The sequence below is a fragment of the Pirellulales bacterium genome (assembly GCA_019694435.1).
Lineage (GTDB): Bacteria > Planctomycetota > Planctomycetia > Pirellulales > JAEUIK01 > JAIBBZ01.
This window is the reverse complement of sequence record JAIBBZ010000019.1, coordinates 1-57,671: the sequence shown is the minus strand read 5'-3', so window position 1 is coordinate 57,671 and position 57,671 is coordinate 1. Positions and strand designations below refer to the sequence as shown.

Below are 57,671 nucleotides of genomic sequence, written 5' to 3'. Positions count from 1 at the left end.
CCAGGTCCGCGATCCCGAGCGACCCGATCGCGTCATCGGCTTCGAGGTCGAGCTGGTCGAAGCCCTGGCCGAACGGCTCTCGCAGCGCATCGGCCGCGCCGTGCACGCCCAATTCGTGCAATACGAATGGGTCAGCCTCATCCCCGGGCTACAGAAGGGCGATTTCGACCTGATCGCCAGCGGCCTGGAGATCACGCCCGAAGCCCGTGCCGCGGTGCGCTTTTCGCGCCCCTATTACGTGTATCAGGAAGAGCTGATCGTGCGTGCCGACGAGCGGCGCATTCGCACGCTCGACGATTGTCGCCAGTCGCCGGTCGGCACGATGGCAGGCACCGCGGCCGAGCGATTGCTGACGCGCGCGGGCGTGCGCCAGATCACCTCGTTCGACGGACAGGTCGAACCGTTTCTCGACCTGGAGCTGGGGCGCGTCGACGCCGTCGTGCTCGACACGCCGATCACGGCCTACTATGCGTATACCAATCCCAAGCTTCGTTCGGCCGGCACCGTGGGCGAGCCGGGCCATTACGGGTTGGCCTTCCGCCAGGACGACAGCGGGCTGACCGACGCGATCGACGACGAACTCTCGGCGTTGATGACCTCCGGCCGGCTGGCCGAGATCTATCGCCGCTGGCATCTCCTCAACGCGGCCCAAGCCGGCCTCGCCGCGCCGCCGCAGCGCGCAGCGGAACTGGCCGGATTGGGCTTCGATCCGCAGACGCTCGCTCTGGGTCCGGCGCCGGACACCGCGCCACCGCCGGTCGACATCAACATCATCGCCGCTTCGGCGCAGAGTTGGACCTTTCGCGATTATGCGCCGACGCTGATCAGCGCGGCCGGCATGACCGTGTTGTTGAGCGCGGCGAGTATGGCGTTTGCCATGTTGCTGGGGTTGCTCGTGTGTTCCGCGGGGCTCTATGGCCCCAAGATCGTGCGCGGACTGGCGCTGGCCTATGTCGAGATCTTCCGCGGCATCCCGCTGCTGATGCTGCTGTTCTTTCTCTACTTCGGACTGGCAAGCTACGGTTTGCAACTGCCGGCCGTGGCGACCGCCATTCTGGGGCTCGGCATGAACTATGCAGCCTACGAGGCCCAGATCTATCGCACCTCGCTGCTGAACGTCCCGCGCGGCCAATGGGAGGCGGGCCGTTCGCTGGGAATGGCCGACACGACCGTGTTCTTTCGCGTGATCTTGCCGCAGGCCATGCGCATGGCCGCAGGCCCGATGACCAACGATTTCGTCGCGCTGTTCAAGGAAACGAGCCTGGTCAGCGTGATTGCCGTGCACGAACTGACCAAGGAGTACCTGATCCTGGCGCGGAGCAGCTTGAAGTTCGTCGAGCTGGGGTTGCTGACGGCCGCGCTCTATCTGGCCATGTCGATTCCGTTGGGGTACCTGTCGCGCTACTTGGAGCAGCGCTGGCACGGAGGCAACGCATGACGCCCACACCTGCGCAGCCCGATGACCGGCAGCCGCTGCTGCGCTTGTGCGAGGTGGCCAAGCGTTATGGTTCGCGCTCGATTCTCGACGGCGTCTCGCTCGACGTGGCGCGCGGCGAGACGGTCACCATCATAGGGCCCAGCGGCGGCGGCAAGTCGACTCTCCTGCGCTGCATCACGGCGCTGCACCGTTTCGACGCCGGCAGCATCGAAGTCGGCCCGCACGTGTTTACCGCGGGCAAGGAGCCCCCGTCCGACGCAGTCCGGGCGGCGCGGCTGCTGGTGGGCATGATCTTTCAGGACTTCCAGTTGTTTCCCCATCTGACGGCGCTGGACAACGTGACCGCCGCCCCGCGCTATGTGCTCGGCCTCGACGCGCGCGCGGCCCGCGAGCGCGGGCTGGCGCTCTTGGAGCGCGTGGGTCTGGCCGATCGGGCCACGGCCTATCCGGCGCAGCTTTCGGGCGGGCAGAAACAGCGTGTCGCCATCGCCCGGGCCTTGGCCATGCAGCCCCAAGGACTGCTGTGCGACGAGATCACCAGCAGCCTCGATCCGGAGCTTAAAGGCGAAGTGCTCGACGTACTGCTGGCGTTGCGCGAGCAGGGAATCTCGCTGCTGATGGTGACTCATGAGATCGGGTTTGCCCGCCGCGCGGCCGACCGGGTCGTGGTGCTGGCGGGCGGTCAGATCATCGAAGCCGGCCCGCCCGGCGAAGTGCTCGATCACCCGCAAACCGAGCGCACGCGTCAGTTCCTCGAGCGGGTCTTCTAAACGCTCACAGGCCGCGGCGACTGCGCCAGTGAAAAGGACGATCCGCGACGTCAATCCGGCAGCGGTCGGCCGTGGGTTTCGGGTGCCAGCCAGACGACAAACATGCCCACGACGTAAATCAGGCTGATGGCCGAACAGGCATCGGAATAGGACCACTGTTTGCCCATCAGCGAACCGGTCTGCAGCGCCCCGACCGCGGCGATGATGCGGCCAAAGTTGAAGCAAAAACCTTGCCCCGTGGCGCGCACGCGCGTGCGGAACAACTCGGGCAGGTACAGCGGCAACCAGCCGTAGAACGACGCCGTGCACATCCCGGCCAGGAACATCATGCCCAAGAAGCGCGACGTGTACGCGTCGTTGAATTGGTAGAACGTCAGGCTCGCCACCAGCGACAGGGCGCACAGCAGCGAGTAGGTGCGCCGCCGGCCCAGCCAGTCGCCCGCCAGGGCCCCCAAGATCGTGCCCACCACGGCGCCGCAACTCGACCAGATCTGCGTCCAGGCCCGCGCTGCCCCTTGCGCCTGCGTATCTTGATCGGCCGTCAACTGCGCGGCCCACGATGGGGCGAATTGAATGGCGCCCCAAGTGCCCAGCAGCGCGATGCTCGCCAACAGCGCCCCGATCAGCATCCGCGTGATCGTCTCTCGGGCGATGGCCGTGCCGTTGCCGACCGCATCGCCGCGCTGGACGAATCGCAAGACAGGGTACATATAGCCCGCCAGCGCCACGGCCAGTCCCACCACGATGCCCACGACCTGTACGACCAGGCTTCGTTCGGTCGCCCAGAGATAGACGATCAAGCCGGGACCTAACGCTCCCAAACCCACGGCCAGTAAATCGCGCGACGACCAATGGGAAACCAGTCCCTGCCCCTGGTCGCGCAGCCACTGCTCCGATTCGGGCACAAACACGCGGATGAACGCGGTCAGCAGCGCCGGTGTAGCGCCGATGAGCATCAGCAATCGCCAACCGGAATGCGCCGTCAGCGTCTCGGCCCAGGCCGTCGAGACACCCAGATCGAGCAGACCGTCGTGCAGACTGCCCAGCACGGGCGTCAGTTGCAGGCCGACGAAGGCGATCAACAAGTAGCCCACGTTCGCCGCGGCGCCGATCAACCCGGCCAAGAGCCCGCGCGATTGCACCTGCCAGACTTCCATCACCAGCGCCACGCCCAGGGCCCACTCGCCGCCCATCCCCAGGGCAGCTCCAAAGCGAATGGCCGCGAGTTGTTCGGGCGACTGCGCGAAGGCACAGGCCCCGGTAAACAAGGCGTAGACCAACACGCTGGCCATCATGGCCCGCACACGCCCCCAGCGATCACCCAGCCAGCCGAACAGGACTCCGCCCGTCGCCGCGCCGATCAAGAAGGCCGCGGTCACGCCGCTGAGCCAAAAACCGACGCGTTCGGGACTGTCGTCGCCGAGCAGTTCACCGAGCGCCGGCTTGGCGACCAGCGGAAACAGCCCCATTTCGAGACCGTCGAACATCCAGCCCAACAGCGCCGCCAGCAGGGCCATCCATTTGCCAAACGCGTTCGCCGCCGGGCCCTCAGCCGAAGTGGTGCGCATTACAAGTCGCTCGCAGCAGGAGACGGAGGCGCATCGAGCCGATCGAAGAACCGCGCCACGTGTGCCGGCGCAGGGGGCCGGGTCAGCATGCTCACGACGACGCCCGCGGCCAGCGAGAACAGCAATCCCCAGACAACCGGATCGAAGCCGCACCAAAAGTACGGCCGAAACTTGGTCACGGCGCCGATCAAGGGGTCCGGGCGAAACCAGCCCATGGCGGTCAGCGCGATTACGCTGCCGGCACCGGCCAGCATGGCCGCCAACACGCCGGCGGCCGTCGCGCGGCGCCAATAGGCGGCCATCAGCGCCGCCACGAGGAACGACGCGCCCATGCCGCCGCCGCTGAACACGACGATCGCTTGCAGGTATTCGACCGGGCGGATATTGGCCACGATGGCAATCGTGCCGACGACGATCATCGTCGCATAGGTCAGCCGGCGAATCGTCTCTTCGTTGGCCTCGTGATGCACGAATCGCTGATAGATGTCGCGTACCAGTCCCGAGCTGATCACGACGAGGTACGAGCTGACCGTGGCCATCACGGCGCCAAACGGCGCAGCCAGGATCAGGCCCGCCACGAACGACCCGGCCGGCAAGTCGCGTGTCGCCCACAGCGCCATGCGCGGAATCACTTCGTCGCTCTTGGCCAAGTCGGGCATGACGGACCGCGCGCAAATGCAAATCGCAATCAGCGGCAGGTAGATCAGCAGGTTGTACAGCGACAACAGGAACACGCTGCGCCGCAAGGTTTGCGTGTCGCGGGTCGCCATGACACGGACGATGCCGGCCGGCGCGCCCACCCCGCTGAACACCCACAGACAGAACATCGAGATGGCCAACCCCGGCGTGAGAAACTGCCGCGAGACGCCGGCCTGCGGGTGTGGATCGTAGCCAGGCCCGCAGGCGTATTCCGGGCCGGTATGTTCGACCGCCACGCGCGTCGCGTGTTCGAGCCCGCCGGCCGCCGGCACGACGAGCACCAACAAGATCACCACGCCGATCCCCATCAGCACGCTCTGGAACAGGTCGGTCCAGACCGAAGCCAGGAAGCCGCCGAACATCGTGTAGCCGATCACGGTCAGCGAGAACACGGCCAGCCCGATGTAATAGGGCAAGTCGATCTGGCCCTCGGCCTCGTTCAGAGCCATGGCGCCCGTACCCGGCCAGGAGAGCTTCATCACCAGCGCCCCCGCCTTGAACTGGGCGATCATGACGAACGAGAGAAACAGCATGATCAACAGCGACGCGGCCAGGCCCACGATGGGGCTGGCGAAGCGTTCGCGCAGCAGGTCGGGGACGGTCAGCGCACCGCTGCGGCGCGAGAGCTGGGCCATGCGTTTGCCAATCACCGCAAAGCCCGTAATCGGCACCATCATGTAGCCGGCAATCCACAGGGCGACGATCCAGCCGTGGGCATAGACAAACGAGGGGAACCCCATGAAGGTGCCCCCGCTTTGCACGGTGGCCGTCAGCGCCATCGCCCAGGCCCCCAACCCCCGGTTGCCGAGAAAATAGCCGCTGAGAAACGAGCCGCGTTCGACGGCCCGTTGCGCCATGGCACCCAGCCAGATCGAGGCCAGGATCACGACACCCAGCGCTGCCAGGGTACCGACGCCGCCGGTCATCTGGGGATCGTTCATTGCCGGGGCGCCTCGCCGGACTTCTCGTCGCCGATCACTTCGCCGTCCTCGAACGGCGCATCGCCGATGAAAAAGAACGCCATCCAGATGCCCACGGCCACGCAGACGAGCCAAGGCACGACGATGCCCCAGAACACCCAATCGGGAAAGCCCAGCACAAACGTCAAATCATCGATCGAACGCCGGTACCCATGGCGCACACAGTAGGTGATCGAGTAGCCCATCGCCGCAAAGGTCATCACCAGCGAGAACAGCATCTCGCGACGTCCTTGCGTAACAACGGGATCTTCGCGCGGCTCGCTCATGACAACTGCTCAGGGCTCGTGGCGGCAGCAGGATAGCCCCTCGTGGCGCCGCTCGCAAAGGATGTCCGGACAACTCGCGGTTGAGTCAGCCGGCCAACCCGGCCACAATCGAGCACCGTGAGCGTCTTTGTCCGCCCGATGTCGAGCCGCGCATGACTGAAGTCACGACCTCATCACCACGTCGCGGCATGCCGCTGCACACGAAAATCCTCTTGGGCCTCGTCGTCGGCGCCTTGCTGGGCGTCGCGGCGAATGCCTGGGACGCCCAGTCCGCGGCGGCGACGGACGAACCGACGCGACTCGAATGGTTTGCGGCCAACGTCGCCGAACCGTTGGGGAAGGTGTTCTTGCGACTGGTGTTGTCGGTCGTCGTCCCCCTGGTGTTCTCGGCGCTGGTGCTCGGCGTACTCGGCCTGGGCGACGTCCGCCGACTGGGGCGCGTCGGGATTCGCTCGCTTTTGTTCACGCTGTTGCTCTCCGGGCTGTCGGTCGTCATCGGACTGACGGCCGTGAATCTGATTCGCCCCGGCGATCGGCTCGCGCCCGAGCGCCGCGAGCAATTGCAGACGCTCTATTCAGCCTCGGCGACCGGCGCGGTCGAAAGCGCCAAAAAGGCCAAGCCGCTCTCGCAGATCTTGCTCGACCTGATTCCCGAGAATCCCTTGCAGGAAATGGTCGGCGCCCTCGACGGCAGCTCGAAGGGCAACGGCATGCTGGCCGTGATGTGCTTCGCGCTGTTGTGCGGGGTGGCGCTGTCGACCTTGTCCGACGAGCGCCGGATGCCCTTGGTGGCCGTGCTCGAAGGGATCTTCGACGTCACCATGACGATCATCGGCTGGGCCATGTGGCTGGCGCCCTATGGCGTGGCCTGCCTGATGTTCGCGCTCGTCCTGCGAATCGGCGGCGAAGTGCTCGTCACCTTGATCTGGTTCGTGGCCACGGTGCTCATCGGGCTGTCGATCCAGTTGTTCGTCGTCTACTCGCTGACGCTGTGGATCTTCGCGCGTCGCAGCCCGCGCCAGTTCTTCCGCGAAGCCTCGGACGCGATGCTCACGGCCTTTGCCACGTCGTCGTCGAACGCCACGCTGCCGACGGCCTTGCGCGTGGCGCAGGAGAACCTGCGCATCCCGCCGGAGATCGCCCGGTTCGTGCTCACCGTCGGCTCGACCGCCAATCAAAACGGCACGGCTTTGTACGAAGGGGTCGTGGTGCTGTTCCTGGCCCAGGTGTTCGGCGTCGAGCTAACGCTGCCGCAGCAGTTGACCGTCGTGCTGATGTCGGTCCTGGCCGGCGTAGGGACGGCCGGCGTACCGGGCGGATCGCTCCCCTTGATCGTCGTCGTCCTGCGCTCGATCGGCGTGCCAGGCGAAGGCATCGCGATCATCCTGGGGGTCGATCGCGTGTTGGACATGTGCCGCACGGTACTCAACGTGACCGGCGACCTGACGCTCGCGGCGTGCGTCGCCGCCGAAGAGCCGGAACCGGAACCTGCGCCGGCCGCCTAGCAGCCCGTTGAAGTCATCAGCGGGCTGCTGGATCGCAAGGATGCGATCGCCAATTGGCGACGTAAGTCGCTGTTTTGCGAGCCGCGCGGAGCTCAGCTCCGCGCCTGGCGAGGTTGAAGAATGCCCTGACGGCATTCTTCAACGAGCTGTTAGCCTCATTCCGGCAGCGGCCGGTCCTTGGTCTCGGGCAACAGCGGCAGCACGAGCAGCCCGAGCAGGAACACCGAGCACATCGTCACGCCGGCCCAGCGCGCCGGCTCGGCCTTGTCGGCAAACACGCTACTGGTCAGCGTGCCGAACACAAAGGGACCCACGGCCGCCACGAAGCGGCCCACGTTGTAGCAGAACGACGTGCCCGTGCTGCGCAGCCGCGTGGGAAACAGCTCGGGAAAGTAAATCGCGTAGCCGCCGAAGAGCGCCAACTGGCAGAAGCCCATCAACGGGATCATCCAGAACACGTCCCAATAGAAATCATTGATCGAGCTGAACACCAGCGCCGTGGCGCCCGTGGCGGCGACAAACGACAACGCAAACGCGGGGCGCCGCCCCATCACTCCGGTCAGGTAGGTAAACGCATAGATCCCCAGGAACCCGCCGAGGTTCTGCATGATGGATGTCACGCCGACCATGATCGACACCTGCCCCTTGGCCTGCACGGGATCAATGCCCTGAGCCTCGAGCTGCTTGGTAAACACGCTGCGCAGCAGGTCAAAACTAAAGAACCCGATACCCCACAACCCGATCACGCCCGCCGACGCCAAGAACACGCCCCCCACGGCGCGTCGCTGCCATTGGGGGCCAAACAGTTCTCCCAGGTTGCCACGATCTTGGTGTTTACCCACGGACGTTTGCCAGGCCTCGGGCTCTTTGAGTCGCCGGCGGATGACGAGCGCCAGGAGGGCCGGCACCGTGCCAATTACGAACATCACGCGCCAGGCCGAAAATTCACCTAATTGCCCGCTCTTGTCGAGGTAGCCCAGCCCAATATTGATGAGCGCCGCGGAGATATTGCCGACAGCCGACAGGGCCTGGAGCAAGCCCAAGGCGTAAGGCCGCGCGCGGGCAGGCATCACCTCGGCCACGAGCGACACACCGACAGCGAATTCGCCGCCGACACCGAGCCCGGTCAGAAACCGCCACGCCAAGAAGTCGTAATAGCCGCTCGATAGCGCGCTGAATCCTGTACAGACCGAGTAGACAAGGATGGTCAACAACATCGTCCGGGCGCGGCCGATGCGGTCCCCGAGAATGCCGAACGCGATACCGCCGGTGGCCCACCCGATCAGAAACACTGCCGTGGCATTGGCCGCTGCGGCATCCACCACGGATTTGGCCGCCGGCACGCGCCCACCCGGCGAAGCGGTCGAAAGGAGCTCTTGCATCGCCGGCGTGCGGGCCAGGGCGAACAACTGCTGGTCCATCGTGTCGAACAGCCAGCCGAGCGCGGCAACGACCAGTACGAACCAGTGATAGCGGTTCAGCTCGTGCCACCAAGGTCGCTTCGATGCCGCTTCGCTCATTGCTTGTCCACCCTTGCACACCGCGTCGGAGAGTCCCAAGAACCCGGCCCAGGATAGAAGTGCCGCCGGACGCCAGCAAGCCGCGCCAGGCCAGCGATCGCGGCAAAGTGGGCAGCGCGCGTAACAGCGCGCCGCCAATTACGCTGGAACAAGCAGACGGCAAGCCTGCCTTGGGCGGACTGCTGCTCAATCGCGGAGAAAGCACACGGCCGACGCGTGCGGCGCGCAACATGGCAAGCTGGATCGACCCTGCGGCCACGGAGCGATACGCACGACCTTTCCGGTTGCACAAGGAACGACGGTTCAAACGAGTGCACTGGAGTTAACGCCGGCCGGTCTCCGAACTGAGTAGACGAGGGAGACGCCACCCGATAGGCTTGAACGCGTGCTCCTTGCACTGCAAGCACTTAGGCAGATGCAAGTCGCACGCAACACATCCCACCCTTTAACGGCCTCCGGCACGATCGCACGCGACCTCGTCGTGCGCGCAAACGCGCGTCCTCGCGACGCTCGGGCGCGCGTCCGGAACTGGCGGCATACCCCATGAAGCGCACGTTCTACAGCCGGTTCGCCCTGCCGATTCTGGTGCTCGTCGCTTTTCTCTCGCCGCTCATCTTGGGCGGCGCGCGGCGCGCCCTGATGACCAATCACAACGACGTCAAGGAATGGTTGCCGGCAGGCTACCAGGAAACCGTCGATTTTAATTGGTTCCTCAAGCACTTCGCCGGCCAGCAGTTCGTGATGATCTCCTGGGAAGGCTGCACGATCGACGACACCCGGCTCGACACGTTCGTCAAGAAGCTGACGCACGTCGAGCCCGGCGAGGTCAAAATCTGCCAGGAAGTGATCACCGGCAAAGCGCTGCTCGATCGCCTGCAATCCGACCCGACGCGGCTCGAAGCCGCCGAGGCGTTCAAGCGGCTCGAAGGCCTGCTGATCGGCCCCGACCACAAGCAGACTTGCGCGGTGATCACGCTGACCGAAGCGGCCCGCAAGTTGCTCAACGAGCCTGCGTCCCCGCTCAAACCGCTGACCGAAATCAAGCGGATCGCGATCGAAGAGTGCGCCGTGCCGGCGGCGACGATCCACATGGGCGGTCCGCCGGTTGATAATGTCGCGCTCGACGAAGCCGGGCAGCAGAGCCTGTTCCGCCTGGCAGGCCTGGCCGGCGTGATCGGCCTGGCCGTCTCCTGGTGGTGCCTGCGCAGCCCGCGTCTGGTGATCATGGTGTTCATGGCCGGCCTGATGTCGGCCGCGGCCAGCCTGGCGATCGTCTGGTACACGGGCCATTCGGTCAACGCGATCACGCTCACCATGCCGTCGCTGGTCTATGTGGCCGCGATCTCGGCCGCAATTCACCTGGCCAACTTCTACCGCGAGACGGTTTACGAAGAGGGCGTCGAGGGCGCACCGACCAGGGCCCTGTCGCATGCCGCGCTGCCGCTGTCCTTGGCGACCGGCACCACGGCCGCGGGCCTGGTGACCTTGGCCTACAGCGAACTGGTGCCGATTCAACAGTTCGGCGTCTTTTCGGCGGCCGGCGTGGTCGCTGCGACGTTGATTCTGGTGTTGTATCTCCCCTCGACCCTCGAGCTGTTCCCACTACGTCCGAAGCGCGGCGGCGACGACAAGCCCGTCGATGACGTCAAGAACCCGCTCGATTATGGGTTTTGGAAAAAGGCCGCCGAATGGGTCATCGGCCATCCGTATCAGGCCGGCCTCGGCTCGCTCGTGGTGATGGGGGCCTGCGCCTGGGGCACGACCGCGATTCAAACCTCGGTGCAGCTGATGCGGCTGTTCCCACCGGGGGCCAAGATCATTCACGACTATGCCTGGCTCGAAAAGAACCTCGGCCCGCTGGTGCCCATGGAAGTGGTGCTGCGGTTCCCGAAAGACTGTGAACTCGACGCGGTGGGCCGGCTGCAGTTGATCGACCTGGTGCAGCGGCGCGTCGAAGGAATCGACGTGGTTGGCAACGCCATGTCGGCCGTCACGTTTGCCCCCAACCTGGGCAAGCAGCAAGAAACGGCCAAGGGCATCGTGGCGGCCTCGAAGGAAAAGTTCGGGCTCGGCGGCCGCAGCCAGACCGTCTTGCGGCGCAAGACGCTCAACAAGCGCCTCGAGTCGAACCGCCAGCAGTTTATCGACAACGATTACCTCTCGGTCGAGGAAGAGGACGAAACAGACCTGTGGCGCATCAGCGCCCGCGTCGCCGCGCTCGAAGACGTCGATTACGGCCTGTTCGTAGGCCAGTTGCGCGACCGGGTTGACCCGATCCTGGCCGAATACAACGGCACCGTGGGCAACGACCCGAAGAAACAGGTCACGGCCGTCTACACGGGCCTGGTACCACTAGTCTACAAGGCGCAGCGCTCGCTACTCGAAGGCCTGATCTTCGGCTTCGTGACCGACGTGGCCCTCGTGGTGGTCGTGCTGATGATCGCCGTCCGTGACTGGTCGGCCGGCCTGATCATGCTCTTCCCGGCCATCTTCCCTTGCGCGGTCGTGTTTGGCCTGATGGGCTGGACCGGCACGATTGTCGATATCGGTACCGTCATGACGCCGGCCGTCGCCCTTGGCGTGACGATTGACGACGTCGTCCACTTCATGCTGCGCCACCGTTCGGCCCTGGCCGAAGGGGCCACGCGGAAGGAGGCCATCATGTCGGCCTACCGCGGCTGTGCACAGGCCATGTATCAAAGCTGGGGGGTCATCGGCCTGGGGCTGTCGGTCTTCGCCCTGAGCCCGTTCACGCCCACTCAGCGATTCGGGATGATGATGATCACGCTCCTGTCCGCGGCCCTGGTCGGCAACCTGGTGCTGCTGCCGGCCATCCTGGCCAGTCCGGTCGGGGCCTTGTTCGGCCGGGGCCTGGTCAAGAGGCTCCAACGTGAGCGACAGGCCCTGGTCAAAGCCGAGGGGACAGCACACGACGGCGCCGATTCGCCGGCCAAGAAAGTGACCACTCGGCCGGTTTCTTCGGTCCATACGGCGCACGAATCCATCGAGCGCCACGTGCGGTTTTAGCCCACCGCCAAGCGGGAAGAACCCCGTGCCGCAGCACCTCTGGCGGCCCAGTGGGCAAAATCCTTGACACGGGTGGTGTGCGGATTAGGATAAGACGCGTCGTTTGGGGGCTCATTTTTTTCGGAGTATTTCGCGACTCCCCGCGGAAGTTGCCCGTGAAGACATGCATCTCGTTGGGCCAACTCTAGGCCCAGCGGCGCCTGACAGGCACCCGTGCCTGTCCTGGCCCCACGCAGCCCCATTGCGGCTGCTGCGTCTTCCTTCTGTGATTTGGCAACGATCCGGCTTCTGGTGTTTGCAGGGAGTCCCATGTTTACGCATTTGCGAGATCCGCACGCTTGCGCAGCTCGACGCTGCTGCGGTTGGTTGTTCTTCAGTCTGTTGTTGTTGACCGGTCTGACCGACGATTCCCGCGGCGATGACCGCCTGTGGAAGAACGCTGTCTCAGGCAGCTTCGGCGATGTGAATCGCTGGACGCTGGGCCTGGTCGCCGGAAACACGGACCGGGCCGTCTTCGCGGTGGACGGTACGTACAACGTCAATTTCCTGATCGGCCGCGTGAACAACCAACTACTCGTCGGCAAGAACGACGTAACGTTCAATCTGGCGACGAACACGTACAGCCTCACGGGCGCCACCGAAGGAGTCGTCGTTGGCGGCACCTCCAACGGTGCGCTACTCAACATCAGCAATGGCACCTTGCGGGCGTTCGACCTGATCGTCGGCCGCGACGCGAACCTGGGTGGCACGGTCAACGTGCTCAATACGGCCGTCTTGGAAATGCTCGATGACGCTACGGTGGGCGACCAATCGGTCGGGCAGGTCGCGGTGGCCAGCGGCGAGTTTTCCGTCGTCGACAACCTGGTCATCGGCAACCAATCTGGCGCTGCAGGCAGCTCGGTGACCGTCGAGGGCAGCGACAGCACGCTCAACGTGGGCGGCACGACGACGGTCGGCAAGGCCGGCGCTGCTTCGCTCAGTGTGAGCAATTTTGCCGAGGCCATCACCCACGGCGTCGTGTTTGGCCAGAACGACGGTGTCAGCGGTCAAGGCACGGCCGACGCGGTGCCCACCTGGACGAATACCGGCAACTTCGTCGTCGGCGAAAGCGGCGATGGTACGGTCGAAATCAAGAACGCGACCGCACTCAGCACCGATAAACTGTTCATCGCCGCGCTCGCCGGCTCGACGGGCGAAATGACGGTGACCGGAACCGACACCAGCGTGACGGTCGCCAACGACCTGGTCGTCGGCGGCTCGGGCGTTGGTCCCGGAGGCATGGGTCACCTGATCATCAACAGCGGCGCCGAGGTGTCGCGCACGTCGGTCGGCGCGGCCGGCACCTTTGCCGACGGCAAGATCACGCTCAACGGCGGCAGCTTTGCCAGCGGCGGAACCGTGGTCAATTTCGGGACCATCGAAGGCATCGGTACGATCCAGAGCGAGAATGGGTTTGCCAACGACGGCCTGCTTTCGCCCGGCTTGTCGCCCGGCACGCTGCACGTCGTGGGCAACTATGCTCAAACGACGGACGGCACCCTCAAGATTGAGATCGGCGGCTACAACCCTGGCGTGAACTTCGACCTGCTTTCGATCTTGCGCGGCAGCGTCGAACTGGGCGGAGCCCTCCAAGTATCACTGTTCGGCGGGTTTGTACCCGTCCTGGGCGACGAGTTCGCCTTCCTGCTCTCGAGCGAACCGAACAGCGTCAGCGGCGAATTCGACACGAAGAGCTTCCCAGCCTTGCCCGATGGCCTGGCCTGGGACGTGATCTACAACCCCGAAGACGTGCGGTTGAAGATCGTGCCGATTCCCGAGCCATCGAGCCTGGTTCTCGGCGCGCTGGGAGCCATCGGTTTGGCAGTCTTGTTCCGGCGGCGGTATAAGTAGCGTCCGGTCGCGACGCGCCCCGGGGTGGCGTCTTGCACCGCCCCGGGAGAAACGTCATGACCCTGTTGCGCACACCTGACGAGCGTTTTGCCAGCTTGCCGGGATTTCCATACGCTCCGCACTACGTCGAGCTCGGCGGCCGGCGGATGCACTACGTCGACGAGGGCCCCCGCGCTGGCGAGGTGGTGCTCTGCCTGCACGGCGAGCCGACCTGGTCGTATCTCTATCGCAAGATGATCCCGATTCTGGCCGAGCGCCATCGGGTCGTCGCGCCGGATTTCTTCGGCTTCGGCCGTTCGGACAAATATGCCGCGCGCGAAGACTACACGTTTCAGATGCACTTCGACAGCCTGGTCGAGTTCCTCGAACGACTCGACCTGCGCGGCGTCACGCTGGTGTGCCAGGATTGGGGTGGCTTGATCGGCCTGCCCGTGGCCATGCACCACCCCAACCGTTTCGCGCGGTTGGTGATCATGAACACTGGCGTGCCCACCGGCGAAGAGCCCGCGACTCCAGCCTTCTTGCAGTGGCAGGAATTTGCCCGGCGGACTCCCGATCTGCCGATCGCCTTCCTGATGCAGCGGACGTTTCAGACCGGCGACGACACCGACCCGGCCGTCCTAGCGGCATACGAGGCCCCGTACCCCGATGCCAGCTACAAGGCCGGCGCGGCGCAGTTCCCGCTGTTGGTGCCCACTTCGACCGACAACCCCGCCACGCCCACGATGAAAGAAACCCGCCGCCGGCTGGCCGAGTGGCGCAAACCCTGTTTGGTGATGTTCGGCGACAGCGATCCGATCACGGGCCCCGGCTACAAGTGGTTTCGCAAGCTGGTTCCAACCGCGGCCGACGAACCCGAGGCCCTGATCGAAAAGGCCGGTCATTTTCTGCAAGAGGATCAAGGCGAAGAGCTGGCCCGGCAGATCGACTTGTTTATTGCTCGCCGCCCGGTACCGGCATAGCCGACTTTCGCGACAGGACGAGACAACATTCCATGTGGCGCCCACAGCTCATCGCGCTGGTCACGGTTCTCGGGCTGGCCTCGTACACCCGGGCCGAGCCGATCAAGGCCGTGTTGATCGACGGCCAGAACAACCACGACTGGCGCGCCACCTCGCCGTTGCTCAAACGCTGGCTCGAAGAGACGGGCCTGTTCACCGTCGATGTGGCCACTTCGCCCGCGCCTGGCGAAGACATGAGCCGGTTCGACGTCGATTTCGGCCGCTACGCGGTCGTCGTGTCGAACTACAACGGTGAAGCCTGGCCCGAGCGGATGCGACAGGGCCTGATCAACTACGTGCGCGGCGGAGGCGGCCTGGTCATCGTGCATGCCGCAAACAATGCCTTCGGCGATTGGCCCGAGTGGAACGAGTTGATCGGGCTCGGCGGCTGGGGGGGACGCGACGAGAAGTCGGGACCCTACGTTTATTTCCAGGACGACCAGGTCGTGCGCGATCCGCAACCGGGCGGCGGCGGCAGCCACGGGGCCCAGCACCCGTTCGAAGTCGTCGTACGGGACCCACAGCATCCGATCACGGCCGGCATGCCGCGCGCCTGGCTGCACGCGCAGGACGAGCTCTACGATCGGCTCCGCGGACCGGCAGGCAACATGACGATTCTGGCGACCGCCTACTCCAATCCGGCTCAGGGCGGATCAGGGCGCCACGAGCCGATGATCTGGACGGTCACCCAGGGGCGCGGCCGCGTGTTTCACACGCCGATGGGGCATGCCGACTACTCGTTGCGCTGCGTGGGCTTCATCACGACCTATCAGCGCGGCACCCAGTGGGCAGCGACCGGACAGGTGACGATCCCGATCCCGCCCGATTTTCCCACGGCCGAGCGCGCCAGCTCGCGGGAGTGACGCGGCCGCTGACTGCGGGGCGAAGCACGCAACTGTGTCACTCTTGCGCCGGTTTGAGCCACTGGCCGCCGTCGACCAAGAGCGTGGTGCCGGTGATGTAATCAGCGGCGTCCGACGCCAGGAACACGGCCGCACGACCGATGTCACTCGGCCGGCCGAGACGCCCCCAGGGCATCTGTTGTGCGGCCACGGCGAGCGCCGCGGCGCCAAACGCCTCGTGTTCGCCGGGGGTCTCGATCCAACCGGGCTCGATCACGTTGACGTTGATCCGGTGCCCGGTCAATTCGTTGGCGATCGTGAAGGCCATGCCCATCAGCCCCGCCTTGCCCGCGTTGTAGGCCACGCTGCGAGCGTAGGGGATCCGCGCATGGACGCTCGAGATGAACACGATCTTGCCCCCGCCGCCGCGCTCGACCATGTGCCGCGCGACGAGTTGGCTCATGTGAAAGCCGCCCACCAGCACGGCATCGAGCACCCGCTCGAACGTCTCGGGAGCGATCTCCAAGAACGGCAGTCGAGCGTTGAGCGCGGGATTGCTGACCAGGATGTCGATCCGCGACATGGCGGCGATCGCGTCGGCCACGATCTGCTCGCAAGACGCGCGGGCAAACGCATCGCCGGTTACAAGGTGCGCCTCGCGCCCCATGCCGCGAATCTCCGCGGCCACTTCGGCCAATGCGTCGCTCTGCCGGAGATCGTTGAGCGCCACGTCCGCGCCGGCGCGCGCCATTTCGAGCGCGCAGCCGGCGCCGATCCCGCGTGCCGCTCCGGTCACGAGCGCTTTCTTGCCAGCCAACTGCATGCCGCTACTCCTTGGGGAAAAACCTGGTCGATTCAATGCGCCGTCACCGCAGCCGGCGCCGGAGTTGACGCGGCCCGCGGCGGCACAGGCAGGCAATTGCCCTGTTCGGCAGCGCGTCGCGCACCTCGCTTGCGTTCCCGCGCGAGTTGCCGCACGTAGGTGTCGAAGTCGACTTGCATCGTATGCCGCGGCGATCTGACGTACCGGGTAAACATGCGTTGGCGCTCGCCCTGCATCTGTTCTTGCATCGCTCCGACCGAGGGCAGGGCATATCGGCCCAGCAAGTAGTCGCTCGCCAGGCCCGCTTGCAGCGCGGCCAGCGGAAAGATCGCCCCCAACGGTTGCAACAGCCCGATGAAGAACAGGTTCGGCAGGCCCGGCTTGAACACGCGTAAAAACAGCGGCAGATCGTTGCCGGGTGCGGCCAGAAACTGAGCGTCGAAGAACGGGAAACTGACCTTGTAGCCGGTGCAATAGATGACGGCGTCGACCTCGGCCGTGGTCCCGTCGACGAACCGCACCTGGTGGTCGTCAAAACGATCGATGTTCGGCTTCGGCACGATGTCACCGTGCGCGATCCGGTCGAGAATCGTCGACGAGACGCTGGGGTGGGCCTCGAACAGGTCGTGGTCGGGCGGCTGCAGCCCGTAGTCTTGCATTTTGCCGACCTGCACGCCGAGCATGAAGCGCAGGATCACCCGTTGCACTCGCCAGGGAAGCCAAGGGTTATTCCACTGGTCGATCGGCCGGCCCCAGAGGTACTTGGGAATGATGTAGGCCCCCCGCCGCGCGGCCAGGTACACCTTTGCCGCGACGTAGCTGCACTCGACCGCGATATCCATCGCGCTGTTGCCCATCCCCAGCACAAGCACTCGCTGGCCGCGGAATTGCTCGGCGTCGCGGTAATTGTGCGAATGCAGTACGCGCCCGGCAAACTGGCCAGGGAAGGGGGGCTCGGGCCAGCGCGGGTCCCAATGATGCCCGTTGCAGACGAACAATGCGTCGTATTGACGCTGCTCGCCGGTGCTCAAGTCGATTTGCCAGGTGCCGTCGTCGGCGCGTTGTGCCCGCTGGACCGCCGTGCGAAAGGTGATCGTCTCGCGCAGGCCGAAATGGTCGGCATAGTCACGGAAATACTGGAACACCTGCGAGTGATGGCAGAAATTCGGCCACTCGGCCGGCATCGGAAAATCGGGATACTGCATTCGCACCTTCGAGGTGTCGATGTGCAACATCCGGTAGGCTGACGAAACGCCGTTGGGGTTGTTGTAGTACCAGTTCCCACCGACGTCGTCGCTTTTTTCGAAGCAGTCGTAGGGAATCCCGCGCTCCTTGAGCGCCTTGGCCGTGGCCACTCCGGACGATCCGGCACCGATGATGCAAACTCGTGGCAATGCCGACATGCGGGTCTCTCCTCGGCACAACTTCCCCGGGGAACCGGGGCTTGCCAGCCCGGCGGACTCCGATCTTACCAAGACCCGCTCTGCGGAGCGCTTGTCGCACGCCGGCTTCCGCGTTGTGAGGACGAAAACAGCAAGTTAGACTCGGGCCCTGTGGAAGAATCTCGCGAATTGTCGACCGTTGATTCCAACGCGCGCCCCGCACTGCGCAGCGACGCCTGGGCGTTTTTTCTGCCGCTGGTGCTCCTGCTCGGGACGGCGTTGGCGTTGATCTGGGCCACCTGGGGCGCACAGCCGCGGCTGCCGGTCGATTTCTGACCACGTGGAACCCTACCGGCAGACGATTCCATTCCGCCGCTCGGCCCGGGGCCGTCGGACCGATTCATGAATCAACGCGACGCAGAAGCCGCCCGCGAATCGTCGACCGCGGCCCGGCGCGGGTTTCTGGCCTTCGTCGCCTTGCCGTCGATCGTGGTTCTCGACCAGGGGTTATCGCTCGCCAGCGGCCTTCCACTACGGTCGCTGGGTGCCTTTGCACTGATTCCTGTCGGTTGTCTCGCCTGGGCCGCGATGGGCCTGGTCATGTTCGCCACGCGGCGCGGTCGCCGATGGTTGGGTTGCCGCCGCCGTGGCCTGGCGCTGGGCACCTGCGGAGCCATCGCGGGGCTCGCCGGCGCCGAGAGCCTGATTCAGTGGGCCCGACCCGCGGCTCCCTTTCATTTGCGCTCGCCGGAGACCGCCTATCGATTCGCCCCCGATCCCAAGATCATCTTCGGCGTGGCGCCGCGTACTCGGTCGAGTTACAACGCGCAGGGGCTGCGGGGCCCCGACTGGTCTGCGCGGCGCGAGCGTTTGCGGGTGCTCTGCATCGGGGGCAGCACGACCGAATGCTATTACGTGGACGACCAGGACGCCTGGACCAATGTCCTGGCACAGGAACTGACGGCCCGATTGAATGAGCCGTGCTGGGTTGGCGCAGCGGCGGTCAGCGAAATGGCGTCGGGGCATCATGCCCGCTTCATCGCCACGTCGCCGCTCGTCGACGAGGTCGATTGTCTCGTCGTGATGCCCGGCGCCAATGATCTGGTGCGCATACTGCTGGGTCTCGATCAGGGGGATGCGCGCGTACCTACCTGGTATGGACTCCAATTTGTCCAAGTGTCCAAGAACTATTGGAACGTCGATCGTCAAAATGGTTTCTGGGCCGACGAGACAGGACAACGGCTGCAAGGCGTGCTGCGACTGGGTCGCGCGATCCCTGCGCGGCCGATTGATTGGCAAGCTGAAACGACCCACTATGCGCAGCGCCTAGTCAACCTGTGTGTCGCAGCAAAACACCGAAAGCCCCGACTCTTCCTGGTTACTCAACCTTATCTCTGGGACCAACAGCTCACGCCGCAAGGCGTGAAACGACTGCTCTGGGCGCGGGCTGTGCCCACCCCGCGGCCCTGGGAGTTCTTAAACTCGCGAGACTTGCGGCGAGTGGCCGATGCCTTCAACGCCGAGGTGGTTCGCGCGGCGCGCGAACAGGGCTGTGAGCTGGTCGACGGGGCCGCTGCGATCAACGGTCACGAGCGTTGCTTCTACGACGACTTCCATCTGAACGACGCCGGTTGTGTAGCGCTGGTGCAAACTCTGGCGGAAAGCATCGTTCGACGCATGGCAGCCGAGCCTGCGCGCCGTTGAAGCGCGCGAAACGGCACGTCTTGCCTAGCAATCACTCAGGGTAGCGCATATGATTCAAAAGATAGGAGCCGGTGTTGGGGCCAGCTCCTCAGCGGGGCAAGGTAGTTGAGATTTGCGGACGAGAGGCCTTGGACGATTTGACCGCTGCCGAACTTGAAGTGATGCAAATCCTTTGGGAGTTCGGTGAACTCAAGCCGCAAGAAGTCTTGCAGCATCATCCACGCGAGATCAGCAATTCCACGTTGCGCACTTTCTTGACGGACCTGGTCGGGAAAGGTCATGTGACGCGGACGAAGCGCGGCAAAGTCTTCTACTACCAGGCACAGACGGCGCGGACTTCGGCCTTTCGTCTGCGCGTGCAGCACCTCGTCACGTCCTTCGCCGGCGGGTCTTATTTGAACCTGGCTCGCGAATTGATCGGCCTGGAGGAGTTTCCCGCCGATCAGCTCGAGGAATTGAGGCGCGGGATCGACCTGCAACTCGGCACCCCGAGCCTGAATGCCGGCGGCGCGTGACTTTCGCGCGGCGCGCAGGCAACATAGTGGCGTTCTTCACCCCCGGGCCCTTGGCCCGCACCCTGGGAATCGCCACGATGAAGGCCAGACTCTTTGCCCCGGTGGCGGCATTCGCCGTCGTCAGCCTTGCCCTTACGCAACTCTCCACGGTCCGCGCAGCAGGTCCAGAAATGCTGGTGTACGTCGGCACCTACACGACCCGCGGGAGCGAGGGCATCTATCACTTCCGGTTCGACATGCGCAGCGGTCAGCTCGAGCCAGCTGGCGTGACCAAGGGAGTGAAGAACCCGTCGTTCTTGGCCATCGCGCCCGACGGCCAACATCTGTACAGCGTGGCCGAAGTGGAAACGCTCGACGGCCAGCGCGCCGGTGGCGTGTGTGCGTTTGCGATCGAACGCCCCGGCGGTGCGTTGCGCAAGCTCAATCAACAGACGTCCGGAGGGGCCGGGCCATGCCACGTCTCGCTCGATCGCACGGGGCGCGTGGCGCTGGTTGCGAATTACGGCGGCGGCAGCGTGGCCAGCCTGCCCATCGACGACGACGGGCTACTTCAGCCCATCGCTTCATTCATTCAGCACACGGGCCAGGGCCCCAACGCGCAGCGCCAAGAAGGCCCCCACGCCCACTCGTTCAACGTCGATCTGAACAATCGCTTTGCCATGGCGGCGGACCTGGGCATCGACCGCATCATGGTCTACCGGCTCGACGTGCCATCGGGCCGGCTGACCGCCAACGATCCGCCTGCAGCCGAGGTTCCACCGGGCAGTGGACCCCGGCACTTCGCCTTTCATCCTTCGGGGCGATTTGCCTTCACCAACAACGAGCTGAACTCTACCGTCACCGGATTCCGCTACGACGGCAAACTGGGCGTGTTGTCGCTGATCGAGACGCTGTCCACGTTGCCGCCGCAGGCCGCCGCCGCCGACAACACGCCCGCCGAGATCCAGGTGCACCCCTCTGGTAAGTTTCTGTACGTGTCGAACCGTGGCCACAATTCGCTGGCGGCGTTCAAGATCGACGCCGACACAGGAAAATTGACGCCCAGCGGACATACGCTTTCGGGCGGCGAAATTCCGCGTAATTTCGGCATCGACCCGACCGGTGCCTTCCTCCTGGCCGCCAATCAAGACTCGGGGAATGTCGTGGTCTTTCGCGTGGACGCAGCGACAGGTGCACTCACGCCGACCGGATCGGTCGTCCAGGTGCCGATGGCGGTATGCGTGAAGTTCCTCCCGTTGGAAACGCCGCGCTAAGCACGCCGGACGCCATGCAGGCCGCTCGCGTGCATGTTCACCCCGGGCGGGCAAACAGCGGTTCGAGCAGTGCCCGCAGGGCGAGCCGCGCACGGTGCAAGCGCGTCTTGACCGCGCCGGGGGAAATGCCCAACAGGTCAGCGGCTTGCGCCGTGTCGAGTTCCTCGATGTCGCGCAGGAGCAGGATTTCGCGGTAGCCTTCCGGCAGCTGGTCGATGCATGTACGCACCTGCGCCTGCAGCTCGGCCTGGGCCAACTGCTCGACGGGCCCGGCGGCCCACGGCCGTACGCCCCGGGCATGATGTCCGGTCTCGTCGAACGTGGGGAGCAATTCGTCGAGCGAGGCTGGCCTGCGGTTTTTCGCCCCGCGCAGCTTCATCAGGCAGGCGTTGACGACGATTCGGTGCAGCCAGGTGCCGACCTGCGATTGGCCGGCAAACGCGCCGATCGACCGGAACGCCGAAATGAACGCGTCTTGCACGGCGTCGGCCGCATCATTCTCGTCGGGCAGCAGCCGCCGGGCGACGGCCAGCATCCGCCCACCGTAGGTCCGCACCAACCACTCATAGGCCGCATCGTCGCCCGCGCGCAGGCGGCCTAGCCATGCGGCGACAGCGTCTGCCGTGTCATCGGGCAATTCGGAGTGCGAGCGATCCATCGGCCTTATCCGCAGTCGGGGACCACGCCAGGCGAGCACCGATTGATTGTAACGGGTGCGCGGCTCGTTGCGCGCTCGGCCTGCGTCGCAGGCGCGCGGAGATTGCCTGGCGAGGTCGCGCAGATTACAACGAAGCGACCACCAAGACCGACCCTGGTCACGGCTTTTCAAAAGGGCAACCACGTGGATATCAAGCAGGCCATCAAGTTCAATCTGAACAGCTCGAACTACCTCGTGAACGGCTATCTGGCCGATCTCTCCGATGGCGATCTGCTGATTCGCCCCGTGCCGGGCACGAACCACATCGCCTGGCAATTGGGCCACCTGATCGCTGCCGAGCGGATGCTCGTCGAGAAGGCGGTTCCGGGCTCGATGCGGCCGTTGCCCGAGGGCTTCGCCGAGCGGCACAAGAAAAGCACCGCCGGAAGTGACAACCCGGCCGATTTTCTGACGAAGGCCGAGTACTTGCGCCTGGCCGAGAGCGTGCGTGCCAACACCCTCGAGGTTGTCGAAAAGCTGGCCGAGGGCGACGCGGACAAGTCGGCGGGCCAAGGAGGCCCACCGTTCTTGCAGACCGTGGGCGACACGCTCTTGTTCATCTCGGGGCACTGGCTCATGCACGCCGGCCAATGGGCCATCGTCCGCCGCAAGCTGGGCCGCGCACCGCTGTTCTGATCCTGTGCGCCCAGGCTTGCGTTGCGTCCCTGCCCTCAGGCGGATCTCAGTAACCCACGTCGAAACTACATGCGCATTCCTGCCGGAATCGCAACCGACATAAACAGCGAGTAGCCGAACGCCAGCACGGCGAGCCCGATGAGAATGGCGATCTGGATGCGCGCCAGAAGCGTCACCAGCGAAAGCACCATCAGCGTCGCTACGCCCATCGCTACCTGGCACACAGGGTGCATCAAGTCGACATGCCAGATGGCCGTGATCGGCGCTGCCGCAAGAAAGCCTGGCAGGCAAGGCGCGTCCCAGAGGTAATCCCGCGCCACTTGATCCCAGGCCCAGTGCGGGTCCCAGTGACTTTGCTGGCTGGCCATGATGCATAGCGGGGCCGGCAGGTAGAACGCGGCCGCAAGACACAGCACAGACCGCACGTTTCTGCGGCGCTCGGCCGGCGGACCCAAGAATAGCCCCAGCCACAGCAGCACCGGCAGCACCGGCAACCACAAGAACCCAATCGCCAGCCAGGTCGTCGCGACCAGCGCTTGCAGCAGGGTGAACTGAAACTTCTGCGGTTGCTTCGCGTCGTTGTCCGGCATACGGGTACCTCGCTGTTGGTCAGGTCCGCATGGTCGGATTCGTCTTGCGCTGCGGGTCGTCTCGCCAGACGAAATACGAGTAGACCGGCAGCCCGATCACCATCAGGGCCACGAGCCCCAGCACGATCGCCAGCGTCCAGGCGTTGTGCAGCACTGCCAAGAGGAACATCGCGAAACCAGTCACCATGAACAGCCAGCCGGCCAGTCGGTGGGTCTTGTTCCAACTCGTCTCGCTCGACAACGTCCACGGGGTGCGCACTCCGACAAACCAGTTCGGCCTGAACGTGCCCATGAAGTGGCCCAGCAGGCAGAACAGAATGCCGATACCCAACGGGACCACGAGCGAGACGTTGACCGGGTAACCAAAAGCAACGAGCAGGAGCATCGCGTGGAGCGCCGCGAAAAACGCGACCAGCGCCACGCGGATTACCTGATAGGCATGGGCAAAGGCATCGTAGGCGATGCGGTTCGGGTCGATCCGCGGGAGCAGCAGCAGCAACCCGTAACTCAACAGCGCCATGAATGGCATAAGCAGCAATCCCTCGACCTTTCCGGCGTAGCGATCCGGCTCGCCCGCCAGGTTCCAATGCACCGGCATGCGCACGGGGGCACGAGTCCACAGCACCGCCGAAGCGGCGAACATGCACAAGATGATGATTAATTGGAAGACCTCCGTGCGCCTATTCGTTCGCATGACTTGCTCCCTTTCGGTCTGCGCACGGTTCGCAACAATTCAAGCACGGCCGCGATGCGCTCCTCGACGAACGTGCAGTTCCGGCTCGCGCAGATGCTGGTCCGTGGCGTTTCTCTTACCGTCACGCATGCATGCTGAATTAAACTGTAGTTTCACTCAAAGCAGCGAAGAGTGAAAGGAAAACTGACGAGCAGCAGGACTGCTCATCGACATGGCCGGCGACAGGCGGACGGAAAAGGCCGCCGTCTATCGCACGAATCTCGCCTGGGACGACTACTGCCGGAAGACCTGTGATGCGACTAGCTGCTGACGCTGCCAGTGTCCCGGACGACGTTCACCTACAACGGCGATGGGCTGATGACCCAGTATCAGCAGGGCGCGACCACCCGCAAGCAGATCTGGGACGGCCAGCATCTGCCGCTGCAGTCCGCGGGATTGCGTTACCGAACGGCCTTGGCTACCTTGACTTCGCAGTTGAAGGCGCCGATCAATCGACACACCCGCCAGGACCGGGCGCGCCGATTCCCGCACATCACATGTGCGCCATTCAGGGCGCGACGCGTTCGTTCTGGGGCACTTCCATCATCGAGTCCATGAGCACGAACAAGGCTTCCTGCACGAACTCGCGCATTTCGGGCAGGTCGCCGCCGGGGAGTCCGCCGTAGACGGCCGCCGATGCGGGCATCTGGTCGGCGTGCGCGTGGCCGTAGGCCACGGCTTCGGCCAGGTCGCGCTCGAACGCTTCGACGACGCCGGGCTGGGCCTGCGGGCGCGTGACGCACATGTGAATGGCGTTGGGGTACTGCTGGCCGTTGAACCGCCAGCCGCGCTGCTTCATGAAGTCGTTGATGTGGTAGATGTCGAACGGCTCCGAATTAAACGTGAAACAGAACGACGGTTTGCCCAGGATCCGCAATTCGGCGTGCCGCCGCACCACGTCCTGCATCGCAAAGCTCGTCTCGAAAATGGCCTGCGCTTGCTGCAAATAGCCCGGGCGGCCCAGGCTCATCATCGCCCCCCACGTGGCGGCCAGGATGCCGACCGAGCGGCTGCCCTGGATGCCCGGCGAGTGGTACTTGCCGCCCGACCAGGCCTCGCTGGTGAAATACTGGTGCCGGCGCAACGAGCGGTCGCGATACAGCACGACGCTCGAACCCTTGAGGGCAAAGCCAAACTTGTGCGTGTCGGCCGAAATGCTCGTCACGCCCGGCAGGCGAAAGTCGAACGCCGGGATGTCGTAGCCCAACTCTTCGCCGAACGGCAGGATGAACCCGCCCAGGCACGCGTCGACGTGCAGCCCGATGCCATGTTCAACGGCCAGGCTCGACAGCTCGTCGATCGGGTCGATCGTGCCATAGGGATAGTTGCCGGCCGAACCGATCAAGGCGACGGTGCGATCGTTGATCTGATCGCGAACGAAATCGATATCGACCAGCGTTGTCGCCGCATCGATGGGGGCCGGCACCACCTTGAGCCCGAACATCCAGGCCCCCTTTTCGAACGCCGCGTGCGCCGTGGTGGGTAGGATGATTTCCGGGGCAGTGATCCCGCGCTCGCGGCCTCGTTCGCGATAGACCAGCAGCGCCGAAAGGATGCTCTCGGTGCCGCCCGAGGTGACTGCCGCGCAAGGCTCGCTGCCGTCGGCTACGGCGCCGGCGTGCATCAAGTCGAGCGTCATCGCGGCGATCTCGCTTTCGAATCGAGTCGCGCTGGGGCACATGTCGCGCTGAATGGCGTTCATGTGCGAAAACAACGCGAATACCTCGTTCAGAAAGCGAAAATGCTCGGCGTCGCCGCCGTACATCGTGCCCGAGCACTTGCCTTGCTGCCAGCAGGCGTTTTCTTCGCGGCTCATCTGCCGCAACTGATCGAGAATCGCCGCTTGCGCCAGCCCCCGCTCGGGCAAGCGCGTGGCCACGCCAAAGCGGCTGGCATAGGGAAACAAATTGCCAAACGGGCTGCTGCCGTCCTGCGACATGGAAAGACCTTGGCTTGCGCGCTAGTTATCGTTGAACAACACCTGATGCAGTTTGGCCAGTTCCTCGGCCGACAGCTTGGCCTGTTGGCGATCGTAAGTCAGCAGACCGTTGACCTCGCCTTCGACGTCGGTCGTCTGGGTATACACGCCCGCGGCCACGCCCTGTTTGCGCAACCGGTTCAGCCGCTCGATCGACTGGCCGTAGCGTTCGAGCAGCGCGGCTTTCGATTTGGCCAAACTATAGCCCCAGTTGCGCCGATCCGGGTCCCAAAGATGCCCCTCGACCGGCCAGCCATGACCGCCAAACTCGCCGATTACTTCAATGTATTCGGGATAACGGTCGCCGAAATCCTCGCCTGGATGGGGATAGTTGTGCGCGTCGACCACGTCGCCGACCGGCCAGAAATTGCCGCCGCTGGCAATATTCACCAGCCGCGAGGGATCGCGCCGGGCAACCCAATGCCCGACCTCGAGGGTGCGGTGCTGTCCCCAGGCCTCGTTGAAGGGCACCCAGACCACGATGCACGGATGCTCTTCGAGCAGATCGATCATCCGCTCCAGTTCGGTCATGTACTGCGCATGCTCGGCTTCGGGCCAGTTGGCGTCGACCGGATCTGGTTTCAGCCGGGTCCACGGAGGATTCTCGCCGCCGCTCACCTGGTCCTGCCAGACGAGCATCCCCAGGCGGTCACAATGGTAATAGTATCGCCGCGGCTCGACCTTGATGTGCTTGCGGATCATGTTGAAGCCGGCGGCCTTCAAGAATTCGATGTCGGACCGCATCGCCGCGTCGGATGGAGGCGTCAGCAGTCCGTCGGGCCACCAGCCCTGATCGAGCGTGCCCCAGTGGAACAACGGTTTGCCGTTGAGCGTGAACCGCCATTTGCCGGCAGCGTCCCGAACCTTGCCCACATCGCGAATCCCTGCATAGCCCTGCACCTGGTCGAGCACCTGCCCCTGGCCATCGATCAGCGCCACCTCCAGATCGTAGAGGTGGGGTGATTGCGGCGACCAGAGTTGGGCGTCGGCGACGTGGACCGCCAGTTCCTGAGCGCTGCCCTGGGCCTCGGCCACGACCCGGTCGCCGTCCTTGACCTGCAGCCGCAACCTGGTGCCGGTCGCGTCGCCGGCCAGCTCGGGCCGGACAGTGATCGTGCCGGCCGCGGCGTCCGTGTCGACGTTCAACTCGACCAGGTACGTCGGCGCGACCTCTTCCAGCCAAACTGTCTGCCAGATGCCCGAAACTTGCGTATACCAGATTCCCTCGGGCTTACGGACCTGTTTGCCGCGCAACTGCCAGTCTTCGGTCTTGTCCGTCACGCGCACGACGATTTCGTTATCGCCCTGCCGCGCTGCCTGGGTGATGTCGAACGAGAAAGGTGTGAAGCCGCCCTGGTGCGATCCGACTTGTTCGCCGTTGACATAGACGTCGCAACGGTAGTCGACCGCTTCGAAATTCAGCAGCACCCGGCGGCCAGGCTGCGGGGTCAACGACACCGTGCGCCGGTACCAGAGCGCCTCGGTGGCTTCGAGCAGCCGCTGCACGCCGCCCAACCGCGATTCGAGCGCGAACGGCACGAGCAATTGGCCCAGCCAATGCGCGGGCGTCTGGGTCTCGGAATCGGCGGTGACGGCGTAATCCCAAGCGCCATTCAGGCATTTCCACCCTTCGCGCACCAGCGCAGGTCGGGGATACTCAGTCCAGGCGTTGTCCGCCCTGACTTCGGCTCCCCAGGCCGTGAGCATGCGAGTCTTGAAAGGCTCGGCTGCGCGGACCGCGGCTCCAGCGGGCTGAAACAGCCCTGGGCCTGCAACAGCGACGAGCAACAACAGCCATGCGGGTTCACGCCATCTCATGTCGGCAGTTCCTGGGATGCGCAGCTGCGGCAGGCGACGGGGGCTCAACAGTATGACGCGCCGTCCAGCCGTTCGGTGGATGAGCATATTCCTCTAGTGTTCGATCGGAAGCAACTGCTTCCCGCTTCCATGGCAAATCCTCGTAGCGTCACGGTCACTTCTTCGAGCGATCCCGATCGCCGCGCCCAGACCCGCCAGCACATTCTCAACGCCACCGAACGGCTGCTCGCCGGCGGAGAAGCCTTCGCCAAGCTCAGCATCCAGCGGATCGCCGTCGCCGCGGGCGTGTCCCGCGCGACATTCTACCTGCACTTCCACACCAAGCGCGAGCTGATCGCGGCGCTCGCACAGGACATCACCGCCGCCTGGACCGAGATCGCCGCACCGTTCCTGACCGATCCGCTGGCCAGCCGCGACGACCTGGAGCAGGGGCTCCACCGGATTCTTGTCCTGTGGCGACAGCACCGCGCGGTCGTGGCGGCGATCATCGAGTTGGCCGAGTATGATCTCGACATGCGCCAGGCGTGGCGCGACACGCTCGCCGGCATCGCCCAGATCATCGGCCAGAGCCTGCAACAGCGGCGATCGCAACTGCCGCCTGAGAAGACCGAGCTACTCAGCTGGTTTATCGTCTGGTCGGGCGAGCGTTTCATGCATCAAGAGGTCGGCGAGGCCTCGCCCGAGCGCGATCACCTGCTCGTCGCCGTGTTGTCCGAGATCGTTTGGAAGCTGATGCACGACTGATTCGGCGCCAGTGGCCTGCCCCTTCGGCTCCGCGTCGGCGTTTTGGGCGACGTGCTGAGGAGCCGAGGTTCCGTTGTGCCGCTGCCGCGCCGCCACCAACTCGGCGGCGGCGTGATAGCGCGACACGACACCGGGCTGGGGCCACAACCCGCCGCCCAGGATTAACAGCGTGAGCATCAAAATGGCGAAGCGTTCCGGCGCCCGGCCGTTCAGGTCGATGGTCGCCGGATGGGTCGCGCCCGTGAACACGCGGAAGTAAGCGTGCAGCATCGCCAGGCCGTTCAACGCGGCGGTCGCCACGACGATCGCGCCGATCCAGGGCGCGGCCATCACCGCACCTTCGACCAGCATCTCGGTGCCCACGAATCCGACCGTGCCCGGAAATCCGATACTCGCCAGCCCCGTCAACAGAAAAAACGTCGCGAGGACGGGTGCCTGGGCATAGAGCCCGTGGAATTCGGCCAGCGAAAGCCGTCCGGTGCGAGCCTCGATCGACCGGAGCGTCAGACCGAAGCCGGTCAGCGACAGTCCCACCGAGAGCCACACGCAGAGCGCGCCGGTCAGACCGATGGGGGTGGCCAGTTCCAGCCCCACCAGCACGAGCGACGAATGGCTGAGGAATACGTAGGTAAAAAACCGCCGCGCCTCGATCTGGACAAGGGCCATACCCGCGGCGTAGATGGCCGTCGCCAACGAGAGGATCGAGATGCTATGCAACACCCAATCGGGCGCGATGGGAAACACCAGCCGCATGGCGCCATAGGCGCCGACCATCGGCGTCACCCGCAGCAGCGCCCCGCCGAAGCTGGCGTGTTCGAACAGATCGGTTATCCAGCAGTGCACGGGCACGACGCCGTTGCGCAGCAACACGGCCAACGTCAACGCGATGATGCCCGCCGTGTTCCAGTAGGAACCCTGGCTCGAGATCGTCACCAGCGTTTGACCGCCTAGCAGCAGCCCGGCAAACGCCACCATGTGGACGACATACACGCGCGTGGGCTTCAGCCGGCGCCGAAGCTCGAAGTATTGCGGAATCGTACCGACGACCAGCATCGCGACGACTGCCCAGGGCTGCCGGCACGAAAAGATCATCAACAAGATGGTTTCGGACAGCAACGTGCTGGCAAACGAGAAGCGGCGAATCTTCGTCCGCATGGTCGCCAGCAACGTGAGAAAATAGATCAAGGCCCCCAGCGACAAGAGCGGCGCGCTCAGCTCGTCGATCACTAGCAGGTCTTCGCCGAAGACCCGCTCGATGACGTCCCAGCGGTCGTGTGCCTCGTAGGTATGCAGCAGAGCAAAGTCCTGCCAGGCGCCGCACGATGTCAGCAGGCACAGGCCGCTGAATACCAGGCTCACGCGGCGCGCATCGTCAGGATCGCGCAGTCGCAATACCGCCAGCGCGCCCACCAGCGGCAACAGGATCGACAACTCGAGCCAGGGCAGATGCAGTTGAATCATCGCAGGTCCTCAACCGGGCGTCCGCTGGCGATGCGATCCGATTCGCGCGAGCGCGTGCCCGACAGCCAGTCGGTCCAGCGCCGCTCCCAGGTGTCGAAAAAGCGGAACATGCCGACCCAGACCGCCACGATCTGGTCGAGCAGCGCGTCGAGCTCACCGCGCTCGATGAACAAGCGATAGAGCCGCAACTGCAGCGGTTCGGGCAACCAGAGCAGCCACCGGCTGGGCCGATGCTGCAGCCGCCCGCCAATGGCGTTTTCCAGAGAGTGGTAGTCGCGGATCAACGTCGGGGCCCGCAACAATTGCAGCATCCGCAGGCAGGCGTGACCGATGATGTGCACCAAGGCCAGGTAGCGGAACCCCAGGCCGATCTCGACGGTGATGATGCCGACCTGCGTGAGCGAGGCAAAGGCCAGGCCCGTCTTGATATCGCTTTGCACGCTCGCCGCGCCCGAAGCGAACAGCGCCGTCGCCAGGCCCAGGATAATGACCATCGCGCGCAGCGTCGGCGAAAGATCGAGCAGCGGGCTGACGCGCAGCAGCAGATACACGCCCAGGTGGACCGATAGAGCGCCGTAGAAAATCGCGCTGGACGGCGTCGGACCTTCCATGGCGCGCGGTAACCAGCCGGAAAAAGGCACCAATGCCGATTTGCCCGCGGCTGCCAGCAACAGCAGCGAGCCGACGAGCAGCGCTGCCCGGGGCGACAGCGTCGCGGCACCCTCGGGCCATGGCCCGGTGCCCATCAGCGCCATGAAGTCGCCCTCTCCGCGCAGGTGGTGCAGCAGCACGGCGGCCCCGAGAAAGGCCGCATCCGCGACGCGGTAGACCGACCAGACACGCTGCCCGTTGACGACCGGCGACCGGCGTTCGTGGAAATAGGCCACTAGCAGCGCCGACGACAGCCCCACCAGTTCCCAGCCGAGGAACAAGGTCTCGATCGTGCCGGCCAGCGCCGCGAGCACCATGCCCAGCAGGAAGAACGAGTAGAGCATGAAGAACCGACCATAGCCGGGCTCGCGGTGCAGATACCGATTGGCAAACGCGCCGGTCGTGGCGACCAGCACGAAAATCAGGATGCAAAAGGGCACCGACAGGCGATCGAAGACGATCTTCAAATGAAAATGAAAATGCTCCTGGGGAATCACCACCCAATTGCCGAATTCGATCGGCACAAAGCGGACTCCTGTCACCAGCATCAACACGAGCACGGCAATCGCCGCGACCAGACCGGTCATCACCGCAATCTGCGTGCTGCGCGACAAGGCGTGTTCGCTGAGCGGTTGATTGACCAGGTAGCTGAGCCCCATCAACGCCATCAACAGCGTCGGTGCGCCAACGACGACGATCCCCAGCCAGTTGAAGATCAGGTCAAGATCCATGCAACGCTCCTTCCGTCACGCCGTTACCGCGATTTTCCGGCTCGGGTTCGATCACGGCAATGCCCAGGTGACCGCGGCGCCCGCGATACCAATCGAGCGATCGCGCCACCTTGGGCAGTTCCCCGTCTTCGACCTCGTATTCCTTGAACACGCCTCGTTCATAAACGTGAATCGTCGGCCCATCGGGCGACAGCGTGGCCAATTGAACCCACTCGTTGCGAATCAACTGGCCAATCACGGGGTTCGCGTCGATCAGCCGCAGCATCACCTCGGGCGTCGTCTCGATGACGAACAAAATCCGCAACGGCTCGTGGATCTCGATCATCTGTTGCGACAAGCCGGGCCGTAGGTCTGTCGCGGCCCCCTCCATGACGCCCAGCAGCGAGACGATGTTGTGCGGCAGTTTCGAACCACAGCCATAGACCGCCGGATCGACGCACGAAAAGTAGTATTCCAGGCTAATGCCTGCGCAAACCGGAATCGCGGGCGCCAAAATCCGGGCCAGGATCGACGCCTGTTCGTCATCCTGCGTCGGATCGTAATCGCTCAAGAAGGCACGGCGATCGAGGAATAGGCCGCGCGTGCGCGACCGGCGGCCGACGATGCACATGGCATTCGTGGCGTGATTGTATTCCGGCCGCGCCTGCGACAGGTCTTCCGACCGTTCGTGCACGTGGTCGAGCGCATGCGCAGAGGTCAAGGAGAGGTCGGCCGAGACGAAACGCCGAATCCGTTCGTGCGCATTGCGGGCCCGAGCTTCGTCGATCGCCGCAGTGGCTGCCTCGAATTCGGCCCGATGCGGCACAGGAATGCTGTCCAGGTCGAAGTACGTCACTTCGTCGGTGCAGGTGTTATGGAAGCCGCCGACGAAGACCGTATCGTCCGGAATCAACAGCCCGTGCTCGGCGAGCCGCTCGCGAACCACCGGATCGTTCGCCATCTTGGTGATCGCCCGCGCGTTCGGGCCGCCCAGACCGCCGCTGCACGCGCCGCAGTTATACGCCGATTCGTGCGGGTTATTCAGGCTCGACGAACCGTGCCCCAGGACAATCACAATCCGCGCGAAATCGTGAGTCAGGCCGATGTCACGCAACACGCGCTCGACGCACGCCACCATCTCGTCGCACGAATAGCCATGATGTTCGGGCTCCTGGTTGGGCGGGTCCTGATAGCGCAGCAGCGTCAGCTCGGTGACCGGCGGCGGCTGCACGAATTCGCCGAACGCGCGCCGCAGCTGGGCCGTAATCCGGGGAAACATGATCCGGGCCACCAACGGCATCGACGCCAACGAGCCGAACAGCGCCGTGAGGAAACCGCCCAAGAAGCTGCGGCTCTGCAGGTGCCAGCGGTGCGACGCGGTGCCCAGCACGCGCCGCGTCTGGGCTCGCTGCCGATTGGCGGCCCTTAACGAGTACGCCGGCTCTTCGCGAACGAAGTGCTTGGGCTTGATCACGACGGGACACAAGGGGCGATAGTGGGCGTCGGCCGCGCCGCGATAGTACATGGCCACGGCGAAAAAGCCGGCCATGGCGTAGGTCACGCAACGCGGATCGACTTCCTCCAAATGCCGGCGGAAAGATTCTTCGCGATCGTCGATGCAGGTCACCAGTTGAAACGAAGTCGGCTGTTCGACGGGTGGCAGCGGGCGCGAACTGTGCATGTACAGCGCGTCGAGCGCCTGAGTTCGATAGCGACGCTCGAACGCCAGGTGCAGAATTCGCCGCCGCTCCAAGCCGGGGAACGACTCGATCTCCTGCACCAGGCACGTCCATTGCGGCTTCGACATGCTGAGCAATTCGCGCAGGCTCCACCCGCGCAACTGGGCCAACTGGAAAACCAGATGCGCGCGTTGCTCGACGTGCACACGCGGCTCGCGCGGCTGTGTCCGGCGCAGATACTTGCGCAAGCGCCGCAATTCGATCGCGCCCCGCCGCGCTTCCGGCACATAATGCCGCAGGGCCAGGCGTTCCAGAACCAGCCGCACCGCGAGATATTCGACCAGGCTGCCAGGCGGAGCAGGACGCACTGTCCATTCCGCGTTAGTTTCCATCTGCCACAGCATGCCGGCCCAGCCCGGCAGCGCGAGCAGCGTCTCTTGGATGTAGTCACCTGCCTCGCCCGGCTCGACTCCCAGCAGCTCGAGCGAGCGTTTGATCGAGGCCAGTGCACCCTCACGCGACGACTCGATCTGGGCCAACTCGGCCGGCAAGTCTCGCAGCCAGCCCGCATCGAACCAGCGCGAATGGCCGTGCACCGCCTTGAACGATTCCAGGAATCCGGCGTCGCGCCGGGGAACCTGCCAAATGGCGAAACCTTGATCGAGAAATGCGGCGCAAAACTGGATCAGCAACGGGTTGACCAGCAGGTCAATATCGCGCCCCCGCGCCTGCCAGAGCACATCGCGGTGACGGACCAGCGGCTGGTGGGTCTCGATCCGCGGCACGCCGTGCACGCCATGCATGCAGATCCGCCACAACAGATGCAGCGTGAGCGATTCCCAGCGATCCTCGCTCCACGACTCGATCGATGCCGTGCCGAAGGTGTGCAGCAGCTCGTCGACCGCGCCGCGAATGTGATGGTCGACCTGCTCGCGGCCCGCGTGCAGATACACCATGACCCAGCCCCGGGCCTCCTCGATCGCCTGCCGGCGCAGCGGCTCGGGCGTCTCCGGCCGGAAACACCGCAGTGCGTCGCCTTCGGCAATCAGCCAGCGGGTCTCGGCATCGGAACCGAACAGGAGCGGATACTCGAGCATCGCGCGGCGCAAGGCATAGCGCGTGCCCATGAAGCCGATCAATTCGTCGGCCGAATCCTGCAGGTCGTCGAGCAACACAGCCGCGATGTCGGTCGTGCGAATGCGCCCTTGGGCAACCATCTGCCGGTACGCGCTTTCCGGCAGATAGGGCTGGCCGCCGTAGACCTTCAACCCTTCCAACACCGCCTGATCGAAGCGCAGTTGCTCCAAGGCGTGCAGCGTGTTGTGGTGGACGAAGACGGAAATGGGGCCCTGGCTTGGCAGAACATGCGTCGCATGTTCGATCAGCTCAGACAGCGAATGCGCCTGCAGGGAATGAGCTTCTGACGATACATGGCCAGAAGCGAGCTTCGAGGCTTCTTGCACGGCTGGGGCTTCAGTCACGCGGAGGAGGAGGTGGGGTCCGCCGTGTTCTCGGCGGATACCGAAATTCTAGCTCGCACACCCCGGCCACCCAACACGGCTAGACTGAAGTTCCCTTAACTTGGTTGCCCGCCGATCACGCAGCAGGCTTCCACAACAGCCGGCAGGTGCGCTTGTGCACGCATCGAAACAGGGTGACAGTGCAGGTATTGCGCGCGAATGCCCCCCCGAGTTCGCGGTGCGCCGCGTCCAGAAGTCGCTCCGTCCAACCGACGCGAAGCGCGCGCCGGGCGTTGCTCCGTGCGACAGTATCGCAGGAGAACCAAGCGCTAACCCATTGGGCCTGACCGCGAGGCTGCCTCTTAAGACCTCGGTCCGCGTCGAATCTGCTATCCGCTCGCTCCGGGACCATCCAGGGGATTCACGCATGGCTCACGAGCGCGGAGCAGGCCATCGAGCTATAGCGACCGTCTGGGATCTGTCGAGCTATCGAAGCGGTGACCGGCCAACCTTGCGCCACCACTTGGTCGATTCCTACTCGGGGGACAATTTGGCAGCGGCCAAACCGATAACGCCAAGGCCGAGCGGCTCGAGGCCGACCATTGTTCGTCCCAAATGCGCCGAGGCGAGATCGGGGTGACTTTCCAGCCGTTCACGATCTCCCAGCTCAGGACGATTCACAGCGCTTCATAAATCGTCGAAATCGGCCTCGCAACGCATTGCGCACAGGGCGTCTCAGCAACGACTTGCATCGGCGGTCCGGCGTGATGGCCGCTCAAGAGAATAGCTCCGCAACGCGTTCGCCCTGCGGCAAGACGACGTGCGGACGGCCTGACGTGTCGGTGTATTGGGCGCGCGTGTCGACGCCCAGATGCTGATAGATCGTGGCCAGCACGTCGTGCGGCAATTTGGGATTGTCCTTGGGGATCGATCCGGTGCGATCAGACGCGCCGATGACGCGGCCCCCTTGCACGCCACCCCCGGCCAGAGCCGCCGAAAACACTTGCGGCCAATGGTCGCGACCTGCGTCCTTGTTGACGCGCGGCGTCCGCCCCATTTCTCCCCAAGCGACCACCAAGGTCGACTCCAGCAACCCGCGCTGCTCAAGATCTTCGATCAAGGCGGAATAGGCCTGATCGAAGCGGGGCAAGAACCCGCGACGCTGCGAGTCGAATCCCTGCTTGTGGAAATCCCACCAGCGCATTTCGACCGTCACGATCCGCACGCCAGCCTCGATCAGCCGCCGCGCCAAGAGCATCCGCTGTGCCCAATTCTTCGAGCCGCACCGCATAGGATCGCCCGGATCGAAGGTCGGCATCATGCCGTAACGTTCGCGAACGTGTTGCGGCTCGCTTTCCAGATCAAACGCCGCGCTCGCCGCGCCGCCGGCGACGATGTCCAACGCCTGGGCGTGAAACTTGTCCGTCTCAGCAGTCGCGCCGATGGGCCGCATGCGATCCAGCGCGCTGCGCAACATGCCGCGCTGCTGCACGCGTGCCGACGTCAGGCCTTCGGCCAGGGCAAAGTCGCGAACACGAAAAGGCGAATCGATCGCCGGATCGGCGACGGTCTCGAATGGATTGCAGGCGGCGCCCAAATAAGCAGCCCCCATGCCGGGCGCAACTTTCGGAATCACCACATAGGCCGGCAAGCTCGGATCCAGCCGTTGTTGCTGTCGCGCGACGATCGAGCCGCAGCTGGGCATGATGTTGATATCGGGATTCGGCCCCGATGCGTAGCCTGTGAAACAAATCTGGTCGCCGTTCGAATGGCCTACGTCACCGTCTTCGGGGCGGTGGTGCAGGCTGCGGATGAGCGACCACTTGTGCATGATCCGGGCGCATTGCGGCAACAACTCGCAAACCTGGACGCCCGGTACCGCAGTGGCAATGGGCGCAAACTCGCCGCGAATCTCGCTGGGGGCCTCGGGCTTGGGGTCCCACATGTCGTGCTGACTTGGACCGCCGCGCAACCACAGGATGATGACGCTCTTACGAGCGCTCGCCGCACCCGATGCCGCGGCGCGTGCGTCGGCGCGCAGGACGTCGGCCAGAGTCAATCCGGCCGAGCCGATGGCTCCGACTTGCAAGAAAGCCCGCCGACTGAGCGAAAGTGCGCTCTGCGCCTCGGAGCAGATCAGATTGCGCATCGGGCCACTCAAGGAAGGTTCTCCCTGCAAGTCCCAACCGAGGCCTAATCTCGTCAGTTGTGGTCAATATACACGATCCTGAGACGATCCGTCGCCCTGCGCCCCGTTTGCACTGTCCGCGCCGCGGCCCGGCGCATGAGCCCTTCGTGTTTCAGCAGACCTAAAGGACCACTCGATCCTCAATCCCATGGCCCCGAATTGCTCGAAGCTGGACCGCCCCTGTTTGGCAATCGATCCGAATCGAAGGTGACAATCGCACAGCTTTCGGCGACGGGAGCGAGACCAGCGTGGCTCGCCGACGCCGCGTCTACGAACCGCCCCGGCCAGGCAAGTCGTCCGTGTTTGAATCCTGTTACCGGTCACGTCAACTCAATGGTTCGAGAGTCGTTGTGAGCAAGACGGATCAGGACACGGATCAATGTTTCGCTCCGGTCAGGGCCCTCGCAATGCCGGTCAGGGCCCTCGCAATGATTGCAGGACCGCACCTCGACGAGCCAGATTCGGTGGCGCATCACCTGCTTCGCAAGATGTTTCATTCGGCGGCACGAACCAAGCCCCAGAAACAAGACAGCCGAAAGAGTTTTTTGTTGACAGCCCAGCCAGCGCTGTCCTACGCTGCACACGCAAACTAGGGTTTGTGATCTGAAACGAGTATGCGTTAGGGGCCGCTCGTGAACTGATTCTAGCGCCATTTCTGCGTGTCGTTGGCGACACGCACTTCTTGCTCGGCGCCTGGTCTGCCTCTTGCCCGTGAGCGTTCGCGGACGCTCGGCGATTCAAACCTTTTGCCTTTGCCTTTTGCCGCGCGTCTTGGCTGCGCGGCATGGCCACTTGCCTCGCACTCAATAAGGGGTTTTGCTCGTGAAACGATTCGATTGCCGGTGCCTCGCTTGGTCGCACGTCGTCATGTGTTTGTCGGCTCTGACTTCAACCGCCGCGGCTTCCGAATACGAGTTTACGCCCATAGCGCTCACGCGTACGGACGGTCCGCTCGGTCCGAACCTCGGACCAGGGACTGAGTTCTTGCCGGAACTGTCGTTTCCGACGATCAACAACAACGGTGAGATTGCCTTTCGCGCTTCAACCAGGACGGCCGAAGACCGCGTCGATAACGCCATCTGGAAGGTTGCTCCCGGCGGCGAAATCAGCCTGGTCGCAAGCGAAAGAGCCGGCGGGACGATTGGACCCGACATCGCCGGCGCGACCTTCACTGGCCTGGGGCGACCGATCTTGAGTGAAAACGGCGCCGTTGGCTTTAGCGGTCACTACAACGGACCTGGCGTCAACGGTACCGGATTGTTTATCGACACCGATATGACCGCTCCGCAAGCTGTTGCGCTACTCGATACCGATGGTCCCCTCGGCCCGAATCTCGGGCCTGGAGTTGAGTTCGATCTTTTCCCGCTCAACGATCACACCGACAACATCACGCAATTCACGGCCGATGGGGTCTTCACGTGGGTCTCGCCGCTGCAGGGCGCCGGCGTAGACTCTGCGAATCGCCTGGGGCTGTTTCAAGCATCCGCCGCCGGTGTAACGCCGATCGCCCGCAGTGGCGTGGTCGGAGCGCTGGGCCCTGGCCTCCCCTCGAGCGCCGTCTTCGCCGGGTTTCCCAGTGGCGAATGGCTGGCCGCCAGCGGGGCAGGGGACGTTGCCTTTCGCGCCCTCGTTACCGGCGGCGACGTCACGTTTTTCACCCAAAATGGCGCGTGGCAGGTAAAGGATTACAACGCCGCTCAAGTCGTTCAGCAGACGGGCATGACGGGCCCGCTCGGACCAGGAATCCCTGGCACGTTCAACAGCATGTCGCCGGTCTTGATCAACGACGACGGCGAACTGAGCTTTATCGGACAGGTGAATAACACCATCCGCGGCGCTTGGAAGATCGAGCCGGGCGGATCGCCACAACCCATGATCCTCTCAGGTACCGATGGTCCGCTGGGGCCCGGGCTGGGGGCGGGCGTGACCATCTCGAGCTTCACTCTGCCGTTCCAGGGCTTGCGATCGAACACGGGCGAGCTGTACGCGATTACCGAATTGGCCGGCGCCGGCGTGACGGGCGCGAACGACCAAGCGGTGTTGCGAGTGACGGACGACGGGATCGACCTCGTCATGCGCGAAGGGAACTATCCGACGATTTCGAGTCTGCCCTCGGGCGTCGTCATCCAGAATGTCCTGGGCTCGATCACCTTGGAACACGGCGTCCTGCTGGGCGTGCGGTTGCAAGGAACTGGAGTGACGTTCGACAACAACATTGCCTCCTTGCTCTGGATGGACGGGTCTCTCTCGGTGCTGATTCGCAAAGGGGACGTGCTCGACGTCGATCCAGGTCCTGGTCTCGACCTGCGACAGGTCAGCCTTTTCGACACTCCCAATGGCCCACAGTCCACCGGAGCCGATGGGTTGCCGCGGTTCTTTAACGAGCATGGCAAGTTGGTCCTGTCCGTGACCTTTACCGACGGCAGCTCAGGATTGTTTACGACGGTGGTCCCCGAACCTGCGGGCGCCTTCCTGGCCAGCCTGGCGCTGGTCGGTCTGCTGGCAATTGCTCGGCGACGATCGCCAGCAGGGTTCGTCAGAAGTGCCCCTGGTAGCGCCTTGCCCGAGTCCCCGCTGCTAAGCAGCAAGGACCGGCAACTACGAACATGAGTCGACCGGTCAGGCGCCAGGAATGGTCACACCCCACGCCGTCCAACCCAGCGCATTCCAGCCTGAAATCGGACACGCAATGAGTACGTGCGAACACCCGGCACGATGAAGCAGGCCGTGCACTTGGACAAAACTGGGACCAGCAAGTGCGCAACAAGAAACCCCGCGTCGCAACTGCCTATCACAGGGCCCGTTGGGACGCAGGGTTTTCAGCAGGCGGAGGGCACGGGACTCGAACCCGCAACCCCTTGCGGGGCACCTGAATTCCAGTCAGGCTGCTCACCAATTCGCATACCCTCCGATGCCGCGGCGCGGTGGCCGCGGTTCATGTGTGGCAACGCGTCGTGCGTCGATCTCGGACGACCTGCGTGCGGCTCACTCTTTGCCGGCTCGCGCGGATGCGCGTTGCCTGCGAGCCTGCCGTGCGGAGACCTCGCGGCCCCCGCGCTGCACTGAGAGTCGTGTTCCATGACCGGTCCGCGAGCGTCTAGTCGCGGGCCTGGACGCCGGAGATCAGCTTAACGAAGTCCCGGTTGGTCGGGAACTTGCTCAACTGCTTGGTCAGCTGCTCCATCGCGTCGACGTGATGCATCGAGCTCAACGTGCGCCGCAACATCGTCACCGCGTGTAGCGTGTCAGGCTCGAGCAACTTTTCTTCCTTCCGGGTACCCGACTGGCTGATATCGATCGCCGGCCAAACGCGGCGGTCGGCCAGCTTGCGGTCGAGCACCACTTCCATGTTGCCGGTACCCTTGAACTCCTGGAAGATCAGCTCGTCCATGCGGCTGCCGGTGTCGACCAGCGCCGTCGCGACGATCGTCAGCGAGCCGCCTTCTTCGAATTGCCGCGCGGTGGCGAACAGTTTCTTGGGAATGTCCATGGCCTTGATGTCGACGCCGCCGGACATCGTCCGGCCGGTATTCCCGACCCACTTGTTGAAGGCGCGGGCCATGCGGGTGATCGAGTCCATGACGAGGAACACGTCCTTGCCCAGTTCGACCAGCCGCTTGCAGCGTTCGACGACCAACTGCGACAGCCGGACGTGACTTTCCACGTCGCGATCGAGGCTGCTGGCCACGACCTCGCCATTGACGACCACGCGGCGCATGTCGGTCACTTCCTCAGGCCGTTCGTCGATGAGCAGCAAGATCAGCTTGATGTCGGGCCAGTTCTGCGAGATGGCCTGAGCGATCTGCTGCAGCATCACCGTCTTGCCGGTGCGCGGCGGGGCGACGATCAGCGCGCGCTGGCCTTTGCCCAGCGGCGTGAGCAGGTCCATGATCCGCGTGCTCAGCGGTTCGGGGCCCGTCTCCAGGCGCAACCACGTCTCAGGGTTGATCGGCGTGAGCACGTCGAACGTCTTGACGTTCGGATAGTCTTCGGCCTTGCAGCCGTCGATATCGATGATTTCGCGCAACCGCGGACCCTGCTGCTTGCGATTCGGCTGAACCATCCCGTTGATGAGCACACCTTCACGCAGACAGAAGCGGTCGATCATCGCGCCCGGGACGAACGGATCGGTCCGCTCGCGGACGTAGTTGTTCTTCGGATCGCGCAAGAAGCCGTAGCCATTGGGGTGCAGTTCGAGCACGCCCGAGGCCGGCTCCAGAGGCAGCGGTTCGCCGTTTTCGCTAGGTTCGGCCTCGGTCGTCTGCGGCCGCGGGCCATCCTGGCGCGGATATGGATGATGATGCCGCGGACGTCCGTGAAAATGCCCGCCACCGTAGCCGCCTGGTCCCCCGCGACCGCGCGGCCGGCCTCCCTTTTTCTTTCCCATTGGTCACCTGAAGAATGAGCGTAGCTCAGTAAAGAACAGTCGGGCCAAGAGTCCCGACCCATTTCGACCCAGCGATTCCCCGCTGTAAGCCAGCAATTCCCCGCTGAAAGACTGCAAAAGGTGCAATTGTCATGCGCTTGTCCGACGGCTCGACCCAGGGCCGAGCTTCCGCCTCAACCAACGGCTGGCGAGTGCTCTCGCCGACCGGCGTTTCACTGTTGCTCCCAGCGCGCGCGAAGTGTTGTTCGCTGCGCGCAACGTTGTCTTGCTTGCCGTGCGATCGCCACGCACGCCGAGCCAAGGGGACACGATTTCCCACCGGCGCTCAGATCAGCAAACACAGGCGCAGCGTCGCGGCATCCACTCATGCCGCCAAGCGACTGCGTCCCCATGTCAGGTCCTGGCAAAAAGTCAGACCCTGGCAAAACCAGTCCCGCGGTTCAGGCGTGCAAAGAGCAACCCCTTTGCCCGACTCAACCGCATTTGGGTCGCCCGCCCCGGCTACCGCCAAGCAGCGCCCCCGCGAGGGCGCATCCGGCCAGTCCTGTAGCCGAGCAAACGAGTTTGGTCTAAGAAATCCGGCCCCTAGAGGGGTTCTGCCAGAGACAGGCGGTTGTCGAACCGAAGCCTGGTTGTCAGAGCCACTTTGCAGCGGGGCGGCCCAAAGACGCTCGCGTGGGCCATAAATCGCCCGTCCCAGCTGAGCCCCTTCGGGGCCGCATGTTTGGACGTGCGAAAGCTTAAACTACCCAAAAGTTTACCTGCAACCACCTTGCTGTCAAGTGCAAAGAATCAGGCGGCAAGGATTGCGAAAGTTACTCCCCCCGGCAACCTGCTGCGATCCCACCGATACTTTTAGCTGCCTGCTACGCCACCAAGATGGCGCCTGTGCCGGCCAAGGCTAGCCAAGGTTTCCCCAGTTCTCCAAACGCCTTGCAGCAAGGCCGCACGATCCCTCGAACCACTGCAATCGGAATAGTTTAACACGATTTCCCGTGCAGCAGTGGCCGATATCAAGCAGGAACCGGCATCAGGCAGATCGCCGATGCTCCCCCCCGGATCTTGCTCACGAGGGCCTGGCATGTTGACGGCGGCGCGCACCTTGCGATTCGTGACGGCATCGCTGTTCGTCACGGCCACTTTGTCCAGCCAAGCCGCGGAAATCGCCTGGCAGCAGAGCTTGCCGGCTGCGCTGGCCACCGCAGCGCAATCCAACCGCCTGGTCCTGGTGCATTGCTGGGCGCCCTGGTGCGGACCCTGCATGCGGATGGAACGCGAAGTCTTCACTCAGCCAGGGCTCGACGAAGCCCTCGGCAGCAACTTCGTGCTCGTAAAATTCAATGCCGACGATCACCAGACCGACTTGCAGCAATTCGGCGTTCGATCGCTGCCATCGGACGTCATCCTCTCGCCCGATGGCCGCATCGTCAAAGTGATGCAGAGCCCGCAGACCGCCGACCAGTATGCCGGCGTAATCACGCAAGTGGCGACCGCGTACCGCGCCAAGCAGTCAGCGGCCATCGCAGCCGCGACGCCGCGGCCGGCGGCCGTGCAGCCGCAATACACGCAGCAACAAATGGTGGCCGAGCCACATCAGGCCCCGGCACCTCCACAAGCGCCAGCGCCTCCGGCCGCCGCGATCAACGCACAACCGCCGGTGGCGCCGCCGACCGCCGAAGTGGCGGCTCCGGCAGCGGCGCGGCTGGCGATCGACGGCTATTGCCCCGTGCAACTGATGGAGAATCGCGTCTGGGCCGCCGGCGACCCGCAGTTCACGGCGACCTACCAAGGGCAATTGTTCTACTTTGCCTCGGCCGAGGCGCAGCAGATGTTTTGGAATAACCCCGACCGTTATTCGCCGGCCGCAGTCGGCAACGATGCCGTCGTCGCACTCGACGAAGGGCAGCAGGTGCCCGGCCAGCGCCGCCACGGTGTCTATTACGGCGACCGCATCTATCTATTCTCGAGCGAACAGTCGCTGGCCAAGTTCTACGGCGATCCGGAACGCTATGCCGCCGCGGCCCGGGGCATGCAGGCTGCAATTCCGCGGAATACCAGCTCGCAGCGGTAAGTTGTTCCCGACTGACAATCAACGCTGCCGCGGCGCATTGGTTGACTGGCGCTGCCGCCGTAGTTATCGTCGGAGCCGCAAAGCTTACGTTTAGTTTGGTCCGGATCTCTTATCCGATCGCTGCGCCAGTGAATCGTCACTCCATGTCGGCTTTCTCGCTGCTCTCGCCGGCGTTCGACGCCGGCGTCTGAGAACCGCAGCAGCCGCCTTGCTCTCGAGCCGGCGCCCAGCAAGTCTTGCGTTCAGTCGCGCGCCTTGCGCTGCGTACCTTGCCTAGGCGTTGGCCCAGTGACGATTTGCAGAGACCAGATTCGAGCGGAGACAACCGAGCCTCAACCGCGACTCTAGGGGCCCCCGATGCAATCCACAACGCTTACCTCGGTGCTCGTCGCTCTGACGATGGCTCTTCCGCTGACGTTTACCTCCGAGTTCGCTGCCGCTCAAGGGCTAGTCGCGCTGGCCACGAATCCCGGCAACGGCCACGAATACGTATTATTGGGCCGGCAGTCGTGGGCCAACTCGGAGATCGCGGCTCGAACTCTCGGAGGCTATCTGACCAGCATCGACGATCCACAGGAACAAGCTTGGGTGTTTGACACTTTCGGTCACTACGGCGGCCAGGCGCGCTTGTTGTGGATCGGGCTGAACGACGCGCAAACACCCGGCCTGATGGAGTGGACCAACGGCAAACCGCTGGGCTGGCTATACAAACTGGACCCCTGGTGAGCCCAACGACGCAGGGGGCACGGAAGACTATGTTGCCATGTACTACCCTGGACATTCTGCACAAGGACAGTGGAACGACTGGGCAACCCGGTTTGACGACCCGAATGGCCTGCCGTTCCAGGGTGTCGTCGAATTCGATCCGGATGTGATCGCGCCTGCATTGGTCGTCGCGACCGACGACACCTGGAAGGCCATCGGCCCGGTGGGCAACCAAGAGGGCCAACCGATTCAGAGCGTCGGCGCAGCATGGGAGGCGGCAAACCCCGGCTGGAACAGCGACCTGGAGTACGACGACATGGCCTGGCAAACGGCGGACCTGATCGCACCGTCGGAGATTTGGGCGCCCGCCGGCGCATCGCCGGCCTACTTCCGCAAGACCTTTTCCCTCGACGTGGTGCGCCCGGGCACCGAGCTGCTGATGTCGGTCGACGACGATGCCATCGTCTACATCAACGGCGTCGAAGTGCTTGCGGACGTCGACAGTTCGTCGAGCGACCTGGGCCCCCTGGATGTGACCCAGTACCTGGTCCCGGGCACGAACTTGTTGGCGGTGAAGGCGCAGGACGCGTTTGGGCTTGCCGAACATCTGCGGCTGGCCGTGTTCGCCCCAGTGCCCGAGCCCTCGACGCTGGCACTGGCGCTTTCGGCCGGGTTGACGTTGGCGCTTGCGCGACAGAATCTGCGCCGACTAGGCCGGCCGGGCCAGGCGCGCCGCTGATTCTTCCTCACGCGGCAGCCGCTGATCCGCCCCGTAGGGCGCGATGTGAATGATCTGCCGCGCACGCAAGCGACGCTGCACCTCTTGCCAGAATTCCACGGTGAACAAGTCGCCGTGATGCTCGAGGAACACGTCGCGCAAGGGGCCGGACAGCCCAATGAAGTACAGGAACTCCTCGGGAAACATGTCGTGCAGGCCGACGCCGTGCGACGGCTCGCCCAGCATGCCATAGTCCTCGGGCAAGCGGCGGATGTTGCACTCGGTAACTTCGCTGATCTCGTCGTAGTCGTAGAACACGACCCGCCCGTGCCGCGTGACGCCGAAGTTCTTGAGCATCAAGTCGCCGGGAAAAATATTGGTCCAGGCCAGGTCCTTGATCGCCTGGCCATAGTCGATCACCGCGGCCCGGGCCGCCGCGTCGTCGGCTTCCTGGAGAAACACGTTCAACGGCACGACCCGCCGTTCGGCGTAGCAGTGGCGAATGACGACGCGGTCGCCGCGCACAAACACCGTTTCGGCCGCGACGGCCAGCAATTCGTCGAGCAATTCCTGCTTGAAGCGGTGCCGGTCGAGCTCGAGGTACTTGTACTCCTGCGCATCGACCAGCCGCCCGGCGCGATCGTGCTTGAACACGAAATGATACTTGTCAATCACCGAATGCCGCGTGCAGGTCTTCGGGTAGTCGAAGCGGTCCTTGATGATCTTGAACACCACGGCGTACGACGGCATGGTAAAGCAGATCATCACCATGCCCCGCAGGCCTTGCGCCAATTCGTACTGATCGTCCGAGGCGGCCAGGTGCCTCAGGGCATTGCGATACAGCTCCGTCTTGCCGTGCTTGTTGTAGCCGATCGAGATGTAGATTTCGGCCGCACGTTTCCGCGGGATGATCGAATTAATGAATGCCACGAGGTCGTAGGGGCGTTCGACCTCGACGTGGAAATACGAGCGGGCAAAGCTGAACAACAGGCTCAGGTCGTTTTCATCGGTCAAGACCGCGTCGATCGTGATCCCGCGCTCGTCGTGCTTCAGGCACAGCGCCAGCGGCAGCATGTGCGAGCCGCTCGACATGCGGCCAATCACATACGCGTACTCGCCCCGATAGAAAATCGACTTGACGATCTCGGTCCGCTCGACGACCCGCAGCGCGCCGATCGCCCGGAGACGATCCTCGATGCACCGGGCCGCCAGCCGGGTTTCATGGTCGAGCTGCGGCCCGCGCAGCGGCAGCTCGTACTCGGTCAAAATGGCCTGAAGCAACTTCTGCACGGACTCGCCCCGGCCGTAGGTGCGATACACCGGCTGGCTCGCCAGGTGCGGCGGGCTGTCAAAATCGGTGTGGACGAATTCGATCTCGTTGTCGACACCGACCGTCGTAAAGATCCGCCGTGTGACCGAGTTGTAGAACGTCTCGGCGATCTCCCAGTCGTCGCGATCGGCGATCAAGCTGGAAAACACGGCCTTGATGCTGCCCCACACCATCCGATCGTGCACGCGGTCTTCCAGCAGCTCGATGACGCGCTGTCCGATGTGCGCGACCTCGGCCTCGTAAACGTCGAGCCGCTCGGCGCTATCGGCCTGCATGCCGTGCCAATCGCGGTCGACGAACCGCTGCCGCGCGCGGCGCGTAATCTCGCCAAACTCGTGCTGATAGAGGTCGAAGGCGCGGCGGATGGCGCGGGCGATGACGTTCGCCAGCCGGCTGGTGGTCACTTGCGTCATGACAATCGATGGGCAGCGCTGGCGGCTGCGGCAGATGGCCCGGCGGCAGGCATTCCGCGCCTGCGCTCAACGGCGAGCCCGGCCGTCGGCCAGCCCTCTCAGCGTACCCGAGAGCGGTCCGCGGTGCGATGTGGTGCGACCGTTAGTGCGGTTGCCAATCCAGCGAGCGCGACACGGCCCGCTGCCATAGCGCGTATTTCGCCTCGCGTTCGCTGGCCGGCATTTGTGGTTCGAATTGGCGCTCCAGGGCCCAATTCCGCGCCACGTCTTGCTGGTCCTGCCAGTAGCCGACGGCCAGGCCCGCCAGATAGGCCGCGCCAAGCGCCGTCGTTTCGGCCACCACCGGTCGCAGCACCCGGGTGCCCAACAAATCGGCCTGGAACTGCATCAGGGCGTTGTTGACGCTGGCCCCGCCGTCGACTTTCAACTCGGCCAAGCGGATGCCCGCGTCTTTCTGCATCGCGTCGAGCAAGTCGCGCGTCTGATAGGCCATCGACTCGACGGCGGCCCGGGCAATATGCCCTAGCCGTGTACCGCGCGTCAGACCGAAGATCGCGCCACGAGCGTAAGGGTCCCAGTGCGGCGCTCCCAAACCGACAAACGCCGGCACGAGATACACGCCCTCGGAATCGGGCACGCTGGCGGCCAGCTTTTCGACGTCGATGGAGCTTTGGATCACGCCCAGCCCGTCGCGGAGCCATTGCACGACGGCACCGGCGATAAACACCGAGCCTTCGAGGCAGTAGGTCACCTCGCCCCCCAACCCCCAGCCGATCGTCGTCAGCAGCCGGTTGTTCGACGGCACGGCCTTGGTGCCCGTGTTGAGCAGCATGAAACATCCGGTGCCATAGGTGTTCTTCGCGGCGCCGGGCTCGAAGCAGGCCTGGCCGAAGGTGGCGGCCTGTTGATCGCCGGCGCACCCTGCCACGGGAATCGCCGCGCCGAACAGCTCGGGGCTGGTCGAGCCGTAGACCTCGCTCGAGGGTCGCACCTCGGGCAGCATCGCGCGTGGGATCTCGAGGATGGCCAGCAGCTCGTCATCCCAGTCGAGCGTATGAATGTTGAAGATCAGCGTACGGCTGGCGTTGCTGTAGTCGGTCACATGGCAGCGCCCGCCAGTCAGCCGCCAGATCAGGTAGCTGTCGACCGTGCCGAACAGGACCTCTCCACGTTCGGCCTTAGCGCGTGCGCCCTCGATCGTGTCGAGCAGGTGCTTGATCTTGGTACCGGAAAAATACGCATCGACCACCAGACCCGTCTTGCTGCGAAAGGTGTCGGCCAGCCCCTGGGCCTGCAGCCGATCACAGATGGGGGCGGTGATGCGGCTCTGCCAGACGATGGCGTTGGCAATCGGTTTTCCGGTCGCCCGTTCCCAGAGGATCGTCGTTTCGCGCTGATTGGTAATGCCCAGCGCGGCAATGTCGGCCGCCGTGAGCCCGGCCTGCGCCAGCGCCTCTTGCGCGACTTGCAATTGGCTCGACCAGATCTCCTCGGGTCGATGCTCGACGTGTCCAGGCGTGGGCAGCAACTGTTCAAACTCGCGCTGGGCCATGGCCACGGCGCGGCCGTCGCGTTGAAACACGATAGCCCGGCTCGAGGTCGTACCTTGATCGAGCGCCAGGATGTATTTGCTCATCGTTCGTCGAGATCCGTTAGCCAGAAGTTAGCGCCGCGGATGCAGCCGCGTGATGAACAGATCGTAAACCGCTCCACCGACGACACCGCCGATCAGCGGCCCGATGATGGGCACCCACCACCAACCGTCGTGGGCCTCGAACACCTTCCCACCCCAGCCGGCGAAATAGGTGAACAGCCGGGGGCCGAAATCTCGGGCCGGATTGATCGCATAGCCGCAGTTCAAGCCGAACGTCATGCCGATCAGCAACACCAGCGCGCCGACGATCACCGGGCCCAGGTTGCTTTCGGGCGACAGGTTGCGCTTGTCCGAGATGCCGAAGATCACGCCGACCAGCAGGGCCGTACCGACGATCTGATCGACCAGCCCCCCGGGCACGTTACTCAGCGGAAAGGCCGTGTTGGGGTACGTGGCCCAAATGCCCGCGGTCGACAGATCGCGCGGGTGACGGGCGAGGGCCTCGTGATACACGGCATAGACCACGGCCGAAGCCACAAAGGCCGCGGCGACCTGCGCAGCGATGTAGGGAATCACGCGTCCCCAACCGAAGTCGCGCAAGACCGCCATGGCCAGCGTCACGGCCGGGTTGAGATGCGCACCAGTCACGCCGCCGGCGACGTAGATTCCCATCGTCACGGCCAGGCCCCAGCCGAGGTTGATCGACAGGTAATCGCCATTGGCCTTGTTGCCCAACAGCACCTGGGCCACGACCGCCACGCCGAACGTCACGAGCACAAAGGTGCCCAGGAACTCCGCCGCCACTTCCCGCCACGTTTCGCGCGACATCTTGCCGCCTTTCGCGTTGAACCCCCTAACACTCGCGGGCGCCTGGCCCCAGCGCCAGAATGCCCGCCCCCGAGGGACCGACGATTCTCACCGCGCAGCGCGGGCAATTCAACTGCCGGCGGCAGCACGGGGCCCCGGCGTTGGCGCAGGGCGTCCGTTGCCCCGCGGCAAGGGATCGGTCGGGACGGTGCGGCCAAAATGCTGAGCCAGGCGTGCGCGCGTTTCGCCGAGTTGTCGCTCGAGCTCGTCGGGCGAGGCGCGGCCGGCGGCGACCATGATCTGGCCCAATTGCCGCAGCGTGGCCTCGCTGAGCCCCGGCTCGTAGAGCAGCATCAACCGGCGCTCGACCAGGTCGGCCAGCGTGACTGTCCATTCCTCGAGCATCGACCAGCGGCAAAACTCCACCGGCAACTCGGTACCGACGAGCGACTCACCACCGCAGGTGCCCTCTGCGGCGAGGATCTCGCGCACCTGAGTGCCGCACAGCCGCCACATCGCGGCGACCTGCGCCGGCCTGAGCCCATGGCTCGAGGCGAGCACCTGTTGCTCTGCGACCAAAGCGTCGGGGCTGGCCGGATAATCCTCGGCGCCCGGTAGCGGGCGGTCTTGAGACGTTTGCATGCGCGGCCGTCCTAACCGCGCCAACAGCATGGCGGTGGCCGACTCGGCCAAGGACCGGCACGTGGTCAACTTTCCGCCGATGATCGAATAACACGGTACCGCGGCGTCCGCATGTTCCTCCATCCAGTGCCTGCGCGTGATGGCCGCGGGTACGCCCGCGCCGGTAGCGGGCAGCGGGCGGATGCCGCTGTAGTGAAGGACGATGTCGTCCAAGGTCAGTCGCACGCCGGCGATAATCGCGTTGACCGTCTCGACCAGGTATTGCAGCTCGTCGGGCGACGCCACGGCCGTCTCCGGCCGATCGCTGTAGGGCAAATCGGTGGTGCCGACCAGGGTACCGTCGTCGAAGGGCATGATGAACACGGGCCGGCCGTCGGGAGCCTCGGCATAGATGGCTCCGTCTCCCAAGGCCGCGCGTAACCCGGGGTGATAGGTGAGAAAATGGCTCCCCTTGGTGCCCCCCATGAACTTGCGTTGTGTGATCCGCAGCTCGCTGAGCGTGAAGTCGACCCACGCGCCTGTCGCGTTGACGATGGCCGCCGGCCGCAGCGTCACGCTGGGCGATGCTTCCCGGCGGTACAATCCGGCCACCGGCGCAAGGCGAACCTCGTCTCCGTGCAGTTCGGCACGACGATAGGTATGCACCTCGAACGGCACCCCGCCGGCCTTGGCGAGCCGCTGTGCATCGGCCAACAAGGCCAGCGTAAAGCGCTCGGGAAACTGCACCTGCGCGTCGGAATATGCGCATAGCCAGTGAAAACGCTGCGCATCCACGCGCGGAATCGGAGACGCCGCGGCCTGTTCCACGCGATAGACGCGATAACGCTCCAAGGCATGCGTGCCGGCATAGGCGTCGTAAAAGCCCAAGCCCAGGCGCACGAGCCACAGCCCGCGCTGCTGCTGCACATTGGCCTTGCGCGCGGGGCGTTCGAAGCCCAGGAAGCGCCGCGCCGAATCGAAGAGCCCACCCCAGCGCCCCGCGACGGGAATATACAGCCGTAGCGGCCGGACCAGGTGCGGGGCGAGCGCCACCAGGCGGTTGCGCTCGGCGAGTGATTCGCGCACCAGGTCGAACTCGCCGTGCTCCAGGTAGCGCAAGCCGCCGTGGATCAGTCGCGACGAGTAGGCGGTCGCCCCAAAGCCGATATCCGCCGTGTCGACCAGGCAGACCGGTATCTGATTCAGCACCAACTCGCGGGCCAGGGCGGCCCCATTGATGCCGGCACCGAGGATCAACACAGGCGACGACGCGGTAGTCACGCGGTCAATATATCGCGCGATCGAGTGTCGCTAGTAGGCCAGCACGGCAATCGGCTCAGCTCCGCTTGCCGGTCCGGCGCCGTGCTGCCCAATGGCATCCGCCCAGCGCGATCGCCGCCAGCGCCAGCACGAAACTGCTCGGCTCGGGAACGGGCTGGAAGTAGGTGCCGGTCACGTGCGCGGCAACGTTGTTTCCCAAATTGATCCCTTCGACGGCATCGAAGCGCCAGTGAATGCCCAGGAAGATGCGGCTTTCGGCGTTCTCGAGTTCGGCCTGGCTGAAGCTGGTGAAGTGCCGCGTGACGCCGGGCAACTCCTGCGAAGTCAGGTCGAAAGAAACGTTATCTGTGCCGTAGAAACTCTCCAGGACTGAGTACAGTGCGCCCCCGAAGGTTGCATGCCCGGAGACATAGGCAGGGAAGGGGGGCGTGAACGGATCGCTCGACGGCGCGCCCAACGGCTCCCAAGACTCGTCGGCCACCGTCAGCGGGTTGCCATCGGTGTCGGCTTCGCGAATGCCGCTGATCGGGCGCCAGAAATCGTCGCGGTACTTGACGTCCCAGGCAGCGATGGCCGCGTCGGCCATGGCAACTGCCCCCTGCGCGAACAGCAGGGCGTTCTCCTGCAGCGAGTTCCCCTGCTGCTCAGAGATCTCCAGCAGGTTCCGCGTATACAGCACCGGCGGCGGTCCCATCCCCTGGCGGTCGTAGCCCCAAAAGATGCCGATTTCGGTCTGATCGGCCGTCCGGGTCATGCTGTTCTTTTCGCCGAGCGATTTCACCTCGTCGAACGACGCCGTGTACTCGGCGCTGGTCATGTCGGGCACGACTGGGACCGCGGGAAAATCGTTGTGCGTCGCATAGGTGAACGGATCGACCGCGCCCCAGCCCGGCCCCCATGCCTGCTGGTCTGAGTGCAACGGATCCGGGCGCCAATGACCTGGATCCGGGTTCTGGCCGTAGGCGGCCATCACGTCCGACCCGTCCATCGCGCGCGCGGCCAGATACTCGTTGGCGATGAATTGTCCCAGCGCGATGCCATTCACCTTTTTCGGCGACGCGGCGATCGCTGCCATCTGCGCGTTGTAAGCGTTGTCAAACAGGGCTTGCTGCCCGGGATAAACGGCCAGTGCAATGTCGTGCGCGGCAGTCGCCAGCGCGGCGTGCACCGAAGAAGGATCGCCCGCGCTCGTATCCACGAGAAACGGGACGTGCGTGCGTTCGATCGCCATCAGTGAGTCGTACATCGCGCCGTTCATCAAGGCCAGCGCCCGCGAAGACCAACCGGGATTGACCATCGTCGTATCGTTGCGAATCCCTTGGGCGAGCAAGGCATTCCACGCGGTAACTACGTCGGCGGCGAACACCTGGCTGGGTAGACAAAGCACAAGCCCAGCCAGACAGGTCAGGACACGATGCGACATGATGGGACCCTAGTTCTCTGGCTTCAGCCGGCACCCCTGCCACCGTGAAGCCCGAATTTGTGCGGTAAGCGCACCAAGCCGTGCGCGGAGGGTTACGGGAACGATCGCGATGCGCAGCGAGCGCAACGACCGGAAAAAGATCGGGGAGCTAGAGACAGGGCGTCGTCGCGAGGGCGCGACGCCTGACTTGCAATGTCGCGCTCAAACCGGTTGCGCGATGCGGCAGGTCAATTCCCCGAGCCTACGGCTCACGAGCGTCCCTCGCAGAAAAGGTGCCACCAACGCGAACTACGCATTGTGACAGGTCGAGGGCCGATCCTAGTCTCACGAATCACGGCCGTCAATCTGCGGGGCAATGTCGCGGTCCGCTCGTCGTCAGTCGGCCTTCAAGACCCGCTGCAAATACTGCACGCAGGCCCGAACGGTCATCAGGTCGGGGTTCAGCTTGAGGGCCCGCTGCATGCACTCGAGGGCGCGGGCATAGCGTTCGAGCTTCAGGTAGCACTGCCCCATCCCCGCCGCCGCGGCAAAATGATAGGGGTTAATCTCCAACGCCTGGTGGCAATCGGCGATCGCCGCGGTCCATCGCTCTTGCTGGCTATGTGCGATGGCCCTTTGGTTCCAGGCTTCGGCCAGCCAGGGGGCGTGCCGGAGCAGGGCGGTCGCTCGTTCGATGGCTTTCGCGGAGTGCCCGTCATGATTGAGCCGGGCAATCGCCGCCAACTCGGCCTGGTGCTGCGGCTCACCGTCGCGCAGCCAAAGCTGGCGAATCGTGTTCTCGGCGATGGTCCGGACCGTGCGGTCGGCGTCGTTCAGCCGCCGGCCGACAATGCCGTTCTGCTCGTAATTGCCCAGGAACCCGATGGCCAACACCGCCGCACGGCGCACCTGGCGCAGCGGGTGTTCGGTCAGGCGGGCCAGAGTGCCCAGCCGGTAGCGCGCCGAGACGGCCTCGATGAAATCGGCCGTGCGCAGGTCGTCGAGATACCGCTCGTAAAGCGGGACGAGCGTCGGTTGTCGGTCCAGGTCGTTCACTAGGGTACGCCGATGCTGGGGGGCCAAAAGCGTCAGGGCCTTGCCGCCGCGGGCCAATCCCGAGTGTAATCACCGGTGCCGCTTGTGGCGACGAATTGGTTCGCTGACCGGACAATACGCGTGCCGACTGCAACGGATTTGCCGCATCGATCGTGCCGACGCAGGGCCTGGACGCCCGGCGTAGCCGTGCTGCTGCTGGTGCTGACCGGGGCCGCCGGGGAGATCGCCGCCGACACGCCCGCACCGCTGCTCACGGGCACCGCCCTTGGCCGGCGGCTGCAAGGGACCGTCAGCGTCAAGTGGTCCGACGTGCCGCTCCGCCAGGCGCTGGCCGGCATTTCCACGGCGTATCACGTCGCCATCTTGCTCGATCGACGCATCGATCCAGACCAGTTGGTCCGCTACACGGCCGCGGACCAGTCGCTGGAAGCCGTGCTGCGCAGCGTCGCTCAAGACCGCGGCGCCGCGGTGGCGCGGCTGGCCGACGTGCTCTATCTAGGTCCCGTGGCGACCGCCACCCGGCTGCGGACGATTGCAGCCATGAATGCCGAAGAGGTCCGCCAGCTTGCCGAGGCGCCGCGCCGCGCCTGGCAGCAGCGGGCCGAGTTTTCCTGGTCAGAACTCGCCGAGCCGCGCCCGTTGATCGAGCAATGGGCGGTTGCGGCCCAAGCCCGGCTGACCGGTCTCGAACAACTGCCGCTCGACTTGTGGCCGGCTTTTCGCGCACCGCCCCTGACGCTGGCCGACCGCGTGACGCTCGTCGCTGCCGAGTTCGACCTGCGGTTGGTTCGAGCCGCAGGGAATGACGGTCTGCAGCTCGCGCCGTGGCCTGCCGAGGTTGCCGTGGAGCGTACCTTCCGAGCACAGCAGCTCAGCGCCGAGCGCCTCGAGCGATGGCTCAGCGACACGCCTTCGGCGACGGCGCGGCGCGACGGCGACACGGTCGTCGTCCGCGCCTTGCTCGAAGAACTGGAAAGACTCGCGGGGACCTCGGCACCGCCGCGGCGGACCGCTCGGCACGAGGCGGCCGCGGTGCGGCATCGGTTTGTCGTCCGCTCCATGCCGTTGGGCCGCGTGCTCGAAGAGCTGCAAACTCGCCTCGGCTGGAAGTTCGTTTACGACGCCGCTGCACTGGATCGTGCCGGCATCAAACTTACCGACCCGATCACCGTCGATGTGAGCGAGGCCGACGACGAACAACTCCTCGAGGCCGTCTGCCGCCCGCGGGGCCTCGAGTTCAAGCGTGCCGGCGCAGAAATCACGCTGCAACCAGCGCAAAAAAGCCCGGACGCCGACTCTTCGTCGGCGCCCGGGCGTGTGAATTGAAATCGACCGCGGCGAGCCGGTTGCTGGAAAACTAGCAACCGTGCTTCTCGAGCTTCTCGCGGAGCGTTTCGGCCGTGAACGGCTTGACCAGATAGTCCGACACGCCGGCCTCGATGGCCTGCAGCACGCGCTGCTTTTCGGCTTCGGTCGTGACCATGATGATCGGCACGCTGGCGTCCTGAGCGCGAATCGCCTGGACCACTTCGAGGCCGTTCTTGGCCGGCATGTTCCAGTCGGTCAGCACCAGGTCGAAAGAGCCTGGCTTGAACAGATTGATCGCCTCGGCGCCGTCGGCTGCCTCGGTCGTGTCACTGGCGCCTACCGCCAGCAACGAACGGATAATGATCTTGCGCATTGTGCTCGAGTCGTCGGCAACCAGCACTCGCAGGCTCATGACGGATACTTCCCGGAATTCACAGCGGGGAAACGGTTACCACTCCGGGCGAAGCGACGTGTGCGTCGCCGCCCGAGCGTACCGACCTTCGCCGATCGGCACGCAAACCTAGGTTCCACTGGCTGGGAGTCAAAGACGCCGGTGGCTGGGAGTCAAAGACGCCGGGCGCTCGTCCGGGAACTTCCTCGAAAAGATGAGCGAATCGGGCGCACAGGCACCAAGCCGCACGCGGGAAAGCGCCCTTGGCGGCGGTTTCTTCCTCAGGACCGCTACCGTGGACGATGTTGGCGCGCGAGGGCGCCGATCGCGCGGATGTTAACGCGCGGGCAAATTATGCGGTTTTCGAAAAAGGCGTAAACCCGCTGAACTGTGCGGACCGGGCTGCCCGAATCCTTGGTGATGTAGGCACCGTTGCTCGCCGTGCCGGTGTGCACCGTGAGCACGGAATGAGTGCCAGGAAGAAAAACTGTGAGCTTTACCGCGCAGCGCCGTACCGCGAGCTAGATCACCAAGGGAGAGCTTGTTGCGCAACGCGGAAGAGGCTCTCGACCCGGATCCCGCGCGGCCATGTTGCTCGCTGGTCGCCCAAACTCACGCCTTAATCTCGATTCGCCAGGAGTCTAACCCTTGAGCACCGTTACCGCGGAGTCGCCTACGCTCGAACGCCACGGCGTCGAAGCCATGGGCAGCATGCAGCTGGTCAGTTTCCGTCTCGGCCAGGAGGAGTATGGCGTCGAGATCACCAAGGTTCAGGAAATCATCCTGATGGGCGAAATCACGCGCGTTCCCCAAACGCCGCCGTTCATCAAGGGCCTGATCAATCTCCGCAGCACGGTCATTCCGATCGTCGACCTGCGGCTGCGTTTTGGCCTGAGTACGGAGGCCAATACGGACGAGACCCGGATCATGGTCGTCAACGTGGCCGGCAAGACGATCGGGATCATCGTCGACGCCGTGAGCGAGGTGCTGCGCATCTCGAAAGACCAGATTGCCCCGCCGCCACCGACCGTGGCCGGCCTGGGCCGTGAATACCTCACGGGCCTGGTCAAGCTCGAAAGCCGCCTGCTGATCATGCTCGACATCGACCAGATCCTCGGCGGCCAAGAAAACGCCGCCTTGGAAGCGGTTGCGAACTGAACCCTCCCATCTGCGTGAACCACCCCCACCTCATTACCCTGCCTTCCACCTTCCTTCCTGCGGAGATTGAATGACCATGGCTGACACTGCCACACCGGTTTCGAATGTCGCCGACATCGAGCAGATCCAGCGCGAGCTGACGATCAGTCGGGCGTTGAGCGAGAACTCACCGATCAACATCATGATGGCCAACACCGACTTGGTCGTCACCTATGCCAACCCGGCGAGCATCCGGACGCTGCGCCAGATCGAACACTTGCTGCCGTGCAAGGCCGACCAAGTGGTGGGCAAGTCGATCGACTTGTTCCACAAAGACCCCAGCGCCCAACGCCGGTTGCTTGCCAACCCGCGGAACCTGCCGCACCGTGCCGTGATTTCGCTCGCCTCCGAGAAGCTCGACCTGCTGGTCAGCGCGGTCTACGACGAAGCCGGCAACTATCTCGGTCCCATGGTCACCTGGGAAGTCGTGACCGAGAAGCTCGCCATGCAGGCGAAGAACCGCGACTTTGCCAACCAAATCGAGGCCATCAGCGCCGCTCAAGCGGTGATCGAATTCGAGCTCGATGGCACGATCGTCAACGCCAACCAGAACTTCCTTTCGGCGATGGGCTATTCGCTGCCCGAGATTCGCGGCAAGCATCACAGCATGTTCGTCGATCTCGAATACTCGAAGTCGTCGGACTACCGCCGCTTCTGGGAACGCCTCCGTGACGGCGAGTCGCAGCAAGGCGAGTTCCAACGCTTCGGCAAGGGCGGCAAAGAAATCTGGATCGAGGCCCGCTACAGCTCGCTGCTTGACGAGCAGGGCAAGCCGTACAAGGTCGTCAAGTACGCCAGCGACATCACCAATGCCGTCCGGCAACGTCGCGAGATTGCCGAAGCCCAGGAGCGCGAGCGTCGGGCCAAGCAAGACCTGAGCGACAAGATCGACGCGCTGCTGGTCGTGGTGAACGCGGCTGCCGATGGTGACCTGACCCGGCCGATCACCATCCACAGCGACGACGCCGTCGGCCAACTGGCCGGTGCGTTGGGCACGACCTTGACCAGCTTGCAGCAGATGATCCGTCAGATCATCGAGAGCGCTGCCCAGTTCACCGAAGGCGCCCGCGTCATCGCGGAGAGCTCGCAGTCGCTGGCGCAAGGCGCCCAGACGCAGAGCTCGGCCGTCGAGGAAATGACTGCCTCGATCGAAGAGCTCAGCCGCTCGATCGACAATGTCAAGAACAACGCCGTCGAGGCCGACACCGTCGCCCGCGACACGAACCGCCTGGCCGAGGAAGGCGGCACCGCCGTGCAGAAGTCGATCGAGGCCATGGGCCTGATCAAGAACAGCTCGGAGCAGATCAGCGAGATCATTCAGGTGATCTCGGAGATCGCCAGCCAGACGAACCTGCTGGCCTTGAACGCCGCCATCGAAGCGGCCCGCGCCGGCGAGCACGGCCTGGGCTTTGCCGTCGTGGCCGACGAAGTTCGCAAGCTGGCGGAACGGGCCAGCGAGGCGACCAAGCAAATCTCGTCGCTGATCAAGGAATCGACCCGCCGCGTCGAGGAAGGCTCCACGCTGAGCACGCAGACCGGTGCCGCGCTGCAGAAGATCATCCAGGGCGTCGAATCGACGGCCAAGAAGATCTCGGAGATCGCGACCTCGACCGTCGAACAGGCCCGCAACGCCAAGGAAGTGGCCTGCGCCATCCAGAACATCGCCCAGGTGACGGAGCAATCCGCCGCCGGCAGCGAGGAGATGGCGTCCAGCAGCGAAGAACTCGGGGCCCAGGCCGCCGGCCTTCGCGACATGGTCAGCCGCTTCAAGACCGAGTAGACCCACGCCCGCGGCCAACCCTGGCCCGGCGAACCGCGCTCGTGCGGTTCGCCGGGCCGCCGGGGTTTTGGCCCCTCTCCAC

The 57,671-nt window shown here is 64.5% G+C and carries 42 protein-coding genes and 1 tRNA gene (1 of these 43 running past the window's edge); 19 read left to right on the top strand and 24 right to left on the bottom strand.

Annotated elements, in window-relative coordinates:
* Both K1X74_14745 and K1X74_14740 read left to right on the top strand, forming a co-directional pair.
* Positions 1-1,438 carry the 3' portion of an ABC transporter substrate-binding protein/permease gene (locus tag K1X74_14745; protein ID MBX7167585.1) on the top strand. The gene continues 149 nt to the left of window position 1, outside the view, so 1,438 of the gene's 1,587 nt are visible here — the last part of the coding sequence; the start codon falls outside the window, past its left edge; it ends in the stop codon at positions 1,436-1,438.
* Positions 1,435-2,208, top strand: a complete 774-nt coding sequence (locus tag K1X74_14740; GenBank protein MBX7167584.1) for an amino acid ABC transporter ATP-binding protein — start codon at positions 1,435-1,437, stop codon at positions 2,206-2,208. The genes K1X74_14745 and K1X74_14740 overlap by 4 nt, the downstream gene beginning before the upstream one ends.
* 50 nt (positions 2,209-2,258) lie before the next feature.
* Here K1X74_14740 and K1X74_14735 read toward each other — a convergent pair whose 3' ends face one another.
* Genes K1X74_14735 through K1X74_14725 form a run of 3 tightly spaced genes read right to left on the bottom strand, consistent with a single transcriptional unit; the run spans position 2,259 to position 5,721 of the window.
* Entirely contained in the window at positions 2,259-3,776 is a 1,518-nt protein-coding gene (locus K1X74_14735; GenBank protein MBX7167583.1) for an MFS transporter, read from the bottom strand.
* Positions 3,776-5,416: a sodium:solute symporter gene (locus K1X74_14730; GenBank protein ID MBX7167582.1), complete on the bottom strand. Its 1,641-nt coding sequence runs from the start codon at positions 5,414-5,416 to the stop codon at positions 3,776-3,778. The genes K1X74_14735 and K1X74_14730 overlap by 1 nt, the downstream gene beginning before the upstream one ends.
* Positions 5,413-5,721: a YhdT family protein gene (locus K1X74_14725; GenBank protein MBX7167581.1), complete on the bottom strand. Its 309-nt coding sequence runs from the start codon at positions 5,719-5,721 to the stop codon at positions 5,413-5,415. Before K1X74_14725 ends, K1X74_14730 begins: the two co-directional genes overlap by 4 nt.
* 152 nt (positions 5,722-5,873) lie before the next feature.
* Between K1X74_14725 and K1X74_14720 the strand changes: the two genes are divergently transcribed.
* Positions 5,874-7,226: a dicarboxylate/amino acid:cation symporter gene (locus tag K1X74_14720; GenBank protein ID MBX7167580.1), complete on the top strand. Its 1,353-nt coding sequence runs from the start codon at positions 5,874-5,876 to the stop codon at positions 7,224-7,226.
* A 155-nt stretch (positions 7,227-7,381) separates the two neighbouring features.
* On the opposite strand, the gene K1X74_14715 is transcribed toward K1X74_14720, so the two are convergent.
* Positions 7,382-8,746 (bottom strand): MFS transporter, encoded by a 1,365-nt coding sequence (locus K1X74_14715; protein ID MBX7167579.1) that lies wholly within the window; start codon positions 8,744-8,746, stop codon positions 7,382-7,384.
* A gap of 543 nt (positions 8,747-9,289) precedes the next feature.
* Here K1X74_14715 and K1X74_14710 point away from each other — a divergent pair.
* The 4 genes from K1X74_14710 to K1X74_14695 all read left to right on the top strand — a co-directional run bounded on the left by K1X74_14710 (position 9,290) and on the right by K1X74_14695 (position 15,527).
* Positions 9,290-11,773: an MMPL family transporter gene (locus tag K1X74_14710; GenBank protein MBX7167578.1), complete on the top strand. Its 2,484-nt coding sequence runs from the start codon at positions 9,290-9,292 to the stop codon at positions 11,771-11,773.
* A 309-nt stretch (positions 11,774-12,082) separates the two neighbouring features.
* Positions 12,083-13,663: a PEP-CTERM sorting domain-containing protein gene (locus tag K1X74_14705; protein MBX7167577.1), complete on the top strand. Its 1,581-nt coding sequence runs from the start codon at positions 12,083-12,085 to the stop codon at positions 13,661-13,663.
* A 56-nt stretch (positions 13,664-13,719) separates the two neighbouring features.
* Positions 13,720-14,625 carry a haloalkane dehalogenase gene (locus tag K1X74_14700; GenBank protein MBX7167576.1) on the top strand — a complete coding sequence of 302 codons (906 nt, stop codon included), beginning with the start codon at positions 13,720-13,722 and terminating at the stop codon, positions 14,623-14,625.
* A gap of 32 nt (positions 14,626-14,657) precedes the next feature.
* On the top strand, positions 14,658-15,527 hold the full coding sequence (locus K1X74_14695; GenBank protein ID MBX7167575.1) for a ThuA domain-containing protein: 870 nt from the start codon (positions 14,658-14,660) through the stop codon (positions 15,525-15,527).
* Between the two features lie 37 nt (positions 15,528-15,564).
* On the opposite strand, the gene K1X74_14690 is transcribed toward K1X74_14695, so the two are convergent.
* The gene (locus K1X74_14690) at positions 15,565-16,329 is read right to left on the bottom strand and encodes an SDR family oxidoreductase (GenBank protein ID MBX7167574.1); all 765 of its coding nucleotides are present in this window, start codon (positions 16,327-16,329) and stop codon (positions 15,565-15,567) included.
* A gap of 32 nt (positions 16,330-16,361) precedes the next feature.
* A complete protein-coding gene (locus K1X74_14685) occupies positions 16,362-17,732 on the bottom strand; it encodes an NAD(P)-binding domain-containing protein (GenBank protein MBX7167573.1) in 1,371 nt (456 codons plus the stop codon).
* Between the two features lie 168 nt (positions 17,733-17,900).
* Between K1X74_14685 and K1X74_14680 the strand changes: the two genes are divergently transcribed.
* The 4 genes from K1X74_14680 (at position 17,901) to K1X74_14665 (ending at position 21,183) form a co-directional block, all read left to right on the top strand.
* Positions 17,901-18,047, top strand: coding sequence for a hypothetical protein (locus K1X74_14680; GenBank protein ID MBX7167572.1), 147 nt, complete (start codon positions 17,901-17,903; stop codon positions 18,045-18,047).
* A gap of 66 nt (positions 18,048-18,113) precedes the next feature.
* Complete coding sequence (locus K1X74_14675) at positions 18,114-19,415, top strand: SGNH/GDSL hydrolase family protein (GenBank protein MBX7167571.1); 1,302 nt, start codon at positions 18,114-18,116, stop codon at positions 19,413-19,415.
* A 128-nt stretch (positions 19,416-19,543) separates the two neighbouring features.
* Positions 19,544-19,930 carry a BlaI/MecI/CopY family transcriptional regulator gene (locus tag K1X74_14670; protein MBX7167570.1) on the top strand — a complete coding sequence of 129 codons (387 nt, stop codon included), beginning with the start codon at positions 19,544-19,546 and terminating at the stop codon, positions 19,928-19,930.
* Positions 19,931-20,007: 77 nt separating this feature from the next.
* Positions 20,008-21,183, top strand: a complete 1,176-nt coding sequence (locus tag K1X74_14665; protein ID MBX7167569.1) for a lactonase family protein — start codon at positions 20,008-20,010, stop codon at positions 21,181-21,183.
* Positions 21,184-21,220: 37 nt separating this feature from the next.
* On the opposite strand, the gene K1X74_14660 is transcribed toward K1X74_14665, so the two are convergent.
* A complete protein-coding gene (locus tag K1X74_14660) occupies positions 21,221-21,841 on the bottom strand; it encodes a sigma-70 family RNA polymerase sigma factor (protein MBX7167568.1) in 621 nt (206 codons plus the stop codon).
* Between the two features lie 183 nt (positions 21,842-22,024).
* Between K1X74_14660 and K1X74_14655 the strand changes: the two genes are divergently transcribed.
* Positions 22,025-22,516, top strand: a complete 492-nt coding sequence (locus K1X74_14655) for a DinB family protein (GenBank protein ID MBX7167567.1) — start codon at positions 22,025-22,027, stop codon at positions 22,514-22,516.
* A gap of 65 nt (positions 22,517-22,581) precedes the next feature.
* Here the strand turns inward: K1X74_14655 and K1X74_14650 are convergent, their stop codons facing one another.
* From K1X74_14650 to K1X74_14615, 8 genes are all read right to left on the bottom strand, one after another.
* The gene (locus tag K1X74_14650; GenBank protein MBX7167566.1) at positions 22,582-23,106 is read right to left on the bottom strand and encodes a hypothetical protein; all 525 of its coding nucleotides are present in this window, start codon (positions 23,104-23,106) and stop codon (positions 22,582-22,584) included.
* A gap of 19 nt (positions 23,107-23,125) precedes the next feature.
* Positions 23,126-23,800 carry an SdpI family protein gene (locus K1X74_14645; GenBank protein MBX7167565.1) on the bottom strand — a complete coding sequence of 225 codons (675 nt, stop codon included), beginning with the start codon at positions 23,798-23,800 and terminating at the stop codon, positions 23,126-23,128.
* Positions 23,801-24,347: 547 nt separating this feature from the next.
* On the bottom strand, positions 24,348-25,778 hold the full coding sequence (locus K1X74_14640; GenBank protein MBX7167564.1) for an aspartate aminotransferase family protein: 1,431 nt from the start codon (positions 25,776-25,778) through the stop codon (positions 24,348-24,350).
* Positions 25,779-25,799: 21 nt separating this feature from the next.
* Complete coding sequence (locus tag K1X74_14635) at positions 25,800-27,722, bottom strand: glycoside hydrolase family 2 (protein ID MBX7167563.1); 1,923 nt, start codon at positions 27,720-27,722, stop codon at positions 25,800-25,802.
* Between the two features lie 525 nt (positions 27,723-28,247).
* Positions 28,248-29,840, bottom strand: a complete 1,593-nt coding sequence (locus K1X74_14630) for an oxidoreductase (GenBank protein MBX7167562.1) — start codon at positions 29,838-29,840, stop codon at positions 28,248-28,250.
* Complete coding sequence (locus K1X74_14625) at positions 29,837-31,222, bottom strand: oxidoreductase (protein ID MBX7167561.1); 1,386 nt, start codon at positions 31,220-31,222, stop codon at positions 29,837-29,839. The genes K1X74_14630 and K1X74_14625 overlap by 4 nt, the downstream gene beginning before the upstream one ends.
* Positions 31,212-34,343, bottom strand: coding sequence for a DUF2309 domain-containing protein (locus tag K1X74_14620; GenBank protein ID MBX7167560.1), 3,132 nt, complete (start codon positions 34,341-34,343; stop codon positions 31,212-31,214). Before K1X74_14620 ends, K1X74_14625 begins: the two co-directional genes overlap by 11 nt.
* Before the next feature lie 772 nt (positions 34,344-35,115).
* Positions 35,116-36,489 (bottom strand): DUF1501 domain-containing protein, encoded by a 1,374-nt coding sequence (locus tag K1X74_14615; GenBank protein ID MBX7167559.1) that lies wholly within the window; start codon positions 36,487-36,489, stop codon positions 35,116-35,118.
* 906 nt (positions 36,490-37,395) lie between these two features.
* Between K1X74_14615 and K1X74_14610 the strand changes: the two genes are divergently transcribed.
* The gene (locus K1X74_14610) at positions 37,396-39,138 is read left to right on the top strand and encodes a hypothetical protein (GenBank protein ID MBX7167558.1); all 1,743 of its coding nucleotides are present in this window, start codon (positions 37,396-37,398) and stop codon (positions 39,136-39,138) included.
* Positions 39,139-39,355: 217 nt separating this feature from the next.
* Here K1X74_14610 and K1X74_14605 read toward each other — a convergent pair.
* Positions 39,356-39,438, bottom strand: a tRNA-Ser gene (locus K1X74_14605).
* A 187-nt stretch (positions 39,439-39,625) separates the two neighbouring features.
* A complete protein-coding gene (gene rho / locus K1X74_14600) occupies positions 39,626-40,915 on the bottom strand; it encodes a transcription termination factor Rho (GenBank protein ID MBX7167557.1) in 1,290 nt (429 codons plus the stop codon).
* Positions 40,916-41,996: 1,081 nt separating this feature from the next.
* On the opposite strand from rho, the gene K1X74_14595 reads away from it, so the two are divergent.
* The 3 genes from K1X74_14595 to K1X74_14585 all read left to right on the top strand — a co-directional run bounded on the left by K1X74_14595 (position 41,997) and on the right by K1X74_14585 (position 44,430).
* Positions 41,997-42,986, top strand: a complete 990-nt coding sequence (locus K1X74_14595; protein MBX7167556.1) for a thioredoxin family protein — start codon at positions 41,997-41,999, stop codon at positions 42,984-42,986.
* 357 nt (positions 42,987-43,343) lie between these two features.
* Entirely contained in the window at positions 43,344-43,712 is a 369-nt protein-coding gene (locus K1X74_14590) for a hypothetical protein (GenBank protein MBX7167555.1), read from the top strand.
* Positions 43,713-43,749: 37 nt separating this feature from the next.
* A complete protein-coding gene (locus tag K1X74_14585) occupies positions 43,750-44,430 on the top strand; it encodes a hypothetical protein (protein ID MBX7167554.1) in 681 nt (226 codons plus the stop codon).
* Here K1X74_14585 and aceK read toward each other — a convergent pair.
* From aceK to K1X74_14555, 6 genes are all read right to left on the bottom strand, one after another.
* Entirely contained in the window at positions 44,401-46,152 is a 1,752-nt protein-coding gene (aceK, locus tag K1X74_14580; protein MBX7167553.1) for a bifunctional isocitrate dehydrogenase kinase/phosphatase, read from the bottom strand. The genes K1X74_14585 and aceK overlap by 30 nt on opposite strands.
* Positions 46,153-46,294: 142 nt before the next feature.
* Positions 46,295-47,788, bottom strand: a complete 1,494-nt coding sequence (gene glpK, locus K1X74_14575; GenBank protein MBX7167552.1) for a glycerol kinase GlpK — start codon at positions 47,786-47,788, stop codon at positions 46,295-46,297.
* 27 nt (positions 47,789-47,815) lie between these two features.
* Positions 47,816-48,574 (bottom strand): MIP family channel protein, encoded by a 759-nt coding sequence (locus K1X74_14570; GenBank protein MBX7167551.1) that lies wholly within the window; start codon positions 48,572-48,574, stop codon positions 47,816-47,818.
* 108 nt (positions 48,575-48,682) lie between these two features.
* Positions 48,683-50,455, bottom strand: coding sequence for a glycerol-3-phosphate dehydrogenase/oxidase (locus tag K1X74_14565; GenBank protein MBX7167550.1), 1,773 nt, complete (start codon positions 50,453-50,455; stop codon positions 48,683-48,685).
* A gap of 55 nt (positions 50,456-50,510) precedes the next feature.
* Positions 50,511-51,878, bottom strand: a complete 1,368-nt coding sequence (locus tag K1X74_14560; protein MBX7167549.1) for a vanadium-dependent haloperoxidase — start codon at positions 51,876-51,878, stop codon at positions 50,511-50,513.
* A gap of 375 nt (positions 51,879-52,253) precedes the next feature.
* A complete protein-coding gene (locus K1X74_14555) occupies positions 52,254-52,913 on the bottom strand; it encodes a tetratricopeptide repeat protein (GenBank protein MBX7167548.1) in 660 nt (219 codons plus the stop codon).
* Between the two features lie 120 nt (positions 52,914-53,033).
* Between K1X74_14555 and K1X74_14550 the strand changes: the two genes are divergently transcribed.
* The gene (locus tag K1X74_14550) at positions 53,034-54,239 is read left to right on the top strand and encodes a hypothetical protein (protein ID MBX7167547.1); all 1,206 of its coding nucleotides are present in this window, start codon (positions 53,034-53,036) and stop codon (positions 54,237-54,239) included.
* 31 nt (positions 54,240-54,270) lie between these two features.
* On the opposite strand, the gene K1X74_14545 is transcribed toward K1X74_14550, so the two are convergent.
* Complete coding sequence (locus tag K1X74_14545; GenBank protein MBX7167546.1) at positions 54,271-54,633, bottom strand: response regulator; 363 nt, start codon at positions 54,631-54,633, stop codon at positions 54,271-54,273.
* 681 nt (positions 54,634-55,314) lie between these two features.
* Between K1X74_14545 and K1X74_14540 the strand changes: the two genes are divergently transcribed.
* A complete protein-coding gene (locus tag K1X74_14540) occupies positions 55,315-55,770 on the top strand; it encodes a chemotaxis protein CheW (protein ID MBX7167545.1) in 456 nt (151 codons plus the stop codon).
* Between the two features lie 70 nt (positions 55,771-55,840).
* Positions 55,841-57,589 (top strand): PAS domain S-box protein, encoded by a 1,749-nt coding sequence (locus K1X74_14535; GenBank protein ID MBX7167544.1) that lies wholly within the window; start codon positions 55,841-55,843, stop codon positions 57,587-57,589.
* Positions 57,590-57,671: the final 82 nt, after the last annotated feature.

Bases quoted from the DNA above. Each gene is read 5' to 3' on its own strand.
- K1X74_14660 (MBX7167568.1), bottom strand. From the start codon at position 21,841: ATGGATCGCTCGCACTCCGAATTGCCCGATGACACGGCAGACGCTGTC.
- K1X74_14710 (MBX7167578.1), top strand. From the start codon at position 9,290: ATGAAGCGCACGTTCTACAGCCGGTTCGCCCTGCCGATTCTGGTGCTC.
- K1X74_14570 (MBX7167551.1), bottom strand. From the start codon at position 48,574: ATGTCGCGCGAAACGTGGCGGGAAGTGGCGGCGGAGTTCCTGGGCACC.
- K1X74_14695 (MBX7167575.1), top strand. From the start codon at position 14,658: ATGTGGCGCCCACAGCTCATCGCGCTGGTCACGGTTCTCGGGCTGGCC.
- K1X74_14560 (MBX7167549.1), bottom strand. From the start codon at position 51,878: ATGTCGCATCGTGTCCTGACCTGTCTGGCTGGGCTTGTGCTTTGTCTA.
- K1X74_14685 (MBX7167573.1), bottom strand. From the start codon at position 17,732: ATGTCGGCATTGCCACGAGTTTGCATCATCGGTGCCGGATCGTCCGGA.
- K1X74_14700 (MBX7167576.1), top strand. From the start codon at position 13,720: ATGACCCTGTTGCGCACACCTGACGAGCGTTTTGCCAGCTTGCCGGGA.
- rho (MBX7167557.1), bottom strand. From the start codon at position 40,915: ATGGGAAAGAAAAAGGGAGGCCGGCCGCGCGGTCGCGGGGGACCAGGC.
- K1X74_14740 (MBX7167584.1), top strand. From the start codon at position 1,435: ATGACGCCCACACCTGCGCAGCCCGATGACCGGCAGCCGCTGCTGCGC.
- K1X74_14635 (MBX7167563.1), bottom strand. From the start codon at position 27,722: ATGCTCATCCACCGAACGGCTGGACGGCGCGTCATACTGTTGAGCCCC.
- aceK (MBX7167553.1), bottom strand. From the start codon at position 46,152: ATGACGCAAGTGACCACCAGCCGGCTGGCGAACGTCATCGCCCGCGCC.
- K1X74_14650 (MBX7167566.1), bottom strand. From the start codon at position 23,106: ATGCCGGACAACGACGCGAAGCAACCGCAGAAGTTTCAGTTCACCCTG.
- K1X74_14675 (MBX7167571.1), top strand. From the start codon at position 18,114: ATGAATCAACGCGACGCAGAAGCCGCCCGCGAATCGTCGACCGCGGCC.
- K1X74_14640 (MBX7167564.1), bottom strand. From the start codon at position 25,778: ATGTCGCAGGACGGCAGCAGCCCGTTTGGCAATTTGTTTCCCTATGCC.
- K1X74_14595 (MBX7167556.1), top strand. From the start codon at position 41,997: ATGTTGACGGCGGCGCGCACCTTGCGATTCGTGACGGCATCGCTGTTC.
- K1X74_14735 (MBX7167583.1), bottom strand. From the start codon at position 3,776: ATGCGCACCACTTCGGCTGAGGGCCCGGCGGCGAACGCGTTTGGCAAA.
- K1X74_14645 (MBX7167565.1), bottom strand. From the start codon at position 23,800: ATGCGAACGAATAGGCGCACGGAGGTCTTCCAATTAATCATCATCTTG.
- K1X74_14545 (MBX7167546.1), bottom strand. From the start codon at position 54,633: ATGAGCCTGCGAGTGCTGGTTGCCGACGACTCGAGCACAATGCGCAAG.
- K1X74_14630 (MBX7167562.1), bottom strand. From the start codon at position 29,840: ATGATTCAACTGCATCTGCCCTGGCTCGAGTTGTCGATCCTGTTGCCG.
- K1X74_14725 (MBX7167581.1), bottom strand. From the start codon at position 5,721: ATGAGCGAGCCGCGCGAAGATCCCGTTGTTACGCAAGGACGTCGCGAG.
- K1X74_14615 (MBX7167559.1), bottom strand. From the start codon at position 36,489: ATGCGCAATCTGATCTGCTCCGAGGCGCAGAGCGCACTTTCGCTCAGT.
- K1X74_14535 (MBX7167544.1), top strand. From the start codon at position 55,841: ATGACCATGGCTGACACTGCCACACCGGTTTCGAATGTCGCCGACATC.
- K1X74_14730 (MBX7167582.1), bottom strand. From the start codon at position 5,416: ATGAACGATCCCCAGATGACCGGCGGCGTCGGTACCCTGGCAGCGCTG.
- K1X74_14665 (MBX7167569.1), top strand. From the start codon at position 20,008: ATGAAGGCCAGACTCTTTGCCCCGGTGGCGGCATTCGCCGTCGTCAGC.
- K1X74_14715 (MBX7167579.1), bottom strand. From the start codon at position 8,746: ATGAGCGAAGCGGCATCGAAGCGACCTTGGTGGCACGAGCTGAACCGC.
- glpK (MBX7167552.1), bottom strand. From the start codon at position 47,788: ATGAGCAAATACATCCTGGCGCTCGATCAAGGTACGACCTCGAGCCGG.
- K1X74_14540 (MBX7167545.1), top strand. From the start codon at position 55,315: ATGGGCAGCATGCAGCTGGTCAGTTTCCGTCTCGGCCAGGAGGAGTAT.
- K1X74_14585 (MBX7167554.1), top strand. From the start codon at position 43,750: ATGTACTACCCTGGACATTCTGCACAAGGACAGTGGAACGACTGGGCA.
- K1X74_14705 (MBX7167577.1), top strand. From the start codon at position 12,083: ATGTTTACGCATTTGCGAGATCCGCACGCTTGCGCAGCTCGACGCTGC.
- K1X74_14720 (MBX7167580.1), top strand. From the start codon at position 5,874: ATGACTGAAGTCACGACCTCATCACCACGTCGCGGCATGCCGCTGCAC.
- K1X74_14610 (MBX7167558.1), top strand. From the start codon at position 37,396: ATGTGTTTGTCGGCTCTGACTTCAACCGCCGCGGCTTCCGAATACGAG.
- K1X74_14625 (MBX7167561.1), bottom strand. From the start codon at position 31,222: ATGGATCTTGACCTGATCTTCAACTGGCTGGGGATCGTCGTCGTTGGC.
- K1X74_14590 (MBX7167555.1), top strand. From the start codon at position 43,344: ATGCAATCCACAACGCTTACCTCGGTGCTCGTCGCTCTGACGATGGCT.
- K1X74_14690 (MBX7167574.1), bottom strand. From the start codon at position 16,329: ATGCAGTTGGCTGGCAAGAAAGCGCTCGTGACCGGAGCGGCACGCGGG.